The organism is Rheinheimera sp. UJ51 (genome assembly GCF_020819615.1).
Lineage (GTDB): Bacteria > Pseudomonadota > Gammaproteobacteria > Enterobacterales > Alteromonadaceae > Alishewanella > Alishewanella maricola.
Genome location: NZ_JAJHOG010000007.1, coordinates 1 through 56449, shown reverse-complemented (window position 1 = coordinate 56449; position 56449 = coordinate 1). Strand labels below are relative to the sequence as shown.

Annotated in this window: 59 protein-coding genes (1 of these 59 cut by a window edge); 38 read left to right on the top strand and 21 right to left on the bottom strand. The window is 46.9% G+C overall.

Annotation, left to right across the window (positions count from 1 at the left end; all coding sequences use genetic code 11):
* The 5 genes from lexA to LMJ53_RS10630 all read left to right on the top strand — a co-directional run.
* On the top strand, positions 1-405 hold the 3' portion of the coding sequence (gene lexA, locus LMJ53_RS10650) for a transcriptional repressor LexA (RefSeq protein ID WP_226751343.1). 216 nt of this gene lie to the left of the window's left edge; 405 of the gene's 621 nt are visible here — the last part of the coding sequence; its start codon lies beyond the left edge, outside the window; the stop codon is at positions 403-405.
* A 311-nt stretch (positions 406-716) separates the two neighbouring features.
* A complete protein-coding gene (gene coxB, locus LMJ53_RS10645) occupies positions 717-1862 on the top strand; it encodes a cytochrome c oxidase subunit II (RefSeq protein ID WP_229586040.1) in 1146 nt (381 codons plus the stop codon).
* 3 nt (positions 1863-1865) lie between these two features.
* On the top strand, positions 1866-3449 hold the full coding sequence (gene ctaD / locus LMJ53_RS10640; RefSeq protein ID WP_229586039.1) for a cytochrome c oxidase subunit I: 1584 nt from the start codon (positions 1866-1868) through the stop codon (positions 3447-3449).
* A 10-nt stretch (positions 3450-3459) separates the two neighbouring features.
* On the top strand, positions 3460-4014 hold the full coding sequence (locus LMJ53_RS10635) for a cytochrome c oxidase assembly protein (RefSeq protein ID WP_229586038.1): 555 nt from the start codon (positions 3460-3462) through the stop codon (positions 4012-4014).
* A 2-nt stretch (positions 4015-4016) separates the two neighbouring features.
* A complete protein-coding gene (locus LMJ53_RS10630; protein WP_229586037.1) occupies positions 4017-4895 on the top strand; it encodes a cytochrome c oxidase subunit 3 in 879 nt (292 codons plus the stop codon).
* A 6-nt stretch (positions 4896-4901) separates the two neighbouring features.
* Here the strand turns inward: LMJ53_RS10630 and LMJ53_RS10625 are convergent, their stop codons facing one another.
* The gene (locus LMJ53_RS10625) at positions 4902-5111 is read right to left on the bottom strand and encodes a DUF2909 domain-containing protein (RefSeq protein WP_229586036.1); all 210 of its coding nucleotides are present in this window, start codon (positions 5109-5111) and stop codon (positions 4902-4904) included.
* Between the two features lie 21 nt (positions 5112-5132).
* On the opposite strand from LMJ53_RS10625, the gene LMJ53_RS10620 reads away from it, so the two are divergent.
* From LMJ53_RS10620 to LMJ53_RS10600, 5 genes are read left to right on the top strand one after another with little or no spacing between them, the layout of a single operon-like run.
* Positions 5133-5858 (top strand): SURF1 family protein, encoded by a 726-nt coding sequence (locus tag LMJ53_RS10620; RefSeq protein WP_229586035.1) that lies wholly within the window; start codon positions 5133-5135, stop codon positions 5856-5858.
* Positions 5851-6363, top strand: coding sequence for a hypothetical protein (locus LMJ53_RS10615; RefSeq protein WP_229586034.1), 513 nt, complete (start codon positions 5851-5853; stop codon positions 6361-6363). Before LMJ53_RS10620 ends, LMJ53_RS10615 begins: the two co-directional genes overlap by 8 nt.
* The gene (locus LMJ53_RS10610) at positions 6360-7352 is read left to right on the top strand and encodes a COX15/CtaA family protein (RefSeq protein WP_229586033.1); all 993 of its coding nucleotides are present in this window, start codon (positions 6360-6362) and stop codon (positions 7350-7352) included. Before LMJ53_RS10615 ends, LMJ53_RS10610 begins: the two co-directional genes overlap by 4 nt.
* A gap of 1 nt (position 7353) precedes the next feature.
* The gene (gene cyoE / locus LMJ53_RS10605; RefSeq protein WP_229586032.1) at positions 7354-8265 is read left to right on the top strand and encodes a heme o synthase; all 912 of its coding nucleotides are present in this window, start codon (positions 7354-7356) and stop codon (positions 8263-8265) included.
* Positions 8255-8890, top strand: a complete 636-nt coding sequence (locus tag LMJ53_RS10600) for an SCO family protein (protein WP_229586031.1) — start codon at positions 8255-8257, stop codon at positions 8888-8890. Before cyoE ends, LMJ53_RS10600 begins: the two co-directional genes overlap by 11 nt.
* 11 nt (positions 8891-8901) lie before the next feature.
* On the opposite strand, the gene LMJ53_RS10595 is transcribed toward LMJ53_RS10600, so the two are convergent.
* Both LMJ53_RS10595 and nfuA read right to left on the bottom strand, forming a co-directional pair.
* Entirely contained in the window at positions 8902-9915 is a 1014-nt protein-coding gene (locus LMJ53_RS10595) for a polysaccharide deacetylase family protein (RefSeq protein ID WP_229586030.1), read from the bottom strand.
* Between the two features lie 67 nt (positions 9916-9982).
* Entirely contained in the window at positions 9983-10561 is a 579-nt protein-coding gene (gene nfuA, locus LMJ53_RS10590) for a Fe-S biogenesis protein NfuA (protein WP_229586029.1), read from the bottom strand.
* A 124-nt stretch (positions 10562-10685) separates the two neighbouring features.
* On the opposite strand from nfuA, the gene LMJ53_RS10585 reads away from it, so the two are divergent.
* Entirely contained in the window at positions 10686-13241 is a 2556-nt protein-coding gene (locus LMJ53_RS10585) for a M14 family zinc carboxypeptidase (protein ID WP_229586028.1), read from the top strand.
* On the opposite strand, the gene LMJ53_RS10580 is transcribed toward LMJ53_RS10585, so the two are convergent.
* Positions 13196-13873, bottom strand: a complete 678-nt coding sequence (locus LMJ53_RS10580) for a ComF family protein (protein ID WP_229586027.1) — start codon at positions 13871-13873, stop codon at positions 13196-13198. The two genes, LMJ53_RS10585 and LMJ53_RS10580, sit on opposite strands and share 46 nt — an antisense overlap.
* A gap of 116 nt (positions 13874-13989) precedes the next feature.
* Between LMJ53_RS10580 and bioH the strand changes: the two genes are divergently transcribed.
* The 3 genes from bioH (at position 13990) to LMJ53_RS10565 (ending at position 16029) form a co-directional block, all read left to right on the top strand.
* The gene (gene bioH / locus LMJ53_RS10575) at positions 13990-14745 is read left to right on the top strand and encodes a pimeloyl-ACP methyl ester esterase BioH (protein WP_229586026.1); all 756 of its coding nucleotides are present in this window, start codon (positions 13990-13992) and stop codon (positions 14743-14745) included.
* Positions 14746-14809: 64 nt separating this feature from the next.
* Entirely contained in the window at positions 14810-15106 is a 297-nt protein-coding gene (locus LMJ53_RS10570; RefSeq protein WP_229586025.1) for an excinuclease ATPase subunit, read from the top strand.
* A gap of 5 nt (positions 15107-15111) precedes the next feature.
* Positions 15112-16029: a putative metalloprotease CJM1_0395 family protein gene (locus tag LMJ53_RS10565; protein ID WP_229586024.1), complete on the top strand. Its 918-nt coding sequence runs from the start codon at positions 15112-15114 to the stop codon at positions 16027-16029.
* A 14-nt stretch (positions 16030-16043) separates the two neighbouring features.
* Here the strand turns inward: LMJ53_RS10565 and LMJ53_RS10560 are convergent, their stop codons facing one another.
* Both LMJ53_RS10560 and greB read right to left on the bottom strand, forming a co-directional pair.
* A complete protein-coding gene (locus tag LMJ53_RS10560) occupies positions 16044-18347 on the bottom strand; it encodes a Tex family protein (protein ID WP_229586023.1) in 2304 nt (767 codons plus the stop codon).
* 101 nt (positions 18348-18448) lie between these two features.
* Positions 18449-18946, bottom strand: a complete 498-nt coding sequence (greB, locus tag LMJ53_RS10555) for a transcription elongation factor GreB (RefSeq protein ID WP_229586022.1) — start codon at positions 18944-18946, stop codon at positions 18449-18451.
* 272 nt (positions 18947-19218) lie between these two features.
* Between greB and ompR the strand changes: the two genes are divergently transcribed.
* From ompR to LMJ53_RS10540, 3 genes are all read left to right on the top strand, one after another.
* Positions 19219-19941: a two-component system response regulator OmpR gene (gene ompR, locus LMJ53_RS10550; RefSeq protein ID WP_226751324.1), complete on the top strand. Its 723-nt coding sequence runs from the start codon at positions 19219-19221 to the stop codon at positions 19939-19941.
* Positions 19941-21251: a two-component system sensor histidine kinase EnvZ gene (gene envZ / locus LMJ53_RS10545; protein WP_229586021.1), complete on the top strand. Its 1311-nt coding sequence runs from the start codon at positions 19941-19943 to the stop codon at positions 21249-21251. The genes ompR and envZ overlap by 1 nt, the downstream gene beginning before the upstream one ends.
* 296 nt (positions 21252-21547) lie before the next feature.
* Positions 21548-25306 carry a S8 family serine peptidase gene (locus tag LMJ53_RS10540; protein ID WP_229586135.1) on the top strand — a complete coding sequence of 1253 codons (3759 nt, stop codon included), beginning with the start codon at positions 21548-21550 and terminating at the stop codon, positions 25304-25306.
* Positions 25307-25376: 70 nt separating this feature from the next.
* Here LMJ53_RS10540 and hslO read toward each other — a convergent pair whose 3' ends face one another.
* Both hslO and hslR read right to left on the bottom strand, forming a co-directional pair.
* Positions 25377-26222: an Hsp33 family molecular chaperone HslO gene (gene hslO, locus LMJ53_RS10535; protein WP_229586020.1), complete on the bottom strand. Its 846-nt coding sequence runs from the start codon at positions 26220-26222 to the stop codon at positions 25377-25379.
* An 11-nt stretch (positions 26223-26233) separates the two neighbouring features.
* Complete coding sequence (hslR, locus tag LMJ53_RS10530) at positions 26234-26647, bottom strand: ribosome-associated heat shock protein Hsp15 (RefSeq protein ID WP_226751321.1); 414 nt, start codon at positions 26645-26647, stop codon at positions 26234-26236.
* Positions 26648-26911: 264 nt separating this feature from the next.
* Between hslR and gspC the strand changes: the two genes are divergently transcribed.
* From gspC to LMJ53_RS10470, 12 genes are all read left to right on the top strand, one after another.
* A complete protein-coding gene (gene gspC, locus LMJ53_RS10525) occupies positions 26912-27841 on the top strand; it encodes a type II secretion system protein GspC (protein WP_229586019.1) in 930 nt (309 codons plus the stop codon).
* 76 nt (positions 27842-27917) lie between these two features.
* Positions 27918-29963, top strand: a complete 2046-nt coding sequence (gene gspD, locus LMJ53_RS10520; RefSeq protein WP_324295604.1) for a type II secretion system secretin GspD — start codon at positions 27918-27920, stop codon at positions 29961-29963.
* On the top strand, positions 29960-31471 hold the full coding sequence (gspE, locus tag LMJ53_RS10515) for a type II secretion system ATPase GspE (protein ID WP_324295603.1): 1512 nt from the start codon (positions 29960-29962) through the stop codon (positions 31469-31471). The genes gspD and gspE overlap by 4 nt, the downstream gene beginning before the upstream one ends.
* Entirely contained in the window at positions 31471-32694 is a 1224-nt protein-coding gene (gene gspF, locus LMJ53_RS10510; RefSeq protein ID WP_229586017.1) for a type II secretion system inner membrane protein GspF, read from the top strand. Before gspE ends, gspF begins: the two co-directional genes overlap by 1 nt.
* Positions 32695-33132 carry a type II secretion system major pseudopilin GspG gene (gene gspG, locus LMJ53_RS10505; protein WP_229586016.1) on the top strand — a complete coding sequence of 146 codons (438 nt, stop codon included), beginning with the start codon at positions 32695-32697 and terminating at the stop codon, positions 33130-33132. It abuts the gene before it with no gap.
* Positions 33132-33695 (top strand): type II secretion system minor pseudopilin GspH, encoded by a 564-nt coding sequence (gene gspH / locus LMJ53_RS10500; protein ID WP_229586015.1) that lies wholly within the window; start codon positions 33132-33134, stop codon positions 33693-33695. Before gspG ends, gspH begins: the two co-directional genes overlap by 1 nt.
* A complete protein-coding gene (gene gspI / locus LMJ53_RS10495; protein WP_229586014.1) occupies positions 33695-34063 on the top strand; it encodes a type II secretion system minor pseudopilin GspI in 369 nt (122 codons plus the stop codon). The genes gspH and gspI overlap by 1 nt, the downstream gene beginning before the upstream one ends.
* Positions 34056-34670, top strand: coding sequence for a type II secretion system minor pseudopilin GspJ (gene gspJ / locus LMJ53_RS10490; protein ID WP_229586013.1), 615 nt, complete (start codon positions 34056-34058; stop codon positions 34668-34670). Before gspI ends, gspJ begins: the two co-directional genes overlap by 8 nt.
* Positions 34667-35659, top strand: coding sequence for a type II secretion system minor pseudopilin GspK (gene gspK / locus LMJ53_RS10485; RefSeq protein ID WP_229586012.1), 993 nt, complete (start codon positions 34667-34669; stop codon positions 35657-35659). The genes gspJ and gspK overlap by 4 nt, the downstream gene beginning before the upstream one ends.
* Positions 35656-36849, top strand: coding sequence for a type II secretion system protein GspL (gene gspL, locus LMJ53_RS10480; protein WP_229586011.1), 1194 nt, complete (start codon positions 35656-35658; stop codon positions 36847-36849). The genes gspK and gspL overlap by 4 nt, the downstream gene beginning before the upstream one ends.
* A complete protein-coding gene (gspM, locus tag LMJ53_RS10475) occupies positions 36846-37316 on the top strand; it encodes a type II secretion system protein GspM (RefSeq protein WP_229586010.1) in 471 nt (156 codons plus the stop codon). Before gspL ends, gspM begins: the two co-directional genes overlap by 4 nt.
* Before the next feature lie 55 nt (positions 37317-37371).
* Entirely contained in the window at positions 37372-38067 is a 696-nt protein-coding gene (locus LMJ53_RS10470) for a type II secretion system protein N (RefSeq protein ID WP_229586009.1), read from the top strand.
* Here LMJ53_RS10470 and yrfG read toward each other — a convergent pair.
* Positions 38049-38735: a GMP/IMP nucleotidase gene (yrfG, locus tag LMJ53_RS10465; RefSeq protein WP_229586008.1), complete on the bottom strand. Its 687-nt coding sequence runs from the start codon at positions 38733-38735 to the stop codon at positions 38049-38051. The two genes, LMJ53_RS10470 and yrfG, sit on opposite strands and share 19 nt — an antisense overlap.
* 62 nt (positions 38736-38797) lie before the next feature.
* Between yrfG and nudE the strand changes: the two genes are divergently transcribed.
* From nudE to pckA, 3 genes are all read left to right on the top strand, one after another.
* The gene (gene nudE, locus LMJ53_RS10460; protein WP_229586007.1) at positions 38798-39409 is read left to right on the top strand and encodes an ADP compounds hydrolase NudE; all 612 of its coding nucleotides are present in this window, start codon (positions 38798-38800) and stop codon (positions 39407-39409) included.
* Complete coding sequence (gene cysQ / locus LMJ53_RS10455) at positions 39363-40187, top strand: 3'(2'),5'-bisphosphate nucleotidase CysQ (RefSeq protein ID WP_229586006.1); 825 nt, start codon at positions 39363-39365, stop codon at positions 40185-40187. The genes nudE and cysQ overlap by 47 nt, the downstream gene beginning before the upstream one ends.
* A 222-nt stretch (positions 40188-40409) precedes the next feature.
* Positions 40410-42008: a phosphoenolpyruvate carboxykinase (ATP) gene (pckA, locus tag LMJ53_RS10450; protein WP_229586005.1), complete on the top strand. Its 1599-nt coding sequence runs from the start codon at positions 40410-40412 to the stop codon at positions 42006-42008.
* Between the two features lie 173 nt (positions 42009-42181).
* On the opposite strand, the gene LMJ53_RS10445 is transcribed toward pckA, so the two are convergent.
* From LMJ53_RS10445 to LMJ53_RS10435, 3 genes are read right to left on the bottom strand one after another with little or no spacing between them, the layout of a single operon-like run.
* The gene (locus LMJ53_RS10445) at positions 42182-42385 is read right to left on the bottom strand and encodes a DUF4177 domain-containing protein (protein ID WP_229586004.1); all 204 of its coding nucleotides are present in this window, start codon (positions 42383-42385) and stop codon (positions 42182-42184) included.
* A 39-nt stretch (positions 42386-42424) separates the two neighbouring features.
* The gene (locus LMJ53_RS10440; RefSeq protein WP_229586003.1) at positions 42425-42667 is read right to left on the bottom strand and encodes a YheU family protein; all 243 of its coding nucleotides are present in this window, start codon (positions 42665-42667) and stop codon (positions 42425-42427) included.
* Complete coding sequence (locus LMJ53_RS10435) at positions 42664-43668, bottom strand: hydrolase (RefSeq protein ID WP_229586002.1); 1005 nt, start codon at positions 43666-43668, stop codon at positions 42664-42666. The genes LMJ53_RS10440 and LMJ53_RS10435 overlap by 4 nt, the downstream gene beginning before the upstream one ends.
* A gap of 53 nt (positions 43669-43721) precedes the next feature.
* Here LMJ53_RS10435 and LMJ53_RS10430 point away from each other — a divergent pair, with 53 nt between their 5' ends.
* From LMJ53_RS10430 to LMJ53_RS10420, 3 genes are all read left to right on the top strand, one after another.
* Entirely contained in the window at positions 43722-44219 is a 498-nt protein-coding gene (locus LMJ53_RS10430) for a hypothetical protein (RefSeq protein WP_229586001.1), read from the top strand.
* Positions 44219-45769, top strand: coding sequence for a GMC family oxidoreductase (locus tag LMJ53_RS10425; protein WP_229586000.1), 1551 nt, complete (start codon positions 44219-44221; stop codon positions 45767-45769). Before LMJ53_RS10430 ends, LMJ53_RS10425 begins: the two co-directional genes overlap by 1 nt.
* A gap of 119 nt (positions 45770-45888) precedes the next feature.
* Positions 45889-47199, top strand: coding sequence for a diguanylate cyclase domain-containing protein (locus LMJ53_RS10420; protein ID WP_229585999.1), 1311 nt, complete (start codon positions 45889-45891; stop codon positions 47197-47199).
* Here LMJ53_RS10420 and LMJ53_RS10415 read toward each other — a convergent pair.
* From LMJ53_RS10415 to LMJ53_RS10400, 4 genes are all read right to left on the bottom strand, one after another.
* Positions 47196-47993, bottom strand: coding sequence for a CLCA_X family protein (locus LMJ53_RS10415; RefSeq protein ID WP_229585998.1), 798 nt, complete (start codon positions 47991-47993; stop codon positions 47196-47198). The genes LMJ53_RS10420 and LMJ53_RS10415 overlap by 4 nt on opposite strands.
* 91 nt (positions 47994-48084) lie before the next feature.
* Positions 48085-48645 carry a CBS domain-containing protein gene (locus tag LMJ53_RS10410; RefSeq protein ID WP_229585997.1) on the bottom strand — a complete coding sequence of 187 codons (561 nt, stop codon included), beginning with the start codon at positions 48643-48645 and terminating at the stop codon, positions 48085-48087.
* Positions 48646-48713: 68 nt separating this feature from the next.
* Complete coding sequence (locus LMJ53_RS10405) at positions 48714-48941, bottom strand: hypothetical protein (protein ID WP_229585996.1); 228 nt, start codon at positions 48939-48941, stop codon at positions 48714-48716.
* 226 nt (positions 48942-49167) lie between these two features.
* Complete coding sequence (locus LMJ53_RS10400) at positions 49168-50787, bottom strand: NAD(P)/FAD-dependent oxidoreductase (RefSeq protein ID WP_229585995.1); 1620 nt, start codon at positions 50785-50787, stop codon at positions 49168-49170.
* Positions 50788-50966: 179 nt separating this feature from the next.
* On the opposite strand from LMJ53_RS10400, the gene fdxA reads away from it, so the two are divergent.
* Positions 50967-51290, top strand: a complete 324-nt coding sequence (gene fdxA / locus LMJ53_RS10395; protein ID WP_229585994.1) for a ferredoxin FdxA — start codon at positions 50967-50969, stop codon at positions 51288-51290.
* A 12-nt stretch (positions 51291-51302) separates the two neighbouring features.
* Here the strand turns inward: fdxA and LMJ53_RS10390 are convergent, their stop codons facing one another.
* The 3 genes from LMJ53_RS10390 to LMJ53_RS10380 form a co-directional block, all read right to left on the bottom strand.
* Complete coding sequence (locus LMJ53_RS10390) at positions 51303-51434, bottom strand: DUF3149 domain-containing protein (RefSeq protein ID WP_229585993.1); 132 nt, start codon at positions 51432-51434, stop codon at positions 51303-51305.
* A gap of 75 nt (positions 51435-51509) precedes the next feature.
* A complete protein-coding gene (locus LMJ53_RS10385) occupies positions 51510-52025 on the bottom strand; it encodes a DUF2390 domain-containing protein (protein ID WP_229585992.1) in 516 nt (171 codons plus the stop codon).
* Complete coding sequence (locus LMJ53_RS10380; protein WP_229585991.1) at positions 52015-53931, bottom strand: ATP-binding cassette domain-containing protein; 1917 nt, start codon at positions 53929-53931, stop codon at positions 52015-52017. The genes LMJ53_RS10385 and LMJ53_RS10380 overlap by 11 nt, the downstream gene beginning before the upstream one ends.
* Before the next feature lie 113 nt (positions 53932-54044).
* Between LMJ53_RS10380 and LMJ53_RS10375 the strand changes: the two genes are divergently transcribed.
* A complete protein-coding gene (locus LMJ53_RS10375; RefSeq protein WP_229585990.1) occupies positions 54045-54251 on the top strand; it encodes a YheV family putative zinc ribbon protein in 207 nt (68 codons plus the stop codon).
* A gap of 16 nt (positions 54252-54267) precedes the next feature.
* Here the strand turns inward: LMJ53_RS10375 and LMJ53_RS10370 are convergent, their stop codons facing one another.
* A complete protein-coding gene (locus tag LMJ53_RS10370) occupies positions 54268-54495 on the bottom strand; it encodes a SlyX family protein (RefSeq protein ID WP_226751290.1) in 228 nt (75 codons plus the stop codon).
* Positions 54488-55459, bottom strand: a complete 972-nt coding sequence (locus LMJ53_RS10365; protein ID WP_229585989.1) for a WD40 repeat domain-containing protein — start codon at positions 55457-55459, stop codon at positions 54488-54490. The genes LMJ53_RS10370 and LMJ53_RS10365 overlap by 8 nt, the downstream gene beginning before the upstream one ends.
* 197 nt (positions 55460-55656) lie before the next feature.
* On the opposite strand from LMJ53_RS10365, the gene LMJ53_RS10360 reads away from it, so the two are divergent.
* Positions 55657-56295: an FKBP-type peptidyl-prolyl cis-trans isomerase gene (locus tag LMJ53_RS10360; RefSeq protein WP_226751443.1), complete on the top strand. Its 639-nt coding sequence runs from the start codon at positions 55657-55659 to the stop codon at positions 56293-56295.
* Positions 56296-56449 lie beyond the last annotated feature (154 nt).

Genomic DNA, 56449 nt, shown 5'->3' with positions numbered 1-56449 from the left:
TCCGCTCCCGAGCAATTGGGTTTGCCTTTGGTGGGTAAAGTTGCCGCTGGCCAACCTATCTTAGCCGCTGAGCATGTACAAAATCATTATCAAATTGATGCGCATTTATTTAAACCCCATGCTGACTTTTTACTTCGGGTACAAGGCATGAGTATGCAAGATATCGGCATCCTCGATGGCGATCTGTTAGCCGTGCATAAAACCACGCAAGCAGAACATGGCCAAGTGATTGTCGCCCGTGTCGATGATGAAGTAACGGTAAAGCGTTTTCAGCGGCAAGGACATGAAGTTTTATTGCTTCCTGAGAATCCAGATTTTGAGGTGATTAAAATCGATTTACGTGAACAGCAATTTGCCGTTGAAGGCCTTGCTGTAGGCGTGATCCGTAACGGCAGTTGGCTATAAAATAGTCGCTGTTCAACAAGTTAATTTACAATTGCACTGGTATGACCTCTAGGTTTTATCGGTGCTTTTGCATTTTAGGGGTTTACATAACGCTCATCCTGGACAATTCTTAAGCGGCAACTGTTCAAAAAATAATTAACGTTAACAGTGGCTGGTTTCAGCGCTTGCTTCGAAATCACAAAAAAATAATAAAAATAAGAAATTGCGAAACTTACCACATAGATTCGGTCAGGATAGGTTGATATAAAGCCGTGTAGTTCTGTGTTCTTGGTTTCTGCAGTTTGCAATGCAAATGACAGAGGAGAAGTACAGTGACAAACACGCGTTGTCTGGTTTGGTCGCTGCCGACCCTATTTTTTGCCGCATCGGCAAACGCATCAACATCTATGCCTTTGAATATGACCAAAGGCGCTACGGAGATCAGTCAGCAGGTTTATCAACTGCATATGACCATTTTCTGGATTTGTTGTGCTATCGGTGCAGTGGTGTTTGGGATTATGTTTGTATCCATGATCCTTCACCGCAAAGCAAGAGGGGTGCAGCCGGCTTCATTTCATGAAAGTACCAAGGTTGAAATTCTGTGGACGACCATTCCGGTCGTGATTCTTGTTGTGATGGCATTTCCCGCCACGACCACTCTATTGGCGATGGATGACACCTCCGCTGCCGATGTGACCGTGCAAATCACTGGTTCGCAGTGGAAATGGCATTATAAATACCTTGAACACGATGTTGAGTACTTTTCATTATTAGCGACACCCAGAGAGCAAGTGGCCAATAAACTGGCCAAGGGTGAAAACTATCTATTAGAGGTCGATCGGCCTTTAGTGATTCCTGTTGGGAAAAAAATTCGCTTCTTGATGACCTCTGATGATGTGATTCACTCGTGGTGGGTACCTGCCTTTGCCATTAAAAAAGATGCGAACCCTGGCTTTATTAACGAAGCATGGACTCGGGTAGACGAGCCTGGCACTTATCGTGGGCAATGTACTGAGTTATGCGGTAAAGACCACGGCTTTATGCCAATCGTGGTGATTGCGAAAAGCGAAGAAGATTATTTAGCGTGGATCCAGCAAGAAGAAACGCGGATCGCCAGTGAAAAAGCCGCCGAACAAGAATTGCTAGCCATGAATATGAGCATGGCAGAGTTAATGAGTACCGGTGAGAAAATCTATCAAGGCTGGTGTGTTGCCTGTCATCAGGCTACTGGCATGGGGTTACCTGGTATTTTCCCTGCGTTAAAAGGCAGCGAGTTAATCCTTAATGATCGCAACGGCCATATTGATGTGTTGGTTAATGGTCGCCCGGGTACCGCGATGCAGGCGTTTGGTAAGCAACTCAGCCTAAAAGAATTAGCAGCGGTTATCACCTATACCCGTAATGCTTTTGATAATAATACCGGTGATACCGTGCAGGCTGCCGATGTGTTCGCTGTCCAGCAAGGCAAGGGAGAATAACCGATGTCAGCAATTACTACAGAACATGATGATCATGCGCATGATCACAAACCTAGCGGCATAAAACGCTGGTTGTTTACCACGAACCACAAAGATATCGGCAGCATGTACCTTATTTTCGCTTTGGTGATGTTTTTCCTTGGCGGCAGTATGGCAATGGTTATTCGTTTGGAGTTATTCCAGCCGGGTATGCAATTTGTCGAACCTCATTTCTTTAACCAAATGACCACAGTGCATGGCTTAATCATGGTATTTGGCGCGGTAATGCCGGCCTTTACCGGTTTAGCTAATTGGATGATCCCAATGATGATTGGTGCGCCAGATATGGCGTTACCACGGATGAATAACTGGAGTTTTTGGATCTTACCTTTTGCGTTCTTGATCCTTTTACTCAGTTTATTTATGCCAGGCGGTGGTCCCAGTTTTGGCTGGACGTTCTATGCCCCGTTATCGACAACCTACAGCGGTGACAGTACGGCGCTGTTTGTGTTTTCGGTGCATATCATGGGTATTTCTTCCATTATGGGGGCAATTAACGTGATCGTCACCATTTGGAATTTACGTGCTCCTGGTATGACGTGGATGAAAATGCCCTTGTTTGTCTGGACGTGGTTTATCACAGCATTCTTACTGATTATGGTAATGCCTGTATTAGCCGGTGCGGTTACGATGGTGTTAACGGATAAATATTTTGGTACCAGCTTCTTTGATGCTGCCGGTGGCGGTGATCCCGTGCTGTTTCAGCATATTTTCTGGTTCTTTGGTCACCCCGAAGTGTACATCATGATTTTGCCAGCCTTTGGCATTATCTCCGCCATTATTCCAACCTTCGCCCGTAAACCGTTGTTTGGTTATGCCTCTATGGTGTATGCCACCGCCAGTATCGCTATCTTGTCGTTCTTGGTTTGGGCACACCATATGTTTACTACGGGGATGCCGGTGTTTGCGACCTTGTTCTTTATGTATTGCACTATGTTAATTGCCGTACCTACCGGGGTAAAAGTGTTTAACTGGGTGGCCACAATGTGGCGAGGAGCCATGACGTTTGAAGTGCCGATGATGTTTGCCTTGGCCTTTATTGTGCTGTTTACCATCGGTGGCTTCTCGGGTTTGATGTTGGCGATAACGCCAGCTGACTTCCAGTACCATGATACCTATTTCGTGGTAGCACACTTTCACTATGTGTTAGTAACAGGCGCAGTGTTTTCGATTATTGCGGCGGCTTATTACTGGTTACCTAAATGGACTGGCTACATGTATGACGAGCGTCTTGGCCAGTTGCATTTTTGGTGTTCTTTGATTTCTGTAAACATGCTGTTTTTCCCAATGCACTTCGTTGGTTTAGCGGGTATGCCACGCCGTATTCCCGACTATGCCCTGCAATTTGCTGACTTTAATGCTTTTATCAGTATCGGTGGCTTCCTGTTTGGCCTGTCGCAACTGATCTTTGTGTGGGTGTTGGTTAAATGTGCGCGCGGCGGTGTGCCCGCTACTGCGCAGGTTTGGGAAGGTGCTGAAGGTTTAGAGTGGGAAGTGCCGTCACCTGCGCCTTATCACACCTTTGAAACACCACCCGTAATTAAGTAGCGGAGGGCTTATGCAGCTGCATCGTACGCTGGTCAGTAAATTACTACTGGTTGTGTTACTGATGTTTGGCTTCGGTTTTGCCTTAGTACCTTTATATGACGTGTTTTGTGATATTACCGGTATTAATGGCAAACCCTCGGCAACGCCAGCCACTGTGCTGGCGGATAATATCGACACTAGCCGCGAAGTGACCATTGAGTTTTTGGCGCGACCAAACAAAGACATGCCGTGGATTTTTAAACCCGAGATCCGCCGTTTGACGGTGCATCCAGGTGAAATTTACGTGATGAACTATATCGCAGAAAACCCCACCAGCCGCATGATTGTAGGCCAGGCGGTGCCATCGGTTTCGCCAGGCCAAGCTGCACTCTACTTACACAAAATTGAATGCTTTTGTTTCACCCAACAGCAACTGGCGGGCGGCAATAATATGCTGATGCCTGTGCAGTTTTATGTCGATCCGGCGCTACCGGCGCAGTTCAGCACGATTACATTGAACTACACCCTGTATGACGTGACTGCCAGTTGGCAGCCGGACACTGCTACAGCAAAAAGTGGGGAATAATAATGAATAAGACCTATGAAAAATATTATGTGCCGGCACAAAGCCCTTGGCCAATAGTCGGTGCGGTAGCGATGTTTTGTATTGCCTTTGGTGCTGGGCATTACGTGATTGATGTCAGTAAGCAACAAAGTGGTTTTGGCGGTTGGTTATTGCTTGCCGGTTTTGCCATCCTTATTTTTATGTTGGTAGGTTGGTTTAGAAATGTCATCGATGAATCTATGGCCGGTTTATACAGTGCGCAAATGGATCGGTCTTTCCGACAAGGTATGATTTGGTTCATTGTGTCTGAAGTGATGTTCTTTATGGCCTTTTTTGGTGCCTTGTTTTATGGCCGGGTGATTGCGATGGAATGGCTCGGTGGTGCCAGTAACAATGCGATGACTTTTGCTATTTTATGGCCCGATTTTCAGCCGTCATGGCCATTACTAAAAACGCCCGGTGGTATTGAAACACAAGCGATGCCAGCATGGGGTTTACCGACCATTAATACGGTGCTTTTAGTGATTTCGTCTGTCACATTGCATTTTGCGCATGTGGGGTTAGAAAAAGAAAAGCGTGGCCAATTAAAGTTGTTTTTGTTGCTCACGCTGCTCTTAGGCGCAGTGTTTTTGTGTTTACAAGGCTATGAGTATATTCATGCTTATCGTGATCTTGGCTTACGCTTAGACTCTGGTTTTTACGGTAACACTTTCTTTCTGTTAACCGGTTTTCACGGCTTACATGTCACGCTGGGTGCAATCATTCTACTCTTTATCTTTTTTAGAGTATTAAAAGGGCACTTCACGCCAGAAAAACATTTCGCTTTTAAAGCCGGTGCCCTGTATTGGCATTTTGTTGATGTGGTTTGGTTATGTTTATTTGTCTTTGTCTACATCATTTAAACGGCTTTAATAAGGGCGGGCATTAGGTGCAATCAGTCCGGTCGCCATCGCGAGAATAATTAAGGCGAGGGCGATCGCTGAGAACAACACCCTTTTACCAAGATAGTAAGACAAGCTGTGGCTGGATTCGGTTTGGCGCATAACGCTAAAACCGGCTTTTACCAGATTAACCACGATATAGATCAGCAATAGAACGATGGCTATTTTTATTATCATTTCATCTCCGGAGTTTGACTGATGCAGTTTAAGTTGTTCGGTCACTTATTTAACGTTAATCGGCTGTGGTGCTTTATTACTCTGGCCGCTTTTTTAATATTAATCAAGTTGTCGTATTGGCAATGGCAACGTGCCGCAGAAAAAACCGAGCAATTACAACAGTTGGCCGTACTGCAGCAGCAAGGTGCTATCTCTGCGTCGCAACTGTTTAATTTGATCAGTGCCGAGGCCGATGGTGTGTTAGTAGAAGATGCTGGCCGTTGGTTAGCCCCTTACGTGTGGTTATTAGATAATAAAATTGTCGAAGGCCGCGTCGGTTACGATGTGTTAATACCGGTGCAATTTCAAGCAACGGCACCCGCGTTACTCGTTAATTTAGGTTGGGTTGCCGCGCCAAGCAGTCGCCAAAGCTTACCTGAAATAACCATCCCTGCTGAAATCAGTGTATCGGGTCTAGTGAGAACAAAATTAGGCGGCGTGCTACTGGGGCAAAACCTTGAAGGCAATACTTACCCGATGCGTATGCAACAAGTCGATATCACTGCTTTACAACAACAACTGCCGGTACCGTTATATGCGGCCGTTATTTATCAGCAAGCGCCCTCTCGTTTTATTCCGCACTATAAAGCCGTGGTGTTACCGCCCGAAAAACATCGCGGTTATGCCGTGCAGTGGTTGGGTTTAGCCATCGCGGTATTAGGTGTTGCGCTTGCAGCTAGTTTGCAATTGGAGAAAAAACATGAATAAAAACAAATTTCTGCTGTTGTTTATCCTCTGCTGTGCTCTGCCATTGGCCTTGGCTAAGCTGGTGTTAGAGCTCGGTTGGTTTTCACCTGGTTCGGGCAGTCAGGGGGCTTGGTTGGAACAAGAGATCTATTTACTCGATGATGCCAGTGCTCGCCAAGATCATTGGCGTATTGCGGTGGTTGCCGCGGCGTGTGATCAAAAGTCCTGCCAGCAAGCTTTATACACCGTAAAGCAACTGTATACCGGATTAGGTCGCAAGCAAAACCAAGTGCAAACGGTGTATGTTGGCCAGCAATTACCGGCTGATTATGCCAACTTTCCGCAGTCGAATGTAACCAATGCGGCTACGGCGGCATTACAAAACCAAATTGTGTTGGTTGATCAACGCGGCTTGGTGTTATTGCGTTATCCGATGCCAGAGCAAGCGGAACAAATGGCGGTTACGGCTAAATCGATCCGCAGCGATTTAATGAAGTTGATGAATTACGACAGGACCAGCGTATGACATTACATAAAAAATTGGTCACTTTGACCCTATGCTGGACCATGCTCGTGATCATTTTGGGTGCTTACACCCGTTTAACGGACGCCGGTTTAGGCTGTCCAGATTGGCCAGGTTGTTATGGTTTTTTGAAAGTACCGGCCCATCCAGAAAAAGTGTTAATGGCCGCTGAGCGTTTTCCCGAGCGCCCCTTAGAAACGCATAAAGCGTGGAATGAAATGGTGCATCGCTATTTGGCCGGTGCTTTAGGTCTGCTGATTGCCGCACTCTTTATCAGTAGTGTTTGGCAACAACGGCGCTTAACTATTATTCCCACGGCGTTAATTATCTTAGTGTGTTTTCAGGCCTTGCTCGGTGCACTAACGGTAACGATGGGCCTATTTCCATTGGTAGTGATGGCACACTTACTGTTTGGTTTTGGCATCTTTTGCTTATTGGCTTTATATTGGCTTAAGGTGCATCCTCACTGGCTTAGTCGAGAGCCCCAATTGCTTCGTCTAAAACCTCTCGCCATCTTGGCGGCTATTGTGGTGTTAATGCAAATTGCTCTAGGCGGCTGGACCGCAGCAAATTATGCGGCTTTGGCCTGTTTAGATTTACCCCTGTGTGAAGCGGGATGGTCAAATCGTTTAGCCTTTGCTGAGGCCTTCGATTTACATCTTGGTCATGGTGATTACGAATATGGCGTGATGTCGCAAGATGCACGTGCCACCATCCATGTGTTACACCGCATTGGTGCGCTTATTACCTTTAGTGTGGTGGCCTTTTATGCTTGGCGTTTATTCAAGATTGCCCAATCTTCGCTAATGCAGCGCTTAGCACTGGCCATTGGCGCGACCTTATTACTGCAATTTACCTTGGGCGTGCTCAATATTGTGCTACACCTACCTTTAGCAAATGCAGTTGCCCACAACTTTGTTGGTGCCAGTTTGCTGATGTTCGTTGTGGTATCGGTCTATCAAATTAATCAGCAACAAGGCAGGGAGAGGTAATATGGCAACGTTATTATTATCAGGGATGCACAGCCGACTGTGGCGCGACTATTTAGAGCTTACTAAACCTAAGGTTGTCGCTTTGTTGGTGTTAACCGCTTGGGTCGGCATGGTGTTGGCGACAGATCAATGGATTTCTTTTGGTTTGTTGTTTTCAGCGACGGTGGGGATCGGTTTATTGTCGGCTGCCGCCGCAGCGTTAAACCATGTAGTTGATCAGCGCATTGATGCACAAATGGCTCGTACCCACAGTCGGCCAGTGGCTCGTGGTCGTGTTAGCAGCAAACAAGCGGTGATTTTTGCTTGCAGTTTAGCCTTAGCGGGCTTTGTTCTGCTGTATTTTGCAGTAAACCCGCTGACAGCATGGTTAACCTTACTCAGTTTGTTTGGGTATGCAGTGGTTTATACCATGTTTTTAAAACGGGCCACTCCGCAAAACATCGTGATTGGTGGTTTAGCGGGCGCCATGCCCCCCTTATTAGGTTGGACTGCTATTACCGGTGATATTCATGGCCATGCTCTGCTCTTAGTGATGATCATCTTTGCTTGGACACCGCCGCATTTTTGGGCGCTGGCTATCCATCGTCGCGATGATTATGCCAAAGTGAATATGCCCATGTTGCCCGTAACACATGGCATTGAATATACAAAAAGCGCCATTCTGTTATATACCCTAATACTATGCATTGTGTGTCTCTTACCTTATATTGTCGGCATGACCGGCGCTATTTACTTAGTGGCCAGTACGTTACTGAATTTACGGTTTTTGCAGTATGCGTGGAAACTGAAATTCTTTGCAGAGGCCAGCACCGCGATGGCCACCTTTAAGTTTTCCATTGTGCATTTAATGTTGTTATTTTTGGTGTTAGTGGTCGATCATTATTTTAAGGTATTAACGCTTTATGTTTCGTAGTATCAGTTATTTATTATTGACCGTAGGGGCATTGGTCGCCGGTGTGCTAACATTTTTAATGTTACAGCAACCGGCAGCGCCGAAGCAGGCATTAGTGTATCCACAGGCGCGAAATTTAGCCGAGTTTAGTTTAACAGATCAACATGGTCAGACCGTTGGTCGACAAGATCTGTATGGGCAATGGACGCTCGCTTTTGTTGGCTACACCTTTTGCCCAGACATTTGCCCGCTGACCTTAGCGAAGCTTGCAGGTGTGCAGCCTGAATTAGCGAAAATGCTCAAAGAGCCATTGAAGATCTGGTTTATTTCGGTTGATCCGCAGCGTGATACGCCAAAGCAAATTAACGAGTACGTCAATTATTTTCAGCAACCGGCACTGTTAGGTGTTACGGCAGGGCACGATCAACTGTTTCCGTTTGTTCGAAATATTGGTTTGATGTACGCCATGAGCAGTAATGCCGAAGGCAATTATCTGGTTGATCATAGTGCTTCGGTGGTGCTATTGAATCCACTAGGACAAGTGGTGGCTATGTTTAAACCTGAGATGGTGGTTGGGCAGCCGCCGGTGATTGATCCCGAACAGCTGCTTGCCGATTTCCCGTTGGTGTTAGCGCTACTTAAATAACGTTATTGACCTTAGCCTGCGTTTAACCAAGGTTGCGAATACCAATAAAAGTAACCTTTTTTACTGAGCGATGGCGCAGTGCAGTTATAACGACTGCGTCCGCGATTTAAAGGTTTACTGGCGGTGACTTCAAATGTTGTTGCATTTAACCAGACCGGCTCAAGCACTTCACTGCCTGCATAGCAGCGTAGTTGTTGCCGACGAAAATCCTCTATTTGCAGGGATAAGCGCAGTGTAGGGGGGTTAGCACTGACTTGCTGATCGGCCATCACATAATCTGTAATAGGAAAGGCCAGAGTACGCAATTTTTGACTGAGATCTTTGAGATCCGCATATTGACCCGCTGCAGGATAACGCGGGATCCGCGTTAATTTTGTTAAAGGGCCAATGGCTCCCGATTGCTGACCGATACCGATAAAGCCTAATTGCTGCACTAAATCTTCTAGTGCATTATTAAATTCGCCATAAGGGTAAGCTAACCATTTATGCTGTTGGCCCGTTTCTTCTTTGATGCGTTGCTCTGCTTGCAGAATACTTTGCTTCATCCGCTCTAACCAAGCCGCTTCTGTTTCATCTTTATTGCGCGTTGCCATATGCTCATGCCACATAGCGTGGTTAGCGATTAACACGCCATCATCTGACATTTGTTTGACTTGCGGCCAAGTTAGCACCGGCCCGATACGCTGATCAATCGCGCCTGGGCTGATAAAAAGAGTATAGGGGTAGCCGAATTCCTGCAAAATAGGGTGGGCCGTGGTGAAATTGTTTTCATAACTATCATCAAAGGTAATCACCACGGCATTATCGGCAATGGGTTGCCCCGAGGTTAATTGTTGAATTAACACATCAAGGCCAATAACTTGAAAGTTGTTATCACGAAAATAACTGAGATGGGCGCGAAGTTCATCCGGGGTAACACTGCTCACACGCGGCGTGTCGCTAGCAACATGATGATAAATCAACATTACGGCCGCTTGAGCCGGAGAAAGTATTAACGAAAGTAACAGAAGTATCAGCGCACGCATAAAAAAGCCCCAATAAGGATATCGAGGCTGTTATAGCATAGTTGGTAAAAAAATGCTGCTAGCGCACTTAGTAATAGGAGTGTTCGCCGCGCTGGTGCTCTGTAATATCTTTTACGCCAGACAGTTCGCCATCGAAACGTGCTAATAGCTCTTTTTCAATGCCTTCTTTTAACGTTAAGTCGACTTGTGAACAGCCATTACAGCCACCGCCAAATTGCAGGATTGCCACGCCAGTTGGCGTTAATTCCATCACGCTAACACGGCCACCATGGTTGGCTAATTGCGGATTAATTTCACTATCGATGACATATTGCACGCGTTCCATTAAAGGGGCGTTGTCACTCACCTTACGTACTTTGGCATTCGGCGCTTTTAATGTCAGCTGTGAACCCATCTGATCGGTCACAAAATCGATTTCTGCGTCCACTAAGTAAGGTTTACTTTCTTCATCAACCACCGCATCAAAGCCGGTAAAGTTCAGCGTGATATCGGTTTCTTCAACCGCATCGGGTGGACAATAAGACACGCCACATTCCGCCTGAGCCGTGCCAGGGTTGACCACAAACACCCGAATGTTGGTGCCAGCAGGTTGTTTTTCTAACAGCTTGGCAAAGTGGGTTTGAGCCTGTTCTGAAATTGCAATCATAGTAGTACCTGACTAAATTACTAGGTTATGCCTTATGATACTCTTCCTATTGCGGCGATGCCAGCCCTGCTTGAGTTTTGTGCTGCTTTCTGGCTAACTTAGCTAATACTCTAGAGGGAATATAATGAAAAAACTGGCTACAATTATTTTGTTTTTTGCAGTTTGGCAGGTTCAGGCCAACTACTTTAATGAAAAAGTCATTAACGACGTGTCCGCACCTGAAGCGGTGTTGGGTTTCAAAGTGGGTGACTGGCATGTGCGGCATGATCAAATTCAACGTTATTTTGAAGTGGTCGCAGCTCAATCGGATAGAGCACAACTGGAAGTTATCGGGAAAACTCATGAGCAGCGGCCGTTGCTACAATTGGTTGTTTCTTCTCCTGAAAATTTAGCTAATTTAGAACAAATCCGCATGCAGCATTTAGCGCAGGTGCAAGGCAATGCTCGCATAACTGCAGAGAGCCCAGTGGTTATTTGGTTGGGTTATAGTATCCATGGTAATGAAGCGAGTGGCGCCAACGCAGCCTTGGTTTTAGCGCATTATTTAACGGCGAGCACTAATCCAGAAGTACAGCAGTGGTTAAAGCAGGCAATCATTTTAATTCAGCCCAGTTTAAACCCTGATGGTAATGACCGCTTTGCAAGTTGGGTGAATATGCATCGAGGCAAAGTTGCGGTGACAGATCCACAACATCGTGAGCATATTGAACCCTGGCCGAACGGCCGACCGAATCATTATTGGTTTGATTTAAATCGGGATTGGTTATTACTGCAGCATCCGGAAAGTCAGGCGCGTTTAGTTCAATTTCACAAATGGCAGCCGAATATCGTTGGCGATTATCATGAAATGGGTACCAACAGCACGTTTTTCTTCCAGCCCGGCATTCCGTCACGTAATTACCCATTAACACCTGAGCGCAACTTTGAGCTGACTAAAATGATGGCGGGTTTTCATGCGCAAGCCTTTAATCAACGAGGCGCACTGTATTACACGCAAGAAAGCTTCGATGATTTTTATATCGGTAAAGGCTCAACCTATCCGGATATCAATGGCAGTGTCGGCATCTTATTTGAACAAGCCAGTAGCCGTGGCCATGCCCAAGAGTCGATTAATGGTGTCTTAGCTTTTGCTGATGCGATTAAAAACCAGTTTGATGCCTCGTTATCAACCATTCGTGGTGCCGTAACCAATCGCCAACAGCTATTAACCTATCAACAAGCGTTTTTCGAGTCTGCCGCGCAGCAAGCACGCAGTGATCGCGCTAAAGGCTATATCTTAACGGAATCGCAAGATCAGAGTCGCTTAACGGATTTATTGCGTTTATTAGCACAGCATCAGATCACGGTATATCCGTTAGAGCAAGATTGGCAATATGAGCAACAACAGTTTAAAGCCGGTCAAAGTTATTATGTGCCATTACAACAGGCGCAGTATCGGTTATTAAAAGCGGCCTTTAGTACCGATAAGTCCTTTAATGACAATACGTTTTATGATGTGTCGGCTTGGACCCTGCCTTATGCTTATAACATTGATTTTGTTCAGGTCAACCGCGAGCCTGGCCGTGCCTTAGCTGATCAACCTTGGCAATGGCAGCCTCGGGCGCCGCAACAAACGCCAGAAGCAGAAGGTTATGCCTACGTATTAAATTGGCAGGATCAGCAAGCCCCAGTAATGTTGCATGCGATGCTGGCTGAAGGTTTAGTGGTGCGTGCAGCGCTGGGTGATTTTACGGGGACTACCACCAAGGGTAATCGCGGTTTTAAAGCGGGTGCTATGGTTATCCCTGCGGGTTTACAGCCACATGCAGATTGGTTTTTCCGCTTACAAAAAATACAAGAGCGCTTTAATTTACCCATTCATACCTTAACCACAGGGCTAAACAGTCGTGGTAGTGATCTGGGTAGTAGTAATTTTACGCCCGTTACTTTACCGCAAGTGTTAGTGGTGGCGGGGCCCGGTGTCAATTCCACAGAAGCCGGTGAAGTGTGGTTTAACCTCGAACGTTTAGCGGGTGTTTCACCCAGTATGATTGAGCCTGATCGCTTATCACGAGTTAATTTAAGCCGCTATACCCATATTATTGTGCCAGATGGTAACTATCGTAGCTGGTCTGAGGCAGACATTAATCGTTTACGGCAATGGACCATGCAAGGCGGTATCTTGTGGGGGCATAAAGGTGGCGCCACTATGCTAGCGCAAGCCAAACTGCTCCAAGCTGCGGTGTGGTCTGCAGATGATATGGCCGAGCTGATCCCTGCTAATGAATTAACCTATGCCGATAAAGAGGCTTTAGCCGGCAAACGTCGCATTGCCGGGGCTATTTTTAATGCTGAATTGGATTTATCACATCCGTTAACCTTCGGTCTCAATCGTAAAGATATGCCGCTGTTTAAAAACTCTAATGTGTTGTTACAGCCAAGCAAAGCACCCTTTGTTAATGTTGCTAAGTACAGTGCTGAACCCCATTTAGCCGGCTACACCGCAGCAGAATACGTACCCCGCATAGCCGAAGGTGCGGCTCTCGTTGCGCATAACTTAGGTCGTGGTCGGGTGATTGGTATGACGGATAACCCGGTGTTCCGTGGCTATTTCCAAGGTTCAAGCCGTTTACTCGTTAACGCATTGTACTTAGGTCATGGTTTTAGCGCTAACGCGGAAGATGAAGAGGATGACGAGTAGTTAAACGCGGGGGTTACCGCCAGCGTCCAAACGCTAACCTGGCTAGCACCATGCTGTTTTAGCAGGCGCGTCAGCTGATTGGCTGTTGCGCCGGTTGTCACAACATCATCTATTAACACTACCTGTGCCGGCAATTTGCCGGCACAGGTTATTTGAAATACTCCTTTTAAATTCTGCTGGCGCTGTTGTCGATTTAACCCCACTTGATGTGCGCCGTCTTTACTGCGTTGTAAAATATCCAACAATGGCAACTGCAACTTGCTGGCGGCAAGCTCAGCCAGTATTTTGGCTTGATTAAAGCCACGTTTCCGCTCTTTTTTACGCGTCATTGGCACATACACAATCGCATCGGGCAAGGGTTGGCCTGCAGCTTGATAGTGTTTCAGTAGTTGCACAAACTGCTGCTGTAATAATGCGGCCGAATAGGCATCGGCATGAAATTTCCAACGGCGGATCCAATGCTGATAAGGTAATTGATACCAAGCTAAACTGAGTAAGCGATCAAACTGGCAATCTGTTAAACCATTGCTGACTGCCGGAAGCCAGAGCAGGTTATAATGGCAGAGGGCAAAAGGTAATTGCGGTAAAGCAGCTTGGCAATCAGGGCAAAGCAATTGCTGATGGTTGAGCACTGGCAGGGTGCACCACAAACAGGGAGACGGCAGAAGTTTTTGCCATAGCCAACGCAGTATATCGAGTAGCCGCATAGTCATCAGTAGTCAGTGTAAATGGGATAAGCATGGCAGAAATGAGTAAAAATGCTAAGCCAACCTTGGTGCTATTGCACGGTTGGGGATTGAACAGCGGTGTCTGGCAGCAAGTTAAAGCCACCCTAGCAGAAGATTATCAGGTCGTGACGCCAGATTTACCAGGTTTTGGCATGAATCAGCGTTTTCCAAGCGGCTATGCTTTTGACGACGTTGTAACGCAACTGGCGGCGATGATCCCTGCACAAAGTTATCTATGCGGTTGGTCGTTGGGGGGGCTATTGGCTATTGCCATTGCCGCACGTTATCCCAATAAGGTTGCGCGATTAGGGTTAGTTGCCGCCTCACCGTGTTTTCTGGCGAACGCCAACTGGCCTGGTATGCAAGCGGCAGTACTCGAGCAATTTGCTCAAGCACTGACCCAGAATATTGCGCTGACTATTCAGCGTTTTCTGGCGATCCAGGCGATGGGATCAGAACATGCCCGCGCTGATATTCAACAGCTTAAACAGGCGATTGCCGCCGCACCTTTGCCTGCAGATGAGGCCGTACACGGGGCTTTACGTTTATTAACAGAGCAAGATTTAAGGCAAACGTTTAGCACCTTAAGCCAGCCAGTGTATGGTTGCTTTGGTCGGCTTGATTCATTGGTGCCAGTTGCGGTAGTGCCTGAACTACAAGCACTTTTGCCAAAAGCACACTGCACGGTATTAAACAAAGCCTCGCATGCGCCCTTTATTTCTCATCCTAACGAGTTTGTCAGTTGGCTACAGAATGGGTTGTTGGCAAAGGAATAGCTTTCTTTTTCTGGCTTTATGGTTAATAATTAATCAATATAGATCTCACTACGGGAATCACACTATGCAAATACAATCTGCTTATGCTGCAGGCATGCAAGGTTTGCAGCGCGCGAGTGCCGGGATTACTGAAGAAACCGTCAATATCAATCGGCAAACTCAGCAAAATCGTATTCAAGAGCAAGATGTTGCTGCACAAAACAATCGTGAAGCAACCGCTGCCACTACTCCTGAGCCGGTGCAAGACACAACGCAATCCATAGTTAAAATGGAGCAGCAACAAGTCGCGGCACAAGCGAACGTTCGTTCTTTGCGTACGGCGGATGAAATGCTCGGTAGTATCATCGATATTCGAGTGTAAACCCTATGCAAATCACATCCACCTATCCTAACGTTAGTATCAACACCGCGAATCCGGCAACGGAACAGGCGCGGCGTGATATGCAGCGTCGAGAGTTGGTGGAGCCTGTTCGTGACACTGAAAAGGGCAGTGCTGAACGCGCATTAAATTCAGATGATCGCACCCGTAATGGCAATGCGAACAGCAATGTCACTTTGTACGACAGTAATGGTAAAGAAACCGAAACCCAACAAGCGGTAGAAGGGCGGCAGCAACAGTCTTCCGATCAGCAATCTTCTGAACAACAGGCTTCAGAGCAAAAATCTTCCGAGCGGCAAGCCGCTGAACAGGCTGAGCAACAAGCCCAAGCCGAGCAAAATGAAGTGCGTGAGTTACAAGCGCGCGATCAAGAAGTGCGGGCACACGAGCAAGCGCATGCCACCATTGGCGGTCGTTATGCGGGTAGCCCCAGTTATGACTACCAACAAGGCCCTGATGGTCGTCGTTATGCTGTCGGTGGTGAAGTACAAATTGATCTCAGTCCTGTGCCGGGTGATCCGCAAGAGACTATTCGCAAAATGCAGCAGGTTAAAGCGGCGGCATTAGCGCCTGCTGAACCTTCGGGGGCAGATCGCAGTATTGCGGCGGCAGCGAGTCAGCGTGCGCAACAGGCCCAGGCAGAATTAATTGCACAAAATGCCGAAAAGCTGACTGAAGCTGCGGCTAGTTCAACAGCTAATAGTGAAACAACGGCTTCGTTGAATGCTGCGACGGCAACAGACACCCCTCAGCAAGTAGAGTCGGCACCGGTTGCCGGTATTGTATTACCGCAGCGTGAGCGCTTAGAAATTAGCCCCACGATGCAGACACGTACTAAAGTGATTCAAAACTTCTACCAGCTGGCGACAGAGCCACAACAGCGGCCACTGCGCCAACAAGCCTAAGTTTCAGCCCATCGCTACTTTTTGGTTTTCGCTAATGCGGCCGCAAAGGCCTGTCCCATAGCCGCGTTTGCGCTGTCGGGTTGCGGTTTTGTCTTAGCTGTTTTAGTGGTTACGGGTTTTTGACCACTCGCTGCCGTTGTCGCCTGCTGTGTAGGCTCGTTTAATTTCATGGTAAGAGCAATACGTTTGCGCGCCGCATCCACTTCTAACACCTTAACCTGCACAATATCCCCAGCTTTAACAACCTGATGCGGGTCACTGACAAATTTATCGGCTAAAGCTGAGATATGCACTAAACCATCTTGATGCACACCGACATCAACAAAGGCACCAAAGTTGGTGACGTTGGTTACGACGCCTTCTAAACGCATGCCGACTTTTAAATCCGCTAAGGTTTCCACGCCCTCTTTAAAATGCGCCATTTGAAATTCTGGCCGCGGGTCGCGCCCTGGTTTATCTAATTCTTTGATTAAATCGGCGATGGTCAATAAACCAAAATGTTCATCGACAAAGCGAGCCGGATCAAGCTGCTGTAAAAAGCTGCTATTGCCAATAATTTGCTCCACGCTTTTTTGGTGTGCCGCTAAGATTTTTTCTACTAAAGGATAGGCTTCCGGATGCACACCAGAGGCATCTAGCGGGTTTTCGCCATTGTTGATGCGTAAAAAGCCAGCCGCTTGCTCATAGGCTTTAGGGCCAAGGCGTGGCACTTTCAATAGTTGTTTGCGTGTGTTGAAGCGACCATGCTCATCGCGATATTGCACGATATTTTGTGCCAAAGTTTTATTCAGGCCCGCCACTCTGGCTAACAAGGCGGCAGAAGCGGTATTTAGATCAACACCCACAGCGTTTACGCAATCTTCGACTACGGCATCGAGCGATTTGGTTAATAAACTCTGATTGACATCATGTTGATATTGGCCAACACCGATGGCTTTGGGTTCAATTTTGACCAGTTCGGCCAGCGGATCTTGTAAGCGACGGCCGATAGAGACTGCGCCACGAATTGAGACATCGAGATCGGGAAATTCTAAGGCCGCTAATTCAGATGCTGAATAAACCGAAGCGCCGGCTTCCGACACCATGACTTTGCTGATACGTTGTTGTGGTAAGGCTTTTATCACTTCAGCGGCCAGTTTATCGGTTTCTCGTGAGGCGGTACCATTACCCACGGCAATTAATTCAATTTGATATTGTTTAGATAAGGCAATCAGCGCTTGTAATGATTTTTCCCATTGATTAGTTGGTGCATGAGGATAGATAGTTGTGTGATTGAGCACCTTGCCCGTTTCATCAATGGCGGTCACTTTAACGCCGGTACGTAGGCCAGGATCGAGCGCGAGTGTAGGGCGCATACCGGCAGGCGCGGCCATTAGCAGATCTTTTAGATTGCGCGCAAACACCTTGATGGCTTCGGCGTCAGAGCGCTCACGCAATTCGCTCAGTAAGTCATTTTCTAGGTGAAGTTGCAGTTTCACTTTCCAAGTCCATTGCACCACGGTGCGTAAAAACGCATCGGCAGGGCGATCAAGCTGGCGCAATTTAAAGTGATTCGCCACCATTTGCTCACAGATAGCATGCGGTTGCTCAGCGTTAGCATCGGGGATCAATTGTAATTGTAAGATACCTTCATTTCGTCCACGAAACATCGCTAAGGCGCGGTGTGAAGGAACATGTTTCAGCGGTTCGGTATGTGAAAAATAATCACTAAATTTAGCGCCTTCCGCTTCTTTACCGTTAACTACTGTGCTTTGTAATTGCGCATTGGCAGTAAGGTATTCACGTAGTCGAGCTAACAAATCCGCATCTTCAGCAAATTGCTCCATTAAGATATATTTGGCCCCATCTAGCACCGCTTTTACATCGGTATAGCCGGCATCAGCATTGATATACGCTGCGGCGGCTTGCTCAGGTTGCAGCATCGCATTGGCTAATAATGCCTCCGCTAGCGGCAAGATCCCCGCTTCAATAGCTAATTGGCCTTTGGTACGGCGCTTGGTTTTATAAGGCAGGTATAAATCTTCTAAACGGGTTTTATTATCGGCGGCTAATAAGGCCTGCTCTAGCGCAGTAGTTAATTTGCCTTGCTCAGCAATGGTTTTTAAGATCACTTGCCGGCGCTCTTCTAACTCGCGCAAATAGGTTAAACGCTGATCTAAGGTGCGAAGTTGAGTGTCGTCTAAGGCGCCTGTCACTTCTTTGCGGTAACGGGCAATAAAGGGCACTGTCGCTCCTTCATCTAATAAAGCGATGGCTGCGGCAACTTGCTCTGGACGAGCAGCAATTTCGGCGGCAATTTGTTTAACAATGATAGACATAATAGCTTCCTGTCTGCATTGTGCAGTAACCACGAGGCAGACGTTGGTGAGTTAAATGAGTATAGGCTAAGGCCTTAACGAGAAAATAAGAGTGTGACATTTTACCGTGCTGCATCGGGGTAATGGATAGCAACGATATACCAGTCTTTTAGTCCAGTCGGTGTTTGCACTGTGGCCATATCATCAACTTGTTTTTTGAGTAAGGCGCGGGCCATCGGAGCATCGATAGAAATGTAATCGTTGCGGCCATAAATTTCATCTGGGCCGACAATCCGAAAGGTTAACGTTTGACCATCATCATCTTCAATCACAACCGATGCGCCGAAGAAAACACGACCTTCTTGCTGTGGCGAATAATCGACAATACTCAGCGTATCTAAGCGCTTACGTAAAAAACGGATACGGCTATCGATCTGTCGCAATAAACGTTTATTGTACTGATAATCCGCATTTTCTGAGCGATCTCCAAGGCTGGCAGCCCAGCTGACAATACGAGTGACTTCGGGCCTTTTTTTAAACCACAGTTCATCATGTTCGTTTTTTAATTGCTGATATCCGGCGCGCGTGATCAGTGTTGTTTTACTGCTGGTTCTTTTCACGAGAAGTCACAAGCCTTGTTAAAAAAGACATAGGGTGTTGGGCGATTTTGCCAGTTGCTAGGGTTGATTATCAATCAAAGCCGCTGTTGGCGTAAAGCCTTTTAGGGGCCTACCGCGCTACATCATCAGCTCTTGTGGAATAACGGTGCTGCCTTGTCTTAGTGATGGCGTGTTCGTTTGAAAAGTTTTGTAACATTGTTTGTGCTTAAGGCTTGATGCAAAGCCAGTGATTTCGTTTATAGTGAGAAAAATGCAACACAAAGGACAAGGCAGTGGTCACAGAGACAACAAAAATCCTAGTAGTGGATGATGACTTACGTTTACGCTCATTATTAGAGCGTTATCTGGTCGAGCAAGGTTATCAGGTACGCAGTGTGGCAAATTTTGAGCAAATGCAGCGCTTAATGGAGCGTGAGCATTTTCACCTGCTGGTGCTCGATCTGATGTTACCTGGTGAAGATGGTTTATCTATCTGCCGTAAATTGCGCCAACAAGAAAACGATATTGCCATTATTATGCTAACGGCCAAAGGGGATGAGGTTGATCGGATTATCGGCTTAGAAATGGGCGCAGATGATTATTTACCGAAGCCTTTCAACCCGCGTGAATTACTGGCTCGTATTCGTGCGGTGCTGCGCCGTAAAAACAAAGACGTGCCTGGTGCGCCAAGCCAAGAAGAAACCATTGTCACTTTCGGCCCTTTTCGTTTTAACCTTGCTACCCGTGAAATGTTTAAAGGTGATACTGTTTTACCGTTAACCAGCGGCGAATATGCGGTGCTCAAAGTGTTGGTGAATCATCCTCGTGAGCCGCTCTCACGAGACAAACTGATGAATCAAGCACGTGGTCGTGATTATTCAGCGATGGAGCGCAGTATCGATGTGCAGGTATCGCGCTTACGTCGTATGTTAGAAGATGATGCAACTAACCCTCGCTATATTCAAACCGTATGGGGTTTAGGCTATGTGTTTGTACCCGATGGTCGGTTGAATTAATGCCGTTTTTACCGAAAAGCGCCTTTGGCCAAACGGTTTTCTTAATTGGTTTTTTGCTGCTGATTAATCAATTAGTGTCGTATTTCTCGGTGGCGTTTTATGTCATTAAACCCAGCACGCAACAAATAAGCTATCTGATTGCTCGCCAAGTTAACTTACTGATCCCTAAAACTGAGGTGTCGGCAGAAGCCAATGCGATATTACGTCAGCATGTCGAAAGCATCACCGGCGCTCAACTGTTCTCGGAAGCCGAAGCACAAGAGCAAGGCTTAGCGAATGCCAGTTATTATCGTTATTTCTCACAACAGATGTCGAAAGAGTTACAAACTGATACCGAAGTTCGTATTTCGCAAACAGAAAACTTTGTGTTTTGGGTGCGTTCAAGCACCGCTCCCGAGTATTGGATCCGCTTACCACTCACCGGTTTAGAAGAAACCAGCTTTCCGTTATTAACCTTTTATTTATTGATGATAGGTGTGCTCAGTGTGATCGGGGGCTGGTTGCTGGCACGTCATTTAAATCGGCCTTTACAGGGGTTACAGCACGCAGCTATTCAAGTTGGTAGAGGTGAATTTCCACCACCATTGTCAGAAAAAACCGGTGCAAGGGAGATAACTGCAGTAACCAAAGCGTTCAACTATATGGCAAAAGGGATCCAGCAGCTTGAACAAGACCGTGCGCTATTGATGGCTGGGGTGTCACATGATTTACGCACACCGCTTACACGGATCCGTTTAGCTTCTGAGATGATGAGTGAGCCAGATAGCTGGATCAGAGAGGGCATTATTAACGATATTGATGATATGAATGCCATTATCGATCAGTTTATTGATTATTTGCGCCATCACAAACAAGAAGAGCTACATCAGGTCGCGTTAAATGAATTGCTGATGGAAACCGTGCAAGCGGAATATGTGCAGCAACGACAGTTGATCACCCGCTTAGATCCCCATTTACCCTTATTGTGGCTGCGTCGCATTGCGATAAAACGCGTATTAAATAATTTATTGGAAAATGCACTGCGCTACAGTGACGGCGCTATTGAAATTAGTAGTGGCTATCAGCGTCAAAAGAAATTGGTTTATTTTGAAATCCGGGATCACGGCCCTGGTATTCCAGAGCATAAAATGCAAGCCATGTTTACGCCATTTGTGCAAGGCGATGAAGCGCGGGGCAGTGGCGGCTCTGGCTTAGGCTTGGCCATTATTAAAAAAATTATTGATACGCACTCAGGTGAAGTTCGCTTAAGCAACCATGCGCAGGGCGGCTTAGTCGTAACTGTACTCATTCCTTTACAAAAAAATCATTAGTTTGTGTTTTTTGTAACGTTCGTCAACCATGCTTGACGCAAAGTTAAAATATACACATCTCTTTACACTTATTTCGTCTCTAACATCATTACATTTGTATGAAGCTGTGGTAAAAACAGTAACGAAGCCGTTAAAACGTACTTGGCTTTATCCATAAAAACAACATTCTCGCGATGATGCCCATCACCAACCAAGTGAAAGGTGTTAACGCTGGTTAATAAGAGCGTTTTACGATAAATAAACGCCAGCATAATGATATAAAAACAATAGTTTTAAGGAGCAACACCTTGGTGAACATGAAAAAAGCCCTACTGGCATCGGCCATCAGCATAGCGATCTCAGGCTCTGCGCAGGCCGGCATTCAGCAATTAAAAGTGGCCAACGGCCAAAGCGTGCATGAAGTTATTGGTGCTGTATCAGCTTCTATTGACGAGCAAGCCCAAACGCCCAGCGCATGGTACGTATTATTAAATGCCCCTGCCACTACCGAAGCTTTAAGCGGTCAGCAATATAATGTGCAGCTTGCGCAGCAAATTACCGCTCAAGTTGAAACTTTACAACAAGACATCACGGCGCAATTATCAGTATTAGATGCAGATGCACAAGTTTTAGCAACGACTAAAAACTTAGCAGCCGGTCTCGTTGTGCAGGCTAGCCCAGAGGCTTTAGTTGCACTGCGTGCGAATCCTGCCGTGGTTGATATTATGCCTATTTATGACAGCGAATTGCATGTTGCCGATAGCGCGCCCTACATCAAAGCGAAACAAATTGTTGATGCCGGTTTAGCCACGGGCGCCAATACTCGCGTGGCTATTTTAGATACCGGTATCGATTATACTCATAGCCTATTAGGTGGCCCAGGCACGGCAGAGGCTTATAGCGCAGCTATTGCCGCCTCTGCACAAAGCACGGCTCCAGCTTGGCCACAAGGGAGTGTGATTGGTGGTTACGATTTTATTAATAATGATCCAAACCCAATTGACCCTGCGGCAGAAGGCCATGGTACTTGGGTCGCCAGCGCTGTTAATGGTATTGCCCCTGAAACATCTTTTTATGGTTATAAAGTGTGTGCGCCTGCACCGGTCAACTGTACGGGTGTGGCACAACTTCGTGCTTTAGAAGCGGCGATGGATCCCAATGGTGATGGTAACTTAGAAGACCGCGTTGATATTATCAACATGTCTTTAGGTGGTCAGTTTGGTTCAACGCAGAGAACTTCAGGAACCCAATTTTTAATTCACCGTGCCGTGAATTTGGGTGTGAACGTGGTGATTTCTGCCGGTAACGATGGCAATATTCCGTTTCGTGTTGGTGGCCCTAGCACCACACCTAATGCGCTATCAGTAGGTGCAATGACCAACCCAGCAACCTCAGTGGGTGTTTTTGAAAGTGCTAAGATCGACGGTGATGATGTGGCAGTAGTTGCCGCGGGTTTTAACAAGTCTTTTGATTTTAGTTTTAACTCTAGCACCACGCCGTTAGTGGTTATTCCAGGAAGTTACCTTGCCTGTGATCCTTTGGCTGAAGATGTGGATTTAACGGGTAAAGCGGTATTGTTATCGCGTGGTACCTGCGGCTTCGTGGTAAAAGCCAAGGTAGCACAAGATCGCGGTGCCGCCTTTGTTATTATTGCCAATAGCAACCCGGGTGAAGCGCCGATTGTTGCGGGTGGTACTGATGATTCGGTGACAGTGCCAACTGTCATGATTACCAAAGAAATTGGCGATACCATCAAAGCCAAATTAGATGCTGGCGAAGTAGTGAGCTATGACATTAAATCTGCTGCTAAATCCGGTGCGGGTGCGACAGCCGATTTCACATCACGTGGTCCATCAATGGATGGTTTATTAAAGCCTGAAATTACCGCGCCAGGTGTGCAAATTCAAATGGCACGAACCGGTACGGGCACAGGTACTTCAAGAGCAAATGGTACCTCATTCTCCGCACCGATTACTGCTGGTGGTGTGGCTTTAGTGCGTGAGTTATTGCCAGAGCGTAATGCTTCTGAAATTAAAGCAACATTAATGAACACGGCCAATATGGACGTGTACTTGACACCAAAAGCCATTAATCCAGACGCAAAATTAGCGCCAATCAGCCTGATCGGTGCCGGCTTAGTGGATGTGGCAAAAGCAGTCAGTTCGCCTGTTGCGGCATGGGTACATGATACCGCTTTTGATACCAAACAAGCGGCTTTGTCTTTTGGTCTGCAAACGCTAGATAGCGTCAGCTCCATGACAAAAACAGTGACAGTTAAAAACTTTAGCGCTAACCCAAAAACTTACCAATTAAGTGCCCAAGCGCGTTACGCTGATAAAGCGGCGACCGGCGCCTTAAATTGGAGCATGCCAGCCAGTATTACTGTGCCAGCCGGTCAAACTGTTAACTTTGATGTGACTTTGACTATTGACCCGGCTAAATTGCCAGCATTTACATTAAGCAATGGCGTGTATTACAGCCCATTGATGGCCGCTTCTCAGCTCGATGTGTCTGAATATGATGGGGCGATTGTTTTCAACGATGCTGCAACCAGCACAGCGAACGACTTACATCTGGTTTATCACATTATCCCGAAAGCCGCAGCGAAACTGCGCTTAGAAGGTGAATTAGTCAGTGGCAAAGCCGTGACCAAAGTGACCAATACCGGTGTTGTAGAAGTTGAGCCTTTTGCTTCAACCTTAGTGGCTGCGTCGCCAGTCAATGCGGCCTTGAATCCTAAGCATGATATTCGTGCGGTAACGCTTGATATTGAAGAAGCGGCTTTCTGTAGTGCAGGTTATGCGTTGTATCCAACGATCCATTTAGAAGGTGGCGTAAATCATTTATTACAAGGCAACTATTCAGTTGATTTGGATGTGAATAACGACGGTGTGTATGACTTTACCATGAACACCCTACTGTTAACACGTTTAGGCGCAACAACTTACGCTGCATATCCAGGTGTGTTTGTGTCCTTTAATACTCGTTTTGGTACCACTTCAGGTAGCATTGCTGATGCTATTCATTATGCCGGTGGGAAACAAGTTACACTTGAGGCGTGTTTTAACCAAGTGGGTTTGACGGCAGCAGATTTAGGTCGTACCGTTAATGCACGTGTTAGAACAAGTAGTGACTCTTACTCACTGACAGCAACGAACATTGCCGATTCACTGACCACCACAATGACCATTGCACCATCACCAGCGGTAACATTATCAAGCAGTGCCGAAGTCGCGCCAACGCCAGCAGCTGCTGAGACTACTGCCGCAGATGACGATACCGTTGTTACTAAGCTGCAACCCGGTGAGTCTGCTTACTTGATGCGTCCAGCAGGGGATAATCGTAGTTTTGTGATGATTTCTGCCGCAGCAGAAGCCATTGCCGTAGCCGATTACTCAGCCCCAATGGCAGCGCCAACAGTTACCGCAAACCAAACTTTCTCCGTGAATGAAAATACGGCGACAGGTACGGTGATTGGTACCATTGATGCAGAAAGTGATTTCCGTTCTGCGATAGCCGAGTTTGTTGTTCTGGGCAGTTCTTCTTCGGTCATCAAAGTAGAAAGCAACGGTGACATCGTTGTTGCCAATGCGGCTTTACTGGATTACGAAGCGGGTCTGATGTCAGTACAATTTGAAGTGGCAGCAATGGATACGGCAGGGAGTGTCTCTAGCCCAGCGAGCGTAACAGTAAATGTGGTTAACGTTGCAGATGCCATGCCGACCTTAACGGCCTCGGTGAGTATGGCAACCTTAGCATCGGGTACTGCTGCAGGAACTGTTGTCGGTTCTGTTACTGCACAAGCAAAAGAGTCGGGTGCGACGATCAGCTCAGTAACGACGAACAATTCATTGTTTGCCGTACAAAATGGCCAGTTAATTCTGACGCGTTCACCGAGCCGTGATGATGCAAAAACTCATAGCATTACGATCACCGCTCGTGACACTGCAGGCTTACAAGCAACGGCTAACGCCAGTGTTACTGTAACGCATAAGAGCTCAGGTGCTTTCGGACTGTTTGGTCTGTTATTGGTGCCGGTGCTGTTTATCCGTCGCCGCTTTGCTAAAAAAGCGTAATTAAACTTTCGCTTTAAACTAAAAAACCTCCGACATTGTCGGAGGTTTTTTTTATAGCTTAAACCAAAGTTTAAAGTTTATCGTAGATAGCTTGCAGATCATCTACGCTAAAATGATAAGACTTATTACAGTATTCGCATGACATATCCAGCCCGCCTAGGGCTTGCTGTTCTGCCACTACAGCACGGCCCAAGCTAAATAAAGCGGTTTCACACTTTTGCTTCGAGCAACCACAGACAAAGCTAATTGCTTGGCTAGGAAACACTTCAACCTGTTCTTGATGGTACAAGCGATAGAGCATGTCATTAGGTGGCAGGTCTAATAGCTCCTTCGCGGTAATAGTATCGGAAAGGGTGACTAAATCTTGAAAATCCTCTCGCGCTTTATCGGGGTCAACCGGTAATACTTGAAGCATAAGCCCGGCGGCTCGGCTTTTTTCGCCAATATCGGTGAATAAATAGAGGCGGGTAGGCAATTGCTCTGATTGATGAAAATACGCTTCCAGCGTTTCAGTTAAACTATTCCCTGTCAGCGGAATAATGCCTTGATAACGCTCGCCTTGAGTGGGGGTGATGGTGACTATTAAATAGCCATGCCCAATCAGTTCGTTAAAGCTCTCGCCTTGTAACTCGGCTTGCATTCGCACTACACCACGAAACTGTTGAAGGTGATTGCCATTTACCGCGGCGAATTTAACTGGGCCATCACCTTGCAGCTGAACGGTGATTTCGCCTTCAAACTTTAAGGTAGCGGTGAGTAAGCTGGTCGCCATAACCAGTTCCGCCAGTAATTGCTTAACGGGTAATGGATATTGGTGATGTTCTAACATGTGTTCTAGGCTGTCACTCGCATAAGCTAATTCACCGCGAACATGTTTTTGTTGAAATAGAAAACGTATCAATGCATCCGAAGCCATGCTGGTTTCTCTCACTGCTGGGATTTTAATAATAATAATTGCCGCCGCTCTTTTTTATCGGGTTTGGTATCCGGATGCGGTGCAAATAAAGAGTTGGTTTTACGTAATTCCGCGCGCTCTGCGCGCCGCTGCGTACTTTCAGCGGTTTCTTCATAAAGTTGTTGTGCCAAAGGTGCAGCTAAACGCTTTTCTGTTAAGCCGGTCACGATCACAATTTTTTCATCTACGCCTTGCGCTAAACGAATGGTTGCTCCAATCTCAACTTGACGACTTGATTTACAACGTTGGCCATTGTAATGAACCTTTCCACCGTCGATCATGTCTTTAGCTAACGCACGTGTTTTATAAAAGCGGCAGCCCCATAACCACTTGTCTAAGCGAATATTCTGCGGCGCTTTTTTATCAGTGTGATGTTGAGTTGTCATCTTTTACCTGTAAATTGTTCGACCATGGTAAATTCTTTCACGTATAGACAAAGGTTATCACGAGTTGCGTTGACTAAAAACCATGGCCACCCTGATGGTCGGTTTGGCTATTATAGTGGAAAAGTTCTTTTTGGCTTACAATCAGAGTCATTTTTATGGTTATAAGTTTGTAAATAAGCACGGCAAAGCTTGTTGATGCCGTTGCAACTCAGTAAGATGCCTTTAGCTTAATATCAGGATGAGAGTATAAATTTGAGTTTCTCAATGTCCCTTCTTCAGTTGCCCACGCAGCTACAAAGGCTGCCGTTACGGCCGCTTCGCAGCGCCTTAAATCTGTTGCTGCTGTTGATATTAGCCTGGCTGCTCGCAAAATTGAGTTGGCAGTTACTGCCATCGCCTACCGCACCGGCCTTAACGGTGTCCAGCAGTACTCATAACGGCAACGTTAATCATGAAGTACCGCAAGATTTAAACAACTTAACGCGCTATGCGCTATTTGGTGAAGCAGCACCAGAAACGGCCGCGCCAGTGGCGGTGGTTACTGAAGCGCCAAAAACACAATTAAATGCCAAATTAACGGGCTTAGTGGCTGTGCCCGCTAAGCCTGAAGCCGGTAGTGCCATTATTGAGCAACGCGGCACAGAGGTGACTTACGCTGTTGGTGATAATCTTGAGGGTACCCGTGCTAAATTGCATCAGGTGTTAGACGATCGCGTATTGCTGGAAATTAATGGTCGCTATGAAACCTTAATGCTGGATGGTGTCGAATTTACACGTATCGCGCAAGCAAATGCCGGCTTAGGCCGGGAAGATAATGCCGATGCCTATGCCGTAGAAGAGCCCATAGTGTTAGCGCAACCCATTGCGACAGGGTTTAATACACCTGAAGTGCAGGCTCGCCGTGATGAGATTATGGCTGAGCCGATGAAGTTTTTCGATTATGTGCGGGTGACACCGGTACAGCGAGATGGACAGCTTGCGGGTTATCGTTTGATGCCAGGCAAAGATATTGCTGTCTTTCAACAACTCGGTTTTTTAGAAGGCGACCTGGCCATTGAGATCAATGGTGTGGCGCTAAATGACATGCAACAAGCGTTGCGAGTAATAAATGATATGCGCGATGCCACAGAAGCATCGGTAAAGGTTGAACGAGATGGCGAAATCAGAGATATTCTGTTTAGTCTGTCACAATAATATAATGATAAAAATTGGTTAATCTCTCATGAAATCAGGCTTTTTCCTCCGGAACAAAGGGCGCACTCTTGCAAGCATGATGTTAGCTGCGTTGCTCAGCTTTTCAGTGGCCGCAGATAGTGACATTAAGTACTCGCCAAACTTTAAAGGTACCGACATTAATGAGTTTATTAATATCGTCGGTATGAATCTGAAAAAAACCATTATTGTAGACCCGCAAGTACGGGGTCGGATCAATGTGCGTAGTTACGATATGCTGACCGAAGAGCAGTATTATCAATTCTTCCTCAATGTGCTGGAAGTATACGGCTTTGCCGTTGTCGAAATGGACAGCGGCATTATGAAAGTCGTGCGCAACAAAGATGCGAAGACATCCAATATACCGGTAGTGGGGGATGATGATCCGGGCTTTGGCGATGAAATGGTGACGCGGGTGGTTCCGGTGCGTAACGTCTCGGTTCGCGAATTAGCCCCCTTGTTACGGCAGTTTGTTAACCAGGGTGGTGGTGGCCACGTGGTAAACTATGACCCTTCTAATGTTATTATGATGACGGGCCCTGCTGCCCTCGTGGCGCGCTTGGTTGATATTATTCAACGCGTGGATAAAGCGGGCGATCAGGAATTAGAAATCCTGAAACTGAATTATGCTTCTGCTGCCGAAATCGTTCGTATTTTAGAAAATATCTATCGTTCACAGAATCGTGGTGAACAACCTGATTTCCTTGTGCCGAAAATTGTCGCAGATGAACGTACCAATAGCGTTATTGTCAGCGGCGAAGCGCAAGCCCGTGAGCGCGTGATTGCGTTGGCCAAACGCTTGGATGCGGAATTACAAACCAGCGGCAATACCCGAGTGTTGTATCTGAAATACGCCAAAGCTGAAGATCTTGTGCCAGTGTTAAAAGGCGTCAGTGATTCTATTGTCGCTGAAGCGCAAGGTGCACAGCAAGCGACACCGCAAGCCGCACGACGCAGTGGCGGTCGTGAAATCAGTATTGAAGCGCATCCAGATAGCAATTCTTTAGTGATAACAGCACAACCCGATATGATGCGCTCCCTCGAAGATGTCGTAAGGCAGTTAGACATTCGCCGTGCGCAGGTGCTAGTTGAAGCGATTATTGTCGAAGTGTTTGATGGCACGGGCACCGATTTTGGTGTGCAATGGTTAAATGAAAATGGCGGTGGCACCAACTTTACCGGCACTAATACGATTCCAATCGTGAATATTGCAGCGGGCGCGGCACAAGCGTCACAAATTACTCGCGGTACTACCACACAATCTCGTGATCCCACCACCGGCGAATTGATAACGACCACTACCGCCGATAGTAATCGCGATTATACCCAGCTAGCCACTGCTTTGCAGAGCTTAAATGGCGCCTTGTTAGGGTTTTATAATGGTAATTGGGCCGCCATTTTGCAGGCTGTGCGTACCAGCACCAACTCTAATGTTCTGGCGACGCCACATATCACCACCATGGACAACCAAGAAGCGATTTTCTTAGTCGGTCAAGAAGTCCCGGTGATTACCGGTTCAACCGTTGGCTCTAACAATACTAACCCTTTTCAACAAGTACAGCGCCAAGAAGTGGGTATCAAGCTAAAAGTTACTCCACAAATTAACGAAGGCGATGCGGTACAGTTAGTGATTGAGCAAGAAGTATCCAGTATTGGCGGCACCACCGCGGTTGATATTACGATTAACAAGCGTGAAATTAAAACCACCGTGATGGCCGATGACGGCGCCACTATTGTACTGGGTGGGTTAATTGACGAAGACGTGCAAGAAAGTGAATCAAAAGTTCCGCTGTTAGGTGACATACCTATTCTGGGGCATTTATTTAAATCAACCAGTGTCAGTAAGCGTAAACGTAACCTGATGGTATTTATTAAAGCGACCATCGTTCGTGACGGTAGCGCTATTAGTGGCATCAGTAAGCAAAAATACAACTTTATTCGTGCTGAGCAATTAAAACGGGAAGAAGAAGGTATTCGTTTAATGCCGCTGACCAAGCAAGCCGTGTTGCCTGAATGGGATGAATCGTTGAAATTACCGCCCAGTTTTAACGAATATATTGAGCAGCAAAACCGGCCAGCTGTTGATGGGAAGAAAGAACAATGATGAGCGATGTCGCCGACCTGGAAATAACACCGGTCAGCAGCAAAATCCGCTTACCGTTCGGATTTGCTAAACGCTATGGTGTGTTATTGCAGCAACAATCGCAAAATTGGGTGCTGTATGTGCAGCCGACTACGACGCCACAAGCTTTGCTTGAGGTGCGTCGTTTGTTGGCAGAGCCTTTTACAGTGCAGAAGCTGGATGCTGCAGCCTTTGAGGTGTTGCTCGAAGCCTCTTATCAACGCGATTCTTCGGAAGCGCAGCAGTTGATGGAAGATATTGGCAACGAGGTCGATTTGGCCTCGCTTGCTGATGAGATCCCTGAAGCAGAAGATTTACTAGAAAACGAAGATGACGCGCCGATCATTAAATTAATTAACGCTATGCTCGGTGAGGCCATCAAGCTAGGCGCGTCAGATATTCATGTTGAAACCTTCGAAAAAGCCTTAATTATTCGATTTCGGGTTGATGGGTTATTGCGGGAAGTGCTGCGACCACATCGGCGTTTATCCAGCTTATTGGTATCGCGAATTAAAGTCATGGCCAAGTTAGACATCGCTGAAAAGCGTTTGCCACAAGATGGTCGTATTAGTTTACGTATTGCCGGTCGCGCAGTGGATGTGCGGGTATCCACCATGCCATCGAGTCATGGCGAGCGTGTGGTACTGCGGTTACTTGATAAAAATAACTCGCATCTGAATTTAGCCGATTTGGGGATGACCCCTGCGGTAGAGCAGCTATTCTCGCAACTCATTTTAAAACCACATGGCATTATTTTGGTCACGGGCCCTACCGGCTCGGGTAAAAGCACCACCTTGTATGCCGGTTTAACCGAAATCAACACCAAAGATCGGAATATTTTAACGGTCGAAGATCCGATTGAATATGAATTAGAAGGTATTGGCCAAACGCAGGTTAATAGCAAAGTGAATATGACCTTTGCTCGCGGCTTGCGTGCGATTTTGCGCCAAGACCCCGATGTGGTGATGGTCGGTGAAATTCGCGATCTTGAAACAGCACAAATTGCCGTACAAGCCAGCTTAACCGGTCACTTAGTCTTATCTACTTTGCACACGAATACGGCCGCCGGTGCCATTACCCGCTTAGAAGATATGGGGATTGAAGCCTTTTTACTGTCTTCGAGTTTACTCGGCGTGTTGGCGCAACGATTAGTGCGAACCTTGTGTCCGCACTGCAAAGCCGCGCATGTACCTGATAAAGAAGAACGTCATTTACTCTCGGCCAATAAAACAACAAACTTGTTGATTTATCGGGCTACTGGGTGTGAGCACTGTAACTTTAGTGGTTACAAAGGCCGTACCGGCATCCATGAGCTGATTGTGGTCGATGATCAAATGCGTGAGATGGTGCATAACGGTAAGGGCGAGCAACATATTGAAAAATACGCACGTCAATTCAGCCCCAGTATCCGCAGCGATGGTTTTAGTAAGGTGTTAGCCGGTATTACAACGCTAGAAGAAGTATTACGGGTTACCCGTGAGGATCTGTAATGGCGGCCTTTGAATATCAAGCCTTAGATGCCTTTGGTAAAAAAGCCAAGGGGGTATTAGAAGCCGATAATGCCCGCCAAGCGCGACAGTTATTGCGTGAGCGTAAATTAACGCCTTTGGTGGTCGAAGTGGCCTCGCAGCAAGAAAAAATGCTGGCCAGTGGCAAAAGTTGGTTGAAACGCAAAATATCAGCGGCCGAGCTGGCGCTGATCACTCGGCAAATTGCCACCCTAATTGCTGCCGCGTTACCGATTGAAAGTGCTTTATTGGCCGTAGCCGAACAGTGTGACAAGCCGCGTTTAAAAAATATGATGATGTCGGTGCGCTCTAAAGTTGTTGAGGGTTATAGCCTCGCTGAGGGCTTAGCCGAATTTCCACATGTGTTTGACCATCTGTATCGCTCAATGGTGGCGGCAGGCGAAAAATCTGGGCATTTGGATCAGGTACTTAATCGCTTAGCCGATTATACCGAGCAGCGGCAGCATATGCGTAATCAGATCATTATGGCCTCGGTCTACCCGATCGTTATGGTCGTGGTGTCGTTACTGGTCATCGGTATTTTATTGGCGGCAGTTGTACCAAAAATTACTGAGCAATTCGAATACATGGGGCAACAATTGCCCGCACTCACCCGATTTATGATCAATGCCAGTGAGTTTACGCAAAGCTACGGCGTTATTCTTGTCGTCGGGCTGTTATTGTTGCTGGTGGGTTGGCAACGATTATTACAGCGGCCTGCATTTCGGTTGCGCTATGATCGGCGTATTCTCAGAGTTAAAGTGATTGGCCGCATCGTCAACAGTGTAAACACTGCGCGGTTTGCACGAACGCTAAGTATTTTAAATGCCAGTGGTGTGCCGTTATTAGATGCTATGCGCATTAGCGCTGATGTGTTAGCCAACAGTTATATGAAACAAAGCGTGGCAGAAGCCGCGGCGAGAGTGCGGGAGGGTACCTCGTTAAAAGCAGCTTTAGAGCAAACTAAACTGTTTCCACCGATGATGCTGCATATGATTGCCAGCGGTGAAAAAAGCGGTCAACTTGATTCGATGCTAGGACGTGCCGCCGATACCTTAGACCGTGAATTTGAAATGACCATGACTGTTTCGTTAGAGATTTTTAAACCTTTAGTGGTTATTGTCCTAGCGGTAGTGGTGTTTCTGATCGTCTTGGCAATTCTATTGCCGATTTTAGAGCTTAATAATATGGTAGGAAAATACTAAATGAAAAAGAGTGCCGGTTTTACCTTGCTGGAAGTGATGGTGGTTATCGTCATCCTAGGATTGCTAGCCAGCTTTGTCGTGCCAAATTTAATGGGCAATCAAGAAGAAGCCGCTCGTCAAAAAGTCGTGGTGGACATTCAACAATTAGAAAATGCGTTAGATATGTACCGCTTGCGCAATAGCTTCTATCCCACCACGGAGCAAGGGTTAGAAGCCTTGGTCACCGCACCGACTTCGCAACCGGTGCCACGTTCTTACCCTGAAGATGGCTTTATTCGTCGTTTACCCAAAGATCCTTGGGGTGAAGAATACATTTTGATCAGCCCTGGCCAAATGGGTCGCTTAGATGTGTTTAGTAAAGGGCCGGATCGGGTCGCGGGTACAGATGACGATATTGGTAATTGGAATTTAGACGGTAGCAATTCAGGCAATAATTAATGCGGCGTGCTGCGGGCTTTACTTTATTGGAAGTGATGCTGGTGATACTGTTAATCGGCATCCTGGTGTCAACGGTAGTACTGAGTTTTGGTAATGACTCAGTGCAAGACCGTTTAGACAAAGAAGTAAATCGCTTTCAACAAGTGTTTCAGCACTTTGCTGAAACGGCTGAATTGCAGCAACAAGAATGGGGCCTAGTGGTCACAGAAAATAGCTACGCTTTTGTGTTATACAGCGATGATGGTTGGCAGTGGGTTGAAACCCCAACGGCTGCGGCAGCCTATCAATTACCTAGCGGCCTGTTATTGCAGTTAGAGCTAGAGGGGTTGCCGGGCGCTGAGCAAAATTTGTTGAGTCAGTTAGAGTTTGACACGCCCGAGTTAACAGAATTAGCTGAAACGGCGGCTGAGCCACCGCTTCCTAAGGTCTTTATGTTGTCGTCCGGTGAAATCAGCCCGTTTCGATTACAGTTTCGATGGCGTGAAAATGGTGAAACCTTAGAGCAAACGGTCGGCACCGATTTTAGTATCCCGTTAACACGTTTTGAATTAGGTAATCGTTAATGCGCCAGCGTGGTTTTACCTTATTAGAACTCTTAGTCGCGTTAGTGATTTTTGCCACCGCGGGTGTGGCGATTATGCAAGCCAGCACAAATCACATGCGCGCCTTACTGCAATTAGAAGAGTTAACCATTGCCAGTTATGTCGCGAACAATCAATTGCAACAAGCACAATTTTCGCGAACTTGGCCTCCGCGTGACTTAGAACAAGGCGAAGTCGAGATGGCAAACCGCACCTGGCGTTGGCAAATGCGTGCCACCACAGTGCCGGATCAAGACTTGCGCGAGTTGACGGTCAGTGTACGTTTAGAGCAGCAGCCCGACGTGGTGATATATCAGCTTAAAACCTATGTTGGGCGGCTTGATGAATAACCGTGGATTCACGTTTTTAGAAATGTTGTTGGTGATGGCGCTGTTTGCCATCGTAGGTTTATCTTCCGTAGCCGTTTTGAGCACCGTGACGCAAAGCGATGCTGCCTCTAAGTTATCTATCGCCCGTTTGCAACAATTACAACGCGCGATGCTGTTGCTAGAGCGCGACTTTATGCAAATCAGCCCTCGTTATGTGCGCATTGAAGGTGATGCACCGCGGCAAGAGCGGTTGTGGGGTGAGCAGTATTTGCTTGAAAGTGAAGATCATGGGGTCAGTTTTACGCAGCAAGGTTGGCGTAATCCGGGCATGTTATTGCCGCGCAGTGAAGTGCAAGCGGTGGCTTATCGTTTACAAGATGGCCAGTTACAACGCTTGTTTAATGTCTATGTCGATGCCGTTAATAATACCGAGCCACAACAACAAAATTTATTAGCTGAGGTTGAGCAATTTCAACTGACGTATTACAGCGCTGGCGAGTGGGAAGAGCGCTGGCAGCACCAATATTTGCCAGAAGCGATCAAAGTGCGCATTAAGCAACGCGATTTAGGTGAGTTAGAACGGATCTTTGTGTTACCCAATGCGCTTTGGCGCAAGGGGGGATTATGAGCATACGCCAATCGCAACAGGGCGTGGCTTTAGTCACCGTTATTATGATTGTGGCCATCATCACTGTGCTGGCCGTTGGCATGAGTAGCCGTTTGCAATTGCAATTGCAACGTCAGCAAAATTTACAACAACAACAACAAGCTTTTTGGTATGGCATGGGGGCAGAAGCCTTTGCCCGCGTGTTGTTACGTCGCTCCTTAGCGGGTGCGGAGACGGTGCATTTAGGCCAAGATTGGGCTGCGCAGGGCGCCAGTTTTATGGTCGAAGATGGTCAAATTGCCGGTGAAATTCAAGACTTACATAGTTGTTTTAATTTAAATGCTTTGCAACAGCAACCGGACCGAACTCAGCCAGGCCAATTGCAGCAAACGTTAGCTCAGCGTAGTTTTCAACGTTTGTTAGAACAAGTCGTGCCGGAGCTGAGTATGCCTGCAGAATATTTAACGGCTCGGGTGAGTGATTGGTTAGATGCTGATAGTTTGCTCAATACCGCTGGCGGTGCTGAGCAAGATGATTATGCCAGTTTAGCTTTTCCCTATTACACCGCGAATAGTTTGTTTGTATCGGTAACCGAGTTGCGATTGATGCTTGATTTAACACCGGCAGATTATCAATTACTGCTGCCTTATGTTTGTGTTGTGCCAGAGCAAGCTGAATGGTTGTTAAACGTGAATACCTTAACCGAAGATCGCGCGGCCTTATTAATGGCATTGCTACCGGAGTTAACCGAAGCACAAGCCCAAGAAGCCATCTTATCGCGACCAGAAGAGGGTTATACTGATGTGGACAGCTTTTTGCAAAGCAGCGCCTTGGCCGGTTTAACTGTGCCAGATGATGTGAAAAAAGTACTGACCGTTAAGTCTGATCACTTTACACTGCTAGCAACCACTGCCTACTTAGAAACCGGTTTTCGGCTGACAGTGGTATTCAAACGAGAAGAAAATAATGCAATCAAGGTATTGGCTCGGCGTTTTGGAGGCCAGGGATGAATGAACACATAATTATCAGGCTGGGTAGTCAGCCTGAGCAAAGCATCAGTTGGTTGGTCTGGGCGCCGTTAACGCAAGAAGTGATCGCGAGTGGCGAAATTGCCGCTGTCAGTGAATTACCGCAACTCGCCGCAAGGCTGGGTGCGGATCGTGCCGTAGTGGCTCTGGTACCTGCAGCCGATGTGTTACTGAAAAAAGTAGCGTTGCCAGCAAAACCGAACAAGCAATTGCTCCAAGCTTTGCCTTACATGCTTGAAGAAGAGCAAGCCGAGGATATTGATAAACTTTATATTACGCTGGGTAAGGTAGAACAGCTAGCCGAACAATATTGGCAACAAGTGGCCATTTGTCAGCGACAACGACTAGAGCAATGGTTAGGGTGGTTACAACAGGCTGGCTTTAAGGTAGTGCGCTTGGTGCCTGATGCTTTATTGCTGCCCGCTACCCGCTTACCTTGTTGTATTGAGTTACAGCAACAATGGTTACTGCGGCAAGATGAGTGGCAGGCAACCTCAATTGAAAGCGGTTGGTGGCCAGATTATTTGGCTTTAGCACAATTGCCGCAAGTGCTCAGTTATAGCCCATGGCCAGCACATGTGCAGCATTTGCATGATACAGCAGCGCCTGAGCTACCTTTAGCCTTGCTCGCGAAAGGCCTAAACGAAACCGATTTTAATCTGTTGCAAGGTTCATATGCACCAAAGCGAGCACAGAATCGTTATTGGCAACAATGGAAATTAACGGCGATGATCGGCGGCCTATGTTGTTTACTGTATTTTGTGCAGCTTGGCACGGAAGTATATCAACAAAAACAACAGTTAGCGGCGACAGAGCAGCAACTGCGTGCCTTGTATCTCGATACTTTCCCGAATGATCGCATTGTCAATTTGTCTAGGCAAGTACGGCAAAAACTGCAAACCGTAGGTGCTGGTAAGCAAGAGCCGCATTTCTTAAATTTATTAGCGGTTCTACAGCAGCGGTTAGAAAAGCTTCCTGATCTGAAATTAGATTCGCTTCGCTACGATGCCTCTCGGCAAGAATTACGTTTTGGTGCCAGCGCCGCCGGTTTTCAGAGCTTTGAGCAATTAAAATCACAACTAGAGCAGGCCGGCTATCAAGTCGAACAAGGCGCACTGAGTAACGATGGTAATCGGGTACAAGGCTCTGTTGTGATGCGAGGTGCAGTATGAAGCAACGCTTTTTTCAATGGTGGTATGGCCTAGCGTCACGTGAACAACGCCTAGTATTAATTGCAGTGCCTTTAGTGATACTTGGGGTTTTTTATTGGTTAATCTGGCAGCCGTTACATCAGGCTAAGCAGCAAAATGTGGTTGCTTTACAACAAATGCAACAACAGTTGATCGCTTTACAACAAGCTAAGCCGCTATTACAGCTGGGTGATACCAGCCCAGAACGCGTAGGTGGCAGTTTAGCGCAGATTATTAGTAATAGTGCACGTAGCTTTAATATTCGGGTCAGTCGGATGCAACCGCAAAATGATCAGTTGCAATTGGTGCTAGATGATATTGCTTACGCACAATTATTACCGTGGTTACACCAATTACAGTATCAAAATGCGGTGCGTTTAGTCAGTTTAGACATTGGCGCCACTGATAAACCGGGTATCGTTCGCGTGCGCAGAATGGTTATTGAGTAGTATGAAAAAATATTGGAAGTATGTTTTAGTTTGTTTGCTGGCTTATAGTGTTTTTATGTTCGTTCTGACGCCAGCCAGTTGGTGGCTTCGCTTAGCGCCCTTACCGGCTACTGTGCAGTTAGGCACGGTTACTGGCACATTATGGCGCGGCGAAGTACAAGGTATCGCTTATCAAAACCTCGTGTTACCGACATTAGAATGGCAACTCGCGCCATGGTCATTATTGACGCTGCGAGCCAAAGTTAGGTTTCAAGCCGGCAGTGTGCAGCAAGAGCAGCAGCCTTACATGCAAGGCACTTTAATTGCAGGTTTTAGCGGGATGCAACTGCAGCAATCCTTATTAAAAATGCCTGTGGCATCCGTGGTGCCGATGTTGCAATTACCGCTACCCGTGCAAGCTACGGGGAATTTGCTGTTGCAAATAGACCAACTTAATTTAAGACAAGGTGCGTGTCAGCAATTGCAGGGCCAGGCGTCATGGCTTGATGCCAAGCTACAACCGCCAACAGGGCAATGGCTAGATTTACAGCAATTACATGCCGATCTCAGTTGTGAGCAGGATCTGCCGGTGCTGGTAACCGATGCCAATAACGTGCTGTCCTTAGATATTCGCGCGAGTATCAAGCCAAATGGTCGTTTGACGGTACAGGGCAGCCTAAAACCGGCGGCCGACTTACCCGAAGAGGTGCATCAAGCGATGCGCTTTGTCGGGCAGCCGGATGCGAATGGCCGTTATTCATTAAACTTTTGATGGCGGCTCTCATAAATAGCCGGTAGCAGTTGGTGGTAATCGGTAACCGCAGCATAGTCACTGAAGCTATTATGCGGTTTTTGACTGTCTGGGTTAGCCACCGCCAATAGATGCTTAATACCAAACTGTTCTGCGGCTTGTAAAATGGCTAAGCTGTCATCAACGAATAAGGTTCGATTAACATCAAAACCTAACCGATGTTGCAGTTTTTGCCAGAGCAGTTGGCTTTCTTTCGTTACGCTAAACTCATGCGTCGAGATTAACTCTTCAATATAGTTAGCAAGATCAGTGCGTTCGAGCTTTAAAGACAAGCTGTCAGGATGCGCATTAGTCACCAGCACAATATGTCGCCCGGTGGCTTTTAGGGCAGTGAGAAAAGCCGGCACATCTGCGCGCATTTGGATTTTATGGATAATTTCACGCTTTAATTCGGTGATCGGTAATTGCAGTCTTTTGCCCCAGTAATCCAGGCAATACCATTCTAGTTTACCTTGCAAACGTTGGTATTCTTCTGCCAATTCAGCCGCCGCTTGCTGAGGGCTGATACCGCTAATTTCAGCCCAGCGCAGGGGTAAATGCTGTTGCCAAAAGTAATTATCAAAGTGCAAATCGAGCAGGGTGCCATCCATATCGAGCAAGACGGTGTCGATTTCTGACCATTGCAGCATAGGTTTTTCCTATTAATCGTTTTATAGTAGTGTTTGATGTTAAGTTTACCAGAGAGCCCAGTATGACGCAGCGTAACAGCGACAAACAAAAACCAGAAATTCTTGCGCAGGAAATTGTCGCTCAAAGTCGATTGTTTAAAATTGAGCAATTAGAGTTACGGTTTAGCAATGGGGTAGAGCGCACTTACGAAAGAATGCGTGGCAGTAATCGTGGTGCAGTAATGATTATTGCTTGCCCTGATCCCGATAATTTTTATCTGGTACGTGAATACTCGGCAGGCACCCATGATTATCAACTTGGCTTCCCTAAAGGCTTGATTGATCCTGGTGAAGACGTGGTGACAGCGGCTAATCGTGAACTCAAAGAAGAGATTGGTTTTGGCGCGAAGCGCTTCGTGCAATTAAAATCTCTGGCTTTAGCCCCAGGCTATTTTAATGCTACAATGCATATAGTATTAGCCTTCGATTTATACGTGGAGCGTCTGGCTGGCGATGAGCCAGAGCCACTGGAGCTAGTGAGCTGGTCACGTCAGCAAACGGATTTATTGCTGCAACAGGCCGATTTTACCGAAGCACGCAGCGTAGCTGCCTTGTTGCTGGCACAACAGTATTTGGAAGCGAATCCGGATGTTTTTAAGCAAACTGCTGGAACCTGTAAAAACGACAGCCCGTGAAGCGGGTGCCATTTTGTGGGAAATGTACCAAACTGGTAATTTTACCGAACAACAAAAAAGTGACAGCAGTCCGGTCACCACCGCTGATCTGGCGGCTAATGCCCATATCATTGCACAATTATCGGCCTTAACGCCCGATATCCCGATCATCTCAGAAGAAACACATCTGGTTCCTTTAGCGCAGCGTTCAGATTGGCCACGTTATTGGTTAATTGATCCTATGGACGGTACGCAAGAATTTGTGGCCCGTAGTGGCGATTTTGCCGTGAGCATCGCTTTAGTGGAACATGGCTGGCCAGCGCTAGGGGTGATTTACTGGCCAAAAGAAGACGTTATTTATTACGCAACGCGCGGCAATGGTGCTTTTAAGCAGCAGGCAAACTTAATTAAACGCATCGCTGTACATCAACATCAAGCCGGTGAACAGCTGCGTATTGCGGTAAGTCGTCGCCAACCACGACAACCGATCATGGATTTGCTCAGTGTGACACAACAGGTCGAGTATATCCCGCTGGGTAGCTGCTCTTTAAAAAGCTGTTTGGTTGCTGAAGGTAAAGCCGATTGTTATTTACGGCTAGGTCCAACCGGTGAATGGGATACGGGCGCGGTGCATGTCATCGTTGAAGAGGCCGGTGGTAAAATCCTCGACAGTCAATTTGCCCCGCTGAGTTACAATCAGCGTGAAACCCTAGCCAATCCAGATTTTATGGTGATAGGTCAAGCTGCGGCTCCTTGGTCAGACTTAATTCGCGCAAAGAGCACTACGCGGATCCTGTAATTAAATTACCAAATTCTGTAAGTAAGCAACAGGCTGCAGCCCTTGCTGTTATTGGCTTACAGCCCGATTGCTTGTCAATAATCGCTATCTTTTATGTTTGAAAAACGCTATGCTTATCAGGTGTTTTTTGAACAAATTTCAGCCGTTTGTTCAAAACGCAACAAAATTTAAATAGTCCGCTAGAGACGCACCTTTACCTACAGTACCCTAGGAGTCAACAACATGTCCGATCTGGATCTGGGCCAATACGGCATCACGGATGTCGCGGAAGTCATTTACAACCCTTCATATGATTTACTATTCGCGGAAGAAACACGTAGTGATTTAACTGGGTATGAAAAAGGTAAACTCACAGAGTCAGGCGCCGTATCGGTTGATACGGGTATTTTTACCGGTCGTTCTCCTAAAGATAAATACATCGTTCGAGATGACACTACACGCGATACGGTTTGGTGGTCTGATCAAGGTAAAAATGACAACAAGCCTATTAGCACTGAAGTATGGACCGACTTAAAAGCGCTGGTCACCAAGCAATTATCAGGTAAGCGTTTATTTGTTGTTGATACCTACTGTGGTGCGAATGCCGATACTCGCTTAGCCGTTCGTTTTATCACTGAAGTGGCGTGGCAAGCGCATTTCGTTAAAAACATGTTTATTCGCCCAACAGACGCTGAGTTAGCGACCTACAAGCCTGATTTTATTGTGATGAATGGCGCGAAATGTACTAATCCTGATTGGCAGAAGCATGGCTTAAATTCAGAAAACTTTGTGGCTTTTAACCTAACTGAGCGTATTCAGTTAATTGGTGGCACATGGTACGGCGGCGAAATGAAAAAAGGTATGTTCTCTATGATGAACTACTTTTTACCGCTGCAAGGTATCGCTTCGATGCACTGTTCGGCCAACGTAGGTGCGGCAGGCGATGTTGCTGTCTTCTTCGGGTTATCAGGCACGGGTAAAACAACGTTATCAACTGATCCAAAACGTCAATTAATTGGTGACGATGAACACGGTTGGGATGACGCTGGTGTATTTAACTTTGAAGGCGGCTGTTACGCCAAAACGATCAACCTATCGAAAGAGAATGAACCTGATATCTTCAATGCTATCCGTCGTGATGCCTTGTTAGAGAACGTCACGGTCGCAGCTGACGGTAAGATTGATTACAACGATGGTTCTAAAACCGAAAACACGCGTGTCTCTTATCCGATTTATCATATCGATAATATCGTGACACCTGTATCCAAAGCGGGTCATGCGAAAAAAGTCATTTTCTTAACGGCGGATGCCTTTGGCGTGTTACCACCGGTATCAAAATTAACCAAAGAACAAGCGAAGTACCACTTCTTGTCTGGTTTTACGGCGAAACTGGCAGGCACCGAGCGTGGCATTACTGAGCCAACGCCAACCTTCTCTAGCTGTTTTGGTGCGGCTTTTTTAAGCCTGCACCCAACGCAATATGCGGAAGTATTAGGTAAGCGGATGGCAGCAGCAGGCGCTGAAGCTTATTTAGTGAATACCGGTTGGAATGGTTCTGGCAAGCGCATTTCGATTAAAGCGACGCGAGCTATTATCGACGCTATTCTAGATGGCAGTATCGAGAACGCAGAGTTTGTGCAATTGCCTTACTTTAATTTAGCCATGCCAAAACATCTGCACGATGTTGAAGATGGTATTTTGGATCCGCGTATGACGTATGCCAATGCGGCTGATTGGGAAGTGAAAGCTCAAGATCTGGCCAGCCGTTTTGTTAAGAACTTTGAAAAGTTTACTGACAATGCCGAAGGTAAAGCCTTAGTTGCTGCTGGCCCTCAGCTGTAATTACTGCGCGTTATTAAAAAAGCCAACCTCGTAAGGTTGGCTTTTTGCTTTTTAAGCCGCAGGTTCTGGTTTGTATTGCGCAAGTCCTCGCGGCTTTCTTTGTCTCGTTAATGACATTGATGCAAAGTTGGCGCTATGTCTCCGTTGTTGCCAGTGGGAATGGCAGAAGACGATTATGACTTCGCACGCTTTGCAATACCGTGAAAATGCGTTGGGCCGCCAGGCATCGTGGGGTCCATTTGAAAGTCGATATCGATAATCTCCCAACCTTCTTCCCCTAATGCATTTAAGTAAGCTTCAGCTTGCTCTACCGTTCGCCCTCTAAGAAAGCCAGTTTTTCCAGCGTTGGCAGAATCAATAATTTTATATTCCCACATAATCGTTTATCGCTCCTTTATTGCGGTATGGGCTAGGTTCTACATTGAGCCTTCAGCGGCTTGTTGTTGCATAAAATGCTGTTTAGACATCAGGTTGACTGTTTCGTCTAACTCAGAATAGACAATCAAAACCTCACCTGCTTTTAGTTGCCGCCGGATAGCTTGCACCTTGGCCGCTAAGGACACTTCTTGCTCACCGTAATCGGTGCCTTCGCGCAGCACAAAGCTTTCAATTAAGTTATCTAACGTGGTGGGGTCGATATCGGTATAAGAAATAATCATAGGTTAAGTTGCTGCTTAATGAAGGCGGGGATCCGCTGGTTAAGCCAGAATACCGGTTTAAAGGGGCTGCCACCCGTCACAAAGCCAACATGTCCACCATGTTGGCTCAGTTCGTAGTGTACACTGGCGCTTAAGTCTGTTGGTTTAGGGATCACGGCATCACTTAAAAAAGGATCGTCATGGGCATGGATCACCAAGGTGGGAATTTGAATATGCCGCAAGAACGCTTTGCCGCTGGCTTTTTGATAATAATCTTGTGCATCACGAAAACCATGTATTGGTGCAGTATAATGCTGATCAAACTGTTCAATACTGCTAAAACTGCGAATTTGCTCAAGGGTTAGCGGTAAGGGAAAGTTAGCATGTGACGCCAGTTTCTGCTCGGTACTGGCTTTTAAACGGCTTAATAAATAGCGTTGGTACACCTTGCTGCTGCCGCTATTGATGCGTTTGGCACTGGCAGATAGCGCTAAGGGCGGGCAAACGGCCACCGCAGCTTTAAGTAGATTCGCCCCGCCTTGCTCACCACAATATTTGACTAACACATTGGCGCCGAGCGAAAAGCCGACAGCGCTGATCGGCATTAGCGGAAAGCGTTGCTGTATTTGCGTGATGACTTCGGCAAAGTCACCGGTATCACCACTATGATAAGCGCGTGGTAATTTATTTGGTTGGCCATGGCAGCCACGAAAATGCATTAACACGGCAGGCCAATTGCGCTGTTTTAGTTCTGTGAGTAACCCTTGAATATAATGGCTATCGATATTGCCCGCTAAACCGTGTAAGAGCACCACTAAAGGCCGCGTATCCGTCGCCTTGGGTAATTCTGTCCAATTTAATTGCAGTTCATCGCCATCGCTGAGGGTAAATAATTCTGCTTGGCTACTGAGCCGAGCTTTTGGGCTTAAGTACTTTGCGAAAATGGTTTGCAGGTGAGCATGCTTTAGCCACCACGGTGCTTTAAAGCTGCTGGTATAAACTGGTCTGATCTGAGCTTGCAAAAGGCGGTATCCTAGTAAACAATGAATCATTAATGATATTTAGGTGCAGCACTATGCAACGAAGACAATTTATTTTATCCGGTATCGCTGTTGCTGCTGCATCAAGCCTAGGGATTGGCGTTTGGGGTTGGCAGCACAGCTTTACCCCAAACCACGCTAACCGAGATCTTGTGCTATCAGCGTTATTACCGGCTTTATTATTGGGAGCCTTACCCACAGCTGCGACTTTAGCAGAAGCGGAGCTGATACGCACTAAAACGGCCATTGCCGATTTCATCCCTTTCTTGCCGTTACGTCAGCAACAAGAATTACATCAGTTGTTTAATCTGCTTGCCCAGCGCCTAACTCAACTGGGTTTAACCGGGCATCTTAGCCGTTTAACGAGTTTATCTTTGCCACAACGTTTGAGCCTGTTAGCGGCTTGGCGTGATAGTTACTTGCAATTGTTACAGCAAGCTTATCATGGGCTAAGAGAGCTGTTGTACGGCGCTTACTATGGTCAACCCGAGCATTGGGTCGCGCTGCCATATCAAGCCCCGAGATTTCGCTAATGACAGTGAAACATATTGATGCCAGTACTTTAACGCACGATCAGCATTATAGTGCAGATGTGGTGATTATCGGCTCCGGTGCAGGCGGCGGCATTGCCGCCGAGCAACTTACCGCAGCCGGTTTTCAGGTGTTGTTAGTGGAGGAAGGCGCATGGTATCAGCGTGAAGATTTTGTCATGGAAGAGCGCTGGGCTTATCCGCAGCTTTATCAAGAAGGTGCGGCTCGTAAAACGCGTGACCAAGCGATCAGTATTTTACAAGGTCGTACGGTGGGGGGGTCAACCACAGTCAATTGGACATCGTCATTTCGTACGCCAGCGGCCACCCTAGATTACTGGCAACAGCAATTTGGTTTAGCGTTTCAAGCGGAGCAAAGTCTGATCCCTTATTTTGCTTTAGCGGAACAGCGTTTAAATATGCAGCCTTGGTCGCTGGCACCTAATGCGAACAACCAGCAGTTGCAGCGAGGTTGCACGGCATTAGGTTGGCACTCTGGTGTCATTAGTCGTAATGTGAATGGTTGCGCGAATCTTGGCTATTGTGGTTTTGGTTGCCCGATAAACGCCAAACAATCGATGTTGGTTAGCACTATTCCTGCAGCGCTGGCGCAAGGGGCAACATTACTCTCTCGTTTGTCGGTAAGGCAATTAAACTGGCAAGGAAACACAATACACAGTCTCAGTGCATTGCCTGTTAATGCTTATTTTCAGCCGCAAAAAGGCATTAACGTCACGATCAGTGCCAAGCATTATATTGTTGCGGCGGGGGCCATAGGTTCTCCGGCGTTGTTACTTCGCTCGAAGGTACCCGATCCTTCCAAACGGTTGGGTAAGCATACTTATTTACATCCGAGTGTCATTTCGGGTGCCATATTTGACGAGCGTATTGCCGGTCATCAAGGCGCGCCGCAATCTATTTATTCTGATCAGTTTGTTTGGCCACAAGATAAAGAACACATCGGTTATAAACTGGAAGTGCCCCCCGTACATCCGGTTTTAATGGCGACGAAGTTAACGGGCTTCGCCGAGCAGCATGCGCAATTAATGCAGCAATTTGACCATCTTCAAGTCACCATTGCGTTGTTACGCGACGGCTTTCACCCAGATAGCCAAGGGGGGCATGTCCAATTAGATCAATTTGAGCAGCCATTGCTGGATTACCCGATCAGTGATTACCTATGGCAAGGGATGCGCAAAGCGTTGTTATCGATGGCCGAGTTACAATTCGCCGCCGGTGCCAAACAGGTTTTGCCGATCCACCATGACGCGCAAGCTTATCGTAGCTGGTCAGAGGCGCGGCAAGCTATTCACAATTTAGCGTTAAAACCACTGAAACAAACCGTGGTATCCGCCCATGTGATGGGAGGATGTAATATGAGCGCAAAAGAGCAGGATGGGGTAGTTGATAGTTTTGGCCGACATTTTCAACTGGAAAACCTGTCGATATTTGATGGCTCTATCTTACCAAGCAGTTTGGGGGTTAATCCGCAGCTGACTATTTACGCGTTGGTTTGGCGTAATTGTCAGCAGTTAATTCAGCAGTTAACCTAGCTTGAATTTTTAAGGGGATAGGGCTTAACTATATTTAGGTTTGGCATCGACTTTAATCTTAAGATTAAACCGAATTGTGTTAGGCTAATTACCGATTATAGATTGTTATATGAGCTGTTATGACTTCTCCTCTGTACACTGCGTTAAGTCACTACATTGATTTATTACTCGATGCGGTTTGTGCTGTTGATCAGCATGGATGTTTTGAGTTTTTAAGTCAGGGCGCCGAGCGTATTTTTGGTTATAAGCCAGAGGAAATGCTTGGGCAGTCAATGTTCAACTTTATTCATCCTGATGATCGGCAAAAAACCCTAGACGCAGCGCAAGCTATTAACCAAGGCCAAGTCGTTATCGACTTTGAAAACCGTTATATTCGTAAAGATGGTCAAGTGGTCTATCTGTTATGGTCGGCGCGTTGGTCTAATGACAAACAACAGCGAGTGGCTGTAGCGCGTGATATCACCCAATTAAAGCAGACTGAAGCACGGCAAGCGGCAATGTATGCTATTTCAGAAGCCGCTTTTACGGCCGATGATCTGTTTGCCCTCTATCAACAGTTGCAACACATTATTGCCAGTCTGATGCCTTTACGCAGTATTGTTATTGCCCGAGGTGCCAACGCCGCTGAATTGTACCTACCCTACATAAATTTAGAGCAAACAAACGCAGCAGAGCAGGCAGGTGCTGAACAATTTTGTTGTGGCGTGCTGCAACAACCCACTGCACCGCATCAGCAATTAGTACCCGATCAGCAGGGTTGGTTAGGGGTGCCGTTAAAAGCGTCGGCTAAAACATTGGGTGTGTTAGCGGTACAACTGCCAACAGAGCCTGGGGCCACCGGTTTTGCCGATAGTGAACTGATTGAGTTTATTGGTCAGCATATTGCTATCGCCATCGAGCGAAAAGAATTATTGTCGCGTTTACATTACAGTGCTTTATACGATGAGCTAACCCAGCTCCCCAAACGAGAACTGTTTAAAGATCGCTGCCAACAAGCTTTAGCGGCATTGCCTCGACATAATGGCTGTTTAGCCTTGTTTTATCTCGACTTAGACAATTTCAAACCCATCAATGATCAGTTAGGTCATGCGGCGGGTGATAGCGTGTTGCAGGAAGTGGCAAAACGCATTCAACGCTGTATTCGGCATAGCGATACGGTGGCGCGTTTTGGTGGCGATGAATTTGTTATCTTGTTATCAAAGTTAGATGAGTACAACGTGGTGTTCGCTATTGCTGAGCAAATACGGCTTGCTTTAGCGAAACCTATCTTGTTTAAACAGCATGCGATTCATGTCACCAGCAGTATTGGGGTGGCTTTGTATCCTAGCGGCGGCGCCAATACCGAACAGCTGATGGCCACAGCAGACCAAGCGATGTATCAAGCAAAGCGGCAGGGTGGCAATCGCTGGTTAGAAGCTAAGCCCAATTAAGCATGGCTGGCTAGCATTAAGCTGGCGCCAAGTTGTTTAAAGTAACTGAGCCAGTAATGGCTTAATGCTGCGGTTAAAGTGGTATCTGGATAAATACCAAGCTTCGCTGCAGCACTTTTCTGTGTACCAGACACCAAAAAACTGTTCTTAAGTGGCTGGCTTTGCAGCACTGTTTCAAAAGCACGAGCGGCCATTTCTTCTGGCAAAGCCAAATAAGCACGTTGCCGGGCCTGATCCAATTGATGGCAATGTTGAAAAAACGCGCTAGGGTTTTGTTTATCTGGGCTGAGGTACAGTAGCTGAAAGGCCTCTTCAAGCAACAGGGTTAATGGATGCACTTTTAAGGGGAGGTTATCTAGCCACATGCGACTGGCAAAGCGGCCTGTTGGCGCGGCCACGCTAAAGCTTTTTGCCGCGACGAAATGATCAAAAGCATGAAACCACTCATGGGCTAAACTGCCACCACCGGCATTTTTAGCCAGTGCCAAGATACGGCCTTGTGGTTGATAAAAAGCGGCCACACCGGGTTGGCCGCCAATGCCAAACGTCAGTGCCAAACTTCCTTTTAATGAAATGACTTCTGCAGGTACCTGCAGCATTTGCTGTAAATCACAAAAGGCATCAAAGAATAAGTTGGCGGCGAGTTGTTGCTCTGCCGCGGTAACCCAGCGGCCGATATGGATACTGTTAAAACCAAATATGGCTACGAGATCGGCAAAGCTAACATCAGCGCCACTGCGATGCGGTGGGCCGTTACGATAATATTGGCGTTGAATTCGGGGAGATACTGGCATGTCGTTAGTTTAACGACTGCCAACACCGTGTTGCAATAAAAAAGCGGGCCACCTTGCTCGGAGAAACACAGCAGCCCGCATACCTGAAAGGTTAAGCGTATAAACTATCGAAAATACTTAAAAAGGTCGGTTGTTGGCGGATGGCCACTGGCATTTTTAAGCGGCGTGCTAAATCTTGAGCATGGATCAAACCACGAATATGATGTTGGTCACGGTCAACCACCACGCAATATTGTTCCCCGCTAGATTGCAGCGTATTGATAATGTCGGCAATGGTGCAGTTTTGCAGCTGTTGATACGCTAAAGCTTTGATGCGATCACGTGGCCGCATTAAATCACGAATTTTTAACTCACGCCGATCCGCACCTAAAATCACCTGACGCATAATGGCTTGTTCAGATAACTGTTCAATGTGGATCAAGCCAGTTAGCTCATTACGATCATCCACCACCAGTTTTAATGGGCTGCGTTCTTGTTGCATCATCAGCAGTGCATCAGCTGCTGTGGTATCACCGGCAATAATGGTCGGCTCGCTGTGTTTAAAGTCCGTAAATACACTGGTGGCAGGTGATTGCAGCGTCGCTTGGGCGAAGTCGGCTGGTTGCATTAAATGATCGACGTTTTCTAAATTAAATAAGGCTAATTTTTTCATGATAAATACTCACACATAGAGGCACGCAGAGGCCGCGCCGAATTAATAACAGAATTAAACGATTAAAATCAGATGTGGAGTAAAGCGGGGGGAGCGCGAGCGGTATCTGGGCTGCTCGTGAATGCTAACCAAGGCGCAGCATAACCAGAAACGACAACTGGCAAATTAATAATGCTGAGTACTTGCGCAATAGTGCTGGCAACTTCCGCCTCATCCGGTTCTGGCTCGGCGTTGGTGACCGCATAATTATAGGTTGGAGTTTGTTGTGTTAGTGCTTGAAACTGACTGTCAGCCAATGGTGATAATCTTTGGTCATGCGCATGACCTGCTTCTGTTGTTAACAACAGACTCAGATAAAAAAGCGCAATGAACAAATTTAGCAAAGGCATACAAACTTCAGTGACTAAATGACGTATTGAATATCATAATGGCTACTCTCTGGCAAAAGCACAAGCGTTGTTGTAAAAAATAACGTCAGTTTGAAATATTGCTGCGCTGAACCGAGTGCTCAGCGCAGCGATCTTATGCCTGATGTGTAGCGAGTAAATCTAGTGCTAAAGCTTCTGCTACTTTGATGCCATCTATCGCTGCGGATAAAATACCCCCCGCATAGCCTGCGCCTTCACCTGCTGGAAACAAACCTTTGATATTGACGCTTTGAAAATCGGCGCCGCGTTTAATACAGATGGGCGAGGAGGTGCGAGTTTCTACTGCGGTCAGTAAACCATCCGCCTTGGCAAAGCCACGAATTTGCTGCTCAAAAGCGGGGATCGCTTCACGAATGGCAGCGGTGGCATAGTCGGGCAGTAAGCCCGCTAAATCGGTTAGTTTTATTCCCGGGGTATAAGACGGTTGTACTTCACCCAATTCAGCAGACGATTGGCCTTTTAAGAAATCGCCAATTAATTGCGCTGGCGCCCGATAATCTTCACCGCCCAGTTTAAATGCGGCTTGTTCTAACTTACGCTGCAAATCGATACCGGCCAATGGATGCCCAGGATAATCTTGCTCGGGATGAATACCGACCACGATAGCACTGTTGGCATTGCGTTCATGCCGCGAGTATTGGCTCATGCCATTGGTCACAACTCCGCCTGTTTCAGACGCCGCAGCGACTACAGTGCCACCAGGACACATACAGAAACTGTAAACGGTACGTCCGTTTTGGCAATGATGTACCAACTTGTAGTCGGCCGCGCCTAAGATAGGGTGGCCTGCGCTAGGGCCCCAACGACAGGAATCAATCATAGATTGTTCATGCTCGATGCGAAAGCCAACCGAAAACGGCTTGGCTTCAACATACACTCCCGCATCATACAGCATTTGAAAGGTGTCACGCGCGCTGTGGCCGATAGCCAATATCAGATGCTGACACGCTAAGTAATCACCGTTATTCAGGGTGACACCCTCTAGTTGCTCATCAGTGATATGCAACTGCTCGACTCGGCTGTTAAAGCGGATCTCGCCACCTAGTGCAATAATGCTCGCACGCATTTTTTCGACCACACCCACCAGTTTGTAGGTACCGATGTGCGGTTTACTCACATACATAATTTCTGCAGGGGCGCCGGCGCTGACAAATTCAGTTAACACTTTACGCCCGTAATGTTTCGGATCTTTGACTTGGCTATACAGTTTACCATCAGAAAAAGTACCGGCTCCGCCTTCACCATATTGCACATTCGACTCAGGGTTAAGCTCTTGACCGCGCCAAAAACCGAAGGTGTCTTTAGTGCGTTCACGTACCGCTTTGCCACGTTCCAAAATAATCGGTTTAAAGTCCATTTGTGCTAATAATAACCCCGCAAATAAACCACAAGGGCCTAAACCCACCACGATGGGGCGTGTGCTAAGTTCAGCCGGAGCCTCTGCCACAAATTTGTATTGAGTATCGGGTGTGGGGCGAACATGCGGGTCTTTGCTAAAGCGCGCCAATAAAGCGGCTTCTTGTGCCACATCAATATCCAGCGTATAGGTCAGTTGGATCGCCATTTTTTTGCGAGCATCAATTCCGCGCTTAAAGACCGTGATGTGTCGCACATCAGCATCAGCCACGCCCAATTTAGTGAGTACGGCAGTACGTAACTCGGCGTTTTCATCCTGATGGTGCAAAGGTATTTTAATTTCGGTTAAACGCAACATAACAATCCTGCTGATAATCGCTGAAAGTCTAAGCAAGGCAAGGTGCCAGCTAAAAAGCGTTATTTTACGTGATCTCGGCTCGGTTGTCCGTATTCGTTTGCGATTGTCTTGCGTTGCTCAGTTGTTTTTCGTGGCTGCTGCAGTATGATCAGCATCTGTTTTAGTAAGAGGGGTGTAACATGGCATTTGTGGTAGGCGAAAACTGTATCAAATGTAAATTTACAGACTGTGTGGCGGTGTGCCCAGTAGATGCTTTTTTTGAAGGGCCGAATTTGTTAGTTATTAGCCCAACCATCTGTATTGATTGTGGTTTGTGTGAGCCAGAATGCCCCGCGAACGCGATTTTCCAAGAAGATAAAGTTCCGACCGAGCAGCGCGACTTTATTGCCCTCAATGCAGCGTTAGCTGAGGTTTGGCCAAATATTCGCACGGTACAAGCGGCACCAGCCGATGCGGATGCCTGGAATGGTGTAGCCGACAAATTACAATATTTGGAAACCTAGGCAACGGGTAAATTATTCTTCAGCAGTTTCAATTTTATAAATAAAATAAACCGCATAAAAAATGCATAAACCAATAACAATGGCTAACCCTGCAAAAGAAATAAAAACCACCGGATCGTTTAGAAACTCATGCCAAATGTTCATCAGAAAACCCTCTTTGCTTGTGACAAACAAAGTGTAGTCTTGGCTATCTAGGCCAGCTGTGATCTGGATCAAGCTTTAAGACAAGCTCGCCACGAACTGTGCGCTGGCTTGACGTAGATCAATTAATTCACGCCTTAATTGCGCTGATGAAGGTACCTGCAATTGCTGCAGGTAATCACTAAGGTTATCGGCATTGTTCTTGGCATGAAAGCGTAGCTGCGCCACTAACAGTTGCTGCTCCAGTTGTTCGGCCACTAATTCGGCTTGCAGCAAGCCTTGTTTCAATTGTTGCTGTTGCGCTGCGCTGAGGCCTAAACAGGCTAATTGGCTACGCTGCTGGCGAAAGCCTTGGGTAATTTGGCTGTTTAATGGGGTTAACGCCTTAAGCGCTGCTGCTAGGCTAAACGGAGCCAGCTGCCAGTGTTGCTGCTCGGCTAAACTTAACGCCAACAGCACATTGATGTTGGCGTGATAGTCATTTTGCCAGCGTAAGCAAAGCGTTTTTAGCTGTGGATAAACGGCCAGGCTAAATTGCCAGAGCAGGGCACTGTCTAGGCTAAGTAACGGCTCGTCTATGGGCTTATTGGCCATTTGCTGCCCAGAAGCTACTGGTTTTTTGCTCCCATTGCTCTTGTGCCATAAACCATTGCTCTTCTACTTGGTCTTGCTCGGCACTGGCGCTGCTTTGTTTGCTAAGTAACGCGGTAAGCTGAGCTTTTTGCTCTGCATCATAAATGGCCGGGTCGGCCAGTTGTTGTTCTATATCGGCAAGTAGGGCGGCAAGTTGTTGCTGGCGTTGTTCTAATTTGTCGATTTGTTGCTTTAATGGCCGCAGTACATTACGAAGCTCAGCTTCTAAGCGTTTTGTGTCTTTGCGCTGCACCGCACTATTGCTGGTGGGTGCGTTATTATCAAGTGCGGCGGCTTGGGTTTGCCGGGCATCTTGTTGCATCCACTGGTAATAGTCTTGCAAATCGCCTTCAAATGGCGCCACTTTGCCATGTGCTACCAAATAAAACTCATCGGTAGTGCTGCTCAGTAAATGCCGATCATGCGACACCACAACAATAGCCCCAGCAAAGTCTTGTAACGCCATAACGATGGCTTCGCGCATTTCTAAGTCTAAGTGGTTGGTGGGTTCATCAAGTAACAATAAGTTAGGTCGTTGATAGACTAACAGTGCCAACACTAAACGGGCTTTTTCGCCGCCAGAAAAGGGCGCACAGGCTTCTAAAGCTTTATCGCCATGAAAACCAAAGCCACCCAGAAAATCGCGGAGCTTTTGTTCGGGTACTAAGGGGTCTAACCGCACCAGATGTTGCAGCGGCGAATCTTGTGGTCTAAGCGTTTCTAGTTGATGCTGCGCAAAGTAGCCTAAGCTAACGCCATTGGCATACCACACTTCACCACTTTTCGGTGTTAGCTCGCCAGAAAGCATCTTAATCAGGGTAGATTTACCCGCACCATTACGACCCAGTAAACCAATACGACTGCCAGGTAATAGCTGAAAATTAATATTACTTAAAATAACCTTGTCACTGTAGCCGGCTTGCACGTTTTCCATTTTCAGTAACGGATTAGGTAAGGCCTTAGGATCGCGAAAACTAAAGTTAAACGGTGAGTCAATATGGGCGGGCGCCAATATGGTCATGCGTTCTAGCGCTTTAATGCGGCTTTGTGCTTGGCGTGCTTTAGTGGCTTGAGCTTTAAAACGGTCAATAAATTGTTGTAAGTGAGCAACTTGGCGTTGCTGCTTTTCAAAATTCGATTGATGCTGCGATAATTGTTCGGCTCGCTGGCGCTCAAACTGGCTGTAATTGCCTTTGTACAAGGTAACGGTTTGTCGCTCAATATGCACAATGTTATCGGTGACAGCATCAAGAAAATCGCGGTCGTGGCTGATCAGTAATAAGGTGCCCGGATAATTAGTGAGGTACTTTTCTAACCAAAGCACGGCATCTAAATCAAGGTGGTTGGTCGGTTCATCCAGCAAAAGCAGATCCGCAGGTTTCATCAGTGCGCGTGCTAAGTTCATCCGCATACGCCAACCACCCGAAAAAGACTTTACGGGGTGTTGTTGGGCATCGCCACTAAAGCCTAAACCCGCTAACAGAATACCGGCTTTCGCTTCCGCTCGATAACCATCAAGCGCTTCAATTTGTTGATGTACTGCCGCTAAATCGCTTTCACTACACTGACTACGCGCTTTGATTAATAGCGGGAAAAGTTGCTCATCACCTTGCAGCACATAGTCTAGGGCGGAACAATCCAGAGCAGGGGTTTCTTGCGCTACGGTGGCGATAACCCAGCCAGCGGGCAGGTTAACGTTACCACTGTCGGCGTGCAGTTTTCCGAGCAATAACGCAAACAGGCTTGATTTACCGCAGCCATTTGCACCGACAATTCCCACCTTTTGTCCTGGAAATACGGTAAGATCGGCCCCACTGAATAACGCATTAATACCGCGGCGTAATTCGACCTGCTGTAACTGGATCATGTTTTTCCTTGTAACAGTGAACTAGGTGGGCAATTTTACGCTATATCCCAGATAAGCCAAGGGCAGTTCGTGAAATTTGCCTTTTACTCTGCCTATAACCCATGAGGATCTAAATGACGCAGCGCAAAAAGAAACGCTTCATCGCTGGCGCAAGTTGCCCACAATGTAAAGCGCAAGACACCATGAGTTTATTTATCGAAAATAATGTTGAGAAGGTGGAATGCGTGGCTTGTGGTCATCAAATGACCCAACCCGAGCAGCAGGTCGCAAAATCAACCCGCAGCAACGAGATGGTCATTGGTGTGTTTAAACCAGAATAATCCACTTGCCAAGCAATTAATAGTGCGGCGGTGGCGGCTCTTCCTCAGGACGTAAGATTTCACTGTCTTGCGGTAATTGCTGTAGTTTCTCTGCCAGAGTTAAAATTTGGCGTTGCAATTGATCAATACGTTTTTGATGCGCTAATAATTCTTCGTGTAAGCAGTTAACCGTATCTTCTTGAAAAGCAATTTTGCTTTCCAGTTCAATCAGATGTAACTGAATATCTATGGGTTCACTACTCATTGGTTATTTTCCATACTTCGGCTAAGCCACTGGAGCTTTCGCTAATTATACGCTGTGCATCAAGAAAAGCGACTGCATGCACTACGGCACTTTCAGGTCGGCTGCCAACGCGTGGAGAAACCCGCCAGCGTTGGATCTCGCGACCGGTTTTGACCTCCCATAACACGAGGTTACGTGTTGGCGCGCCGGTTAATAAAAAACGCCCATCAGCGCTAAATCGAACGGCACTGAATACTTGCTGCCTTGTGAGCATTTGCAATTGGCTGACAAGTTGTCCTGTTTGTATATCCCAAATTTGCGCTAAATGTTGGCTATCGGCAGTAAAGGCGAAACGCCCTTGTGGATCCAAGGCGACTTTAGTTACTCGACTGGGATGCGTGAAACTATATCGAATTTGCGCGGTCTGAGTGTCCCACAGGTAGGCATTGTAATCATTGCTACCCGTTAAGGCATAGCGACCGTTTGGTGACATGGCCACGCTATTGATGCGTTCGGTATGACCGATAAAATCTAAGCGACGGCCACTGCTCAACGTAATGTGTTGCACGGTATTATCGCTTTTGCCAATCAGAAGATGGGCGCCATTGTTCGAAATAGCAATATCGCGAATGCTGTGTTGGTCGGTTTGCCAATACCCAACATTTTTACCATCTGCCGTGCGCCAAAGCGCAAAAGTGTGTTGATCTGCCGTTAATACGTGGCTGTTATCTTCACTTAGTGCCAAATTAAGCACTAAATTGTCACTGGCTTCTTCATGTCGCCATTGATACTTTAAGGCGTTTTGCTGCAGATCCCAAAACGCAATGCCGTCTTGTACGGATGAGACCACCGCATATTTGCCATCTGAAGACAGGGCTGCGGCATAGCTTACGTTGGCAACATGAGGCCATTGCTCCACAGGGGTCGTTTCTACCTTGCTGCAGGCACTGAGTAATAAACTAAGGAAAAGCACAGGATATTTCATCTTAGGTGTTAACCTCATCCAAACAAAGCGTTAGTATAGCGGGGCGAATAGTCCCTTATTAAATCATATTTTAGCAATTGCACTGCTAAACTTTGGAGAAAAGAATGCGCGTTAAAACTAAACTGACTCTGGTTGCTGTAGCGTTGTTAACGCTGAGCGCTTGTAACAAAGAAGAAAAAGCTGAAGTGGCTCCAGTAATGGAAACAGAACAAGCGAAACAAGCTTATAGCTTAGGCGTATCTGCGGGCCGTTATTTACAAAGCACCGTAGATGAATACAGCAAAATTGCTATTCCATTAGACTCTGCGTTAATTTTACGTGGCGTGCAAGATGGTATGGCCGGTAAATCTGAAGTATCGGAAGAAGATATCCAAGCGCTATTAACCGCGTTAGATGAAACGTACCGTGCAGAGCAGGCGAAAATTGCTGAAGCTTCAGCCGCATCAGCGAAAGCCGCAGGTGATGCCTTCTTAGCTGAAAATGCCAAGAAAGAAGGCGTGATGGTAACTGAATCAGGTTTACAGTATGAAGTGATACAAGCTGCTGATGGCGCTAAGCCTGTTGCAACTGACACCGTCAAAGTACACTACACCGGTACTTTAACCGACGGTACAGTTTTTGACAGTTCAGTAGAGCGTGGCGAGCCAATTGAGTTCCCATTGAATCGCGTTATTCCAGGTTGGACTGAAGGCGTGCAGTTAATGAATGTAGGCTCTAAGTTCCGTTTCACTATTCCGTCAGAATTAGCTTACGGCGAACGTGATATGGGCACTATTGCACCACATAGCGTCTTGGTATTCGAAGTAGAATTATTGGATATCGTTAAAGCACAGTAAGTAGCCCAATAGCAGAAAAAAGCGGCTTTAAGCCTAATGCCGGTCAGTTAAGCTGGCCGGCATTTTTCTTTCGGACAGGGTATTTCTGCTTACTCGACTTTAGGCAGCGAGGATAACATCGCTCTCGGCGTCCAGGTAGTAAGAAGTAGGACGC

Excerpts from the sequence above, each read along its gene's own strand:
- LMJ53_RS10615 (WP_229586034.1), top strand. The coding sequence starts at position 5,851 with ATGAATAAAAACAAATTTCTGCTGTTGTTTATCCTCTGCTGTGCTCTG.
- LMJ53_RS10360 (WP_226751443.1), top strand. The coding sequence starts at position 55,657 with ATGGAAACAGAACAAGCGAAACAAGCTTATAGCTTAGGCGTATCTGCG.
- gspF (WP_229586017.1), top strand. The coding sequence starts at position 31,471 with ATGGCGGCCTTTGAATATCAAGCCTTAGATGCCTTTGGTAAAAAAGCC.
- LMJ53_RS10390 (WP_229585993.1), bottom strand. The coding sequence starts at position 51,434 with ATGAACATTTGGCATGAGTTTCTAAACGATCCGGTGGTTTTTATTTCT.
- LMJ53_RS10610 (WP_229586033.1), top strand. The coding sequence starts at position 6,360 with ATGACATTACATAAAAAATTGGTCACTTTGACCCTATGCTGGACCATG.
- LMJ53_RS10470 (WP_229586009.1), top strand. The coding sequence starts at position 37,372 with ATGTTCGTTCTGACGCCAGCCAGTTGGTGGCTTCGCTTAGCGCCCTTA.
- cyoE (WP_229586032.1), top strand. The coding sequence starts at position 7,354 with ATGGCAACGTTATTATTATCAGGGATGCACAGCCGACTGTGGCGCGAC.
- LMJ53_RS10560 (WP_229586023.1), bottom strand. The coding sequence starts at position 18,347 with ATGTCTATCATTGTTAAACAAATTGCCGCCGAAATTGCTGCTCGTCCA.
- LMJ53_RS10630 (WP_229586037.1), top strand. The coding sequence starts at position 4,017 with ATGAATAAGACCTATGAAAAATATTATGTGCCGGCACAAAGCCCTTGG.
- LMJ53_RS10595 (WP_229586030.1), bottom strand. The coding sequence starts at position 9,915 with ATGCGTGCGCTGATACTTCTGTTACTTTCGTTAATACTTTCTCCGGCT.
- LMJ53_RS10565 (WP_229586024.1), top strand. The coding sequence starts at position 15,112 with ATGCAAATCACATCCACCTATCCTAACGTTAGTATCAACACCGCGAAT.
- LMJ53_RS10380 (WP_229585991.1), bottom strand. The coding sequence starts at position 53,931 with ATGATCCAGTTACAGCAGGTCGAATTACGCCGCGGTATTAATGCGTTA.
- gspD (WP_324295604.1), top strand. The coding sequence starts at position 27,918 with ATGATGTTAGCTGCGTTGCTCAGCTTTTCAGTGGCCGCAGATAGTGAC.
- gspK (WP_229586012.1), top strand. The coding sequence starts at position 34,667 with ATGAGCATACGCCAATCGCAACAGGGCGTGGCTTTAGTCACCGTTATT.
- envZ (WP_229586021.1), top strand. The coding sequence starts at position 19,941 with ATGCCGTTTTTACCGAAAAGCGCCTTTGGCCAAACGGTTTTCTTAATT.
- LMJ53_RS10425 (WP_229586000.1), top strand. The coding sequence starts at position 44,219 with ATGACAGTGAAACATATTGATGCCAGTACTTTAACGCACGATCAGCAT.
- pckA (WP_229586005.1), top strand. The coding sequence starts at position 40,410 with ATGTCCGATCTGGATCTGGGCCAATACGGCATCACGGATGTCGCGGAA.
- gspH (WP_229586015.1), top strand. The coding sequence starts at position 33,132 with ATGCGGCGTGCTGCGGGCTTTACTTTATTGGAAGTGATGCTGGTGATA.
- LMJ53_RS10370 (WP_226751290.1), bottom strand. The coding sequence starts at position 54,495 with ATGAGTAGTGAACCCATAGATATTCAGTTACATCTGATTGAACTGGAA.
- LMJ53_RS10625 (WP_229586036.1), bottom strand. The coding sequence starts at position 5,111 with ATGATAATAAAAATAGCCATCGTTCTATTGCTGATCTATATCGTGGTT.
- LMJ53_RS10400 (WP_229585995.1), bottom strand. The coding sequence starts at position 50,787 with ATGTTGCGTTTAACCGAAATTAAAATACCTTTGCACCATCAGGATGAA.
- LMJ53_RS10385 (WP_229585992.1), bottom strand. The coding sequence starts at position 52,025 with ATGGCCAATAAGCCCATAGACGAGCCGTTACTTAGCCTAGACAGTGCC.
- nfuA (WP_229586029.1), bottom strand. The coding sequence starts at position 10,561 with ATGATTGCAATTTCAGAACAGGCTCAAACCCACTTTGCCAAGCTGTTA.
- hslO (WP_229586020.1), bottom strand. The coding sequence starts at position 26,222 with ATGGCTTCGGATGCATTGATACGTTTTCTATTTCAACAAAAACATGTT.
- nudE (WP_229586007.1), top strand. The coding sequence starts at position 38,798 with ATGACGCAGCGTAACAGCGACAAACAAAAACCAGAAATTCTTGCGCAG.
- fdxA (WP_229585994.1), top strand. The coding sequence starts at position 50,967 with ATGGCATTTGTGGTAGGCGAAAACTGTATCAAATGTAAATTTACAGAC.
- LMJ53_RS10415 (WP_229585998.1), bottom strand. The coding sequence starts at position 47,993 with ATGCCAGTATCTCCCCGAATTCAACGCCAATATTATCGTAACGGCCCA.
- LMJ53_RS10570 (WP_229586025.1), top strand. The coding sequence starts at position 14,810 with ATGCAAATACAATCTGCTTATGCTGCAGGCATGCAAGGTTTGCAGCGC.
- yrfG (WP_229586008.1), bottom strand. The coding sequence starts at position 38,735 with ATGCTGCAATGGTCAGAAATCGACACCGTCTTGCTCGATATGGATGGC.
- LMJ53_RS10635 (WP_229586038.1), top strand. The coding sequence starts at position 3,460 with ATGCAGCTGCATCGTACGCTGGTCAGTAAATTACTACTGGTTGTGTTA.
- LMJ53_RS10375 (WP_229585990.1), top strand. The coding sequence starts at position 54,045 with ATGACGCAGCGCAAAAAGAAACGCTTCATCGCTGGCGCAAGTTGCCCA.
- gspG (WP_229586016.1), top strand. The coding sequence starts at position 32,695 with ATGAAAAAGAGTGCCGGTTTTACCTTGCTGGAAGTGATGGTGGTTATC.
- gspC (WP_229586019.1), top strand. The coding sequence starts at position 26,912 with ATGTCCCTTCTTCAGTTGCCCACGCAGCTACAAAGGCTGCCGTTACGG.
- LMJ53_RS10445 (WP_229586004.1), bottom strand. The coding sequence starts at position 42,385 with ATGTGGGAATATAAAATTATTGATTCTGCCAACGCTGGAAAAACTGGC.
- LMJ53_RS10600 (WP_229586031.1), top strand. The coding sequence starts at position 8,255 with ATGTTTCGTAGTATCAGTTATTTATTATTGACCGTAGGGGCATTGGTC.
- bioH (WP_229586026.1), top strand. The coding sequence starts at position 13,990 with ATGAGTAAAAATGCTAAGCCAACCTTGGTGCTATTGCACGGTTGGGGA.
- LMJ53_RS10440 (WP_229586003.1), bottom strand. The coding sequence starts at position 42,667 with ATGATTATTTCTTATACCGATATCGACCCCACCACGTTAGATAACTTA.
- gspL (WP_229586011.1), top strand. The coding sequence starts at position 35,656 with ATGAATGAACACATAATTATCAGGCTGGGTAGTCAGCCTGAGCAAAGC.
- LMJ53_RS10420 (WP_229585999.1), top strand. The coding sequence starts at position 45,889 with ATGACTTCTCCTCTGTACACTGCGTTAAGTCACTACATTGATTTATTA.
- LMJ53_RS10410 (WP_229585997.1), bottom strand. The coding sequence starts at position 48,645 with ATGAAAAAATTAGCCTTATTTAATTTAGAAAACGTCGATCATTTAATG.
- gspE (WP_324295603.1), top strand. The coding sequence starts at position 29,960 with ATGATGAGCGATGTCGCCGACCTGGAAATAACACCGGTCAGCAGCAAA.
- LMJ53_RS10620 (WP_229586035.1), top strand. The coding sequence starts at position 5,133 with ATGCAGTTTAAGTTGTTCGGTCACTTATTTAACGTTAATCGGCTGTGG.
- ctaD (WP_229586039.1), top strand. The coding sequence starts at position 1,866 with ATGTCAGCAATTACTACAGAACATGATGATCATGCGCATGATCACAAA.
- gspI (WP_229586014.1), top strand. The coding sequence starts at position 33,695 with ATGCGCCAGCGTGGTTTTACCTTATTAGAACTCTTAGTCGCGTTAGTG.
- hslR (WP_226751321.1), bottom strand. The coding sequence starts at position 26,647 with ATGACAACTCAACATCACACTGATAAAAAAGCGCCGCAGAATATTCGC.
- LMJ53_RS10365 (WP_229585989.1), bottom strand. The coding sequence starts at position 55,459 with ATGAAATATCCTGTGCTTTTCCTTAGTTTATTACTCAGTGCCTGCAGC.
- LMJ53_RS10430 (WP_229586001.1), top strand. The coding sequence starts at position 43,722 with ATGCAACGAAGACAATTTATTTTATCCGGTATCGCTGTTGCTGCTGCA.
- LMJ53_RS10540 (WP_229586135.1), top strand. The coding sequence starts at position 21,548 with ATGAAAAAAGCCCTACTGGCATCGGCCATCAGCATAGCGATCTCAGGC.
- gspM (WP_229586010.1), top strand. The coding sequence starts at position 36,846 with ATGAAGCAACGCTTTTTTCAATGGTGGTATGGCCTAGCGTCACGTGAA.
- LMJ53_RS10585 (WP_229586028.1), top strand. The coding sequence starts at position 10,686 with ATGAAAAAACTGGCTACAATTATTTTGTTTTTTGCAGTTTGGCAGGTT.
- cysQ (WP_229586006.1), top strand. The coding sequence starts at position 39,363 with ATGTTTTTAAGCAAACTGCTGGAACCTGTAAAAACGACAGCCCGTGAA.
- gspJ (WP_229586013.1), top strand. The coding sequence starts at position 34,056 with ATGAATAACCGTGGATTCACGTTTTTAGAAATGTTGTTGGTGATGGCG.